This window comes from Runella sp., from assembly GCF_027484545.1.
Lineage (GTDB): Bacteria > Bacteroidota > Bacteroidia > Cytophagales > Spirosomataceae > Runella.
The window spans coordinates 1-57,671 of record NZ_JAIXST010000322.1 but is presented as its reverse complement, the minus strand read 5'-3'; the positions used below and the strand labels follow the sequence as shown (position 1 = coordinate 57,671).

At 42.5% G+C, this 57,671-nt stretch carries 54 protein-coding genes and 1 pseudogene (1 of these 55 running past the window's edge); 25 read left to right on the top strand and 30 right to left on the bottom strand.

The annotated features are described in order from the left end of the window. The 8 genes from Q0081_RS28875 to Q0081_RS28840 all read right to left on the bottom strand — a co-directional run. On the bottom strand, positions 1 to 91 hold the start of the coding sequence (locus Q0081_RS28875) for a lipopolysaccharide assembly protein LapB (protein ID WP_298361646.1). It extends 1,691 nt beyond the left edge of the window; only the first 91 of its 1,782 coding nucleotides appear in the window; it begins with the start codon at positions 89 to 91; its stop codon lies beyond the left edge, outside the window. 97 nt (positions 92 to 188) lie between these two features. Continuing rightward, on the bottom strand, positions 189 to 1,121 hold the full coding sequence (locus Q0081_RS28870) for a PstS family phosphate ABC transporter substrate-binding protein (protein WP_298361644.1): 933 nt from the start codon (positions 1,119 to 1,121) through the stop codon (positions 189 to 191). Then, a complete protein-coding gene (locus Q0081_RS28865) occupies positions 1,114 to 1,332 on the bottom strand; it encodes a hypothetical protein (protein WP_298361641.1) in 219 nt (72 codons plus the stop codon). The genes Q0081_RS28870 and Q0081_RS28865 overlap by 8 nt, the downstream gene beginning before the upstream one ends. 7 nt (positions 1,333 to 1,339) lie before the next feature. Beyond that, positions 1,340 to 2,167: an energy transducer TonB gene (locus Q0081_RS28860; RefSeq protein WP_298361639.1), complete on the bottom strand. Its 828-nt coding sequence runs from the start codon at positions 2,165 to 2,167 to the stop codon at positions 1,340 to 1,342. Between the two features lie 23 nt (positions 2,168 to 2,190). Then, complete coding sequence (locus Q0081_RS28855; protein WP_298361637.1) at positions 2,191 to 2,754, bottom strand: biopolymer transporter ExbD; 564 nt, start codon at positions 2,752 to 2,754, stop codon at positions 2,191 to 2,193. A gap of 37 nt (positions 2,755 to 2,791) precedes the next feature. Beyond that, on the bottom strand, positions 2,792 to 3,421 hold the full coding sequence (locus Q0081_RS28850; protein ID WP_298361635.1) for a biopolymer transporter ExbD: 630 nt from the start codon (positions 3,419 to 3,421) through the stop codon (positions 2,792 to 2,794). Positions 3,422 to 3,526: 105 nt separating this feature from the next. Beyond that, entirely contained in the window at positions 3,527 to 4,360 is an 834-nt protein-coding gene (locus tag Q0081_RS28845; RefSeq protein ID WP_298361634.1) for a MotA/TolQ/ExbB proton channel family protein, read from the bottom strand. Between the two features lie 461 nt (positions 4,361 to 4,821). Further along, positions 4,822 to 5,649: an NAD(P)-dependent oxidoreductase gene (locus tag Q0081_RS28840; protein WP_298361632.1), complete on the bottom strand. Its 828-nt coding sequence runs from the start codon at positions 5,647 to 5,649 to the stop codon at positions 4,822 to 4,824. 100 nt (positions 5,650 to 5,749) lie between these two features. Here Q0081_RS28840 and Q0081_RS28835 point away from each other — a divergent pair, with 100 nt between their 5' ends. The 6 genes from Q0081_RS28835 to Q0081_RS28810 all read left to right on the top strand — a co-directional run bounded on the left by Q0081_RS28835 (position 5,750) and on the right by Q0081_RS28810 (position 17,188). Further along, entirely contained in the window at positions 5,750 to 8,026 is a 2,277-nt protein-coding gene (locus tag Q0081_RS28835) for a gliding motility-associated C-terminal domain-containing protein (RefSeq protein WP_298361630.1), read from the top strand. A gap of 122 nt (positions 8,027 to 8,148) precedes the next feature. Beyond that, complete coding sequence (locus Q0081_RS28830; protein ID WP_298361628.1) at positions 8,149 to 10,614, top strand: OmpA family protein; 2,466 nt, start codon at positions 8,149 to 8,151, stop codon at positions 10,612 to 10,614. Positions 10,615 to 10,745: 131 nt separating this feature from the next. Then, entirely contained in the window at positions 10,746 to 12,236 is a 1,491-nt protein-coding gene (locus tag Q0081_RS28825; RefSeq protein WP_298361626.1) for a GH3 auxin-responsive promoter family protein, read from the top strand. Between the two features lie 49 nt (positions 12,237 to 12,285). Continuing rightward, entirely contained in the window at positions 12,286 to 12,789 is a 504-nt protein-coding gene (locus Q0081_RS28820; RefSeq protein WP_298361624.1) for an RDD family protein, read from the top strand. A gap of 52 nt (positions 12,790 to 12,841) precedes the next feature. Beyond that, entirely contained in the window at positions 12,842 to 15,874 is a 3,033-nt protein-coding gene (locus Q0081_RS28815) for a VPS10 domain-containing protein (protein ID WP_298361622.1), read from the top strand. A 288-nt stretch (positions 15,875 to 16,162) separates the two neighbouring features. Then, positions 16,163 to 17,188, top strand: coding sequence for a lytic transglycosylase domain-containing protein (locus Q0081_RS28810; protein WP_298361620.1), 1,026 nt, complete (start codon positions 16,163 to 16,165; stop codon positions 17,186 to 17,188). Between the two features lie 78 nt (positions 17,189 to 17,266). On the opposite strand, the gene Q0081_RS28805 is transcribed toward Q0081_RS28810, so the two are convergent. From Q0081_RS28805 to Q0081_RS28790, 4 genes are all read right to left on the bottom strand, one after another. Then, positions 17,267 to 17,809, bottom strand: a complete 543-nt coding sequence (locus Q0081_RS28805) for a YceI family protein (RefSeq protein WP_298361619.1) — start codon at positions 17,807 to 17,809, stop codon at positions 17,267 to 17,269. Between the two features lie 168 nt (positions 17,810 to 17,977). Continuing rightward, on the bottom strand, positions 17,978 to 18,757 hold the full coding sequence (locus Q0081_RS28800) for a polyprenol monophosphomannose synthase (RefSeq protein WP_298361617.1): 780 nt from the start codon (positions 18,755 to 18,757) through the stop codon (positions 17,978 to 17,980). A gap of 92 nt (positions 18,758 to 18,849) precedes the next feature. Next, on the bottom strand, positions 18,850 to 19,905 hold the full coding sequence (hemE, locus tag Q0081_RS28795) for a uroporphyrinogen decarboxylase (protein WP_298361615.1): 1,056 nt from the start codon (positions 19,903 to 19,905) through the stop codon (positions 18,850 to 18,852). 44 nt (positions 19,906 to 19,949) lie between these two features. Further along, positions 19,950 to 20,603, bottom strand: coding sequence for a metal-dependent transcriptional regulator (locus tag Q0081_RS28790; protein WP_298361613.1), 654 nt, complete (start codon positions 20,601 to 20,603; stop codon positions 19,950 to 19,952). Positions 20,604 to 20,779: 176 nt separating this feature from the next. Here Q0081_RS28790 and Q0081_RS28785 point away from each other — a divergent pair, with 176 nt between their 5' ends. Beyond that, positions 20,780 to 22,108: an Nramp family divalent metal transporter gene (locus Q0081_RS28785; protein WP_298361611.1), complete on the top strand. Its 1,329-nt coding sequence runs from the start codon at positions 20,780 to 20,782 to the stop codon at positions 22,106 to 22,108. Between the two features lie 2 nt (positions 22,109 to 22,110). On the opposite strand, the gene Q0081_RS28780 is transcribed toward Q0081_RS28785, so the two are convergent. The 3 genes from Q0081_RS28780 to Q0081_RS28770 form a co-directional block, all read right to left on the bottom strand. Further along, entirely contained in the window at positions 22,111 to 23,529 is a 1,419-nt protein-coding gene (locus Q0081_RS28780; protein ID WP_298361609.1) for an FGGY-family carbohydrate kinase, read from the bottom strand. A 1-nt stretch (position 23,530) separates the two neighbouring features. Then, complete coding sequence (locus Q0081_RS28775; RefSeq protein ID WP_298361607.1) at positions 23,531 to 24,805, bottom strand: TIM barrel protein; 1,275 nt, start codon at positions 24,803 to 24,805, stop codon at positions 23,531 to 23,533. A gap of 117 nt (positions 24,806 to 24,922) precedes the next feature. Further along, a complete protein-coding gene (locus tag Q0081_RS28770) occupies positions 24,923 to 27,055 on the bottom strand; it encodes a bifunctional aldolase/short-chain dehydrogenase (protein WP_298361605.1) in 2,133 nt (710 codons plus the stop codon). Positions 27,056 to 27,186: 131 nt separating this feature from the next. Here Q0081_RS28770 and Q0081_RS28765 point away from each other — a divergent pair, with 131 nt between their 5' ends. Next, complete coding sequence (locus tag Q0081_RS28765) at positions 27,187 to 28,158, top strand: NAD(P)H-quinone oxidoreductase (RefSeq protein WP_298361603.1); 972 nt, start codon at positions 27,187 to 27,189, stop codon at positions 28,156 to 28,158. Positions 28,159 to 28,223: 65 nt separating this feature from the next. On the opposite strand, the gene Q0081_RS28760 is transcribed toward Q0081_RS28765, so the two are convergent. From Q0081_RS28760 to Q0081_RS28750, 3 genes are all read right to left on the bottom strand, one after another. Beyond that, a complete protein-coding gene (locus Q0081_RS28760) occupies positions 28,224 to 29,537 on the bottom strand; it encodes a serine hydrolase (protein WP_298361601.1) in 1,314 nt (437 codons plus the stop codon). Between the two features lie 38 nt (positions 29,538 to 29,575). Beyond that, positions 29,576 to 30,850, bottom strand: a complete 1,275-nt coding sequence (locus tag Q0081_RS28755) for a hypothetical protein (RefSeq protein ID WP_298361600.1) — start codon at positions 30,848 to 30,850, stop codon at positions 29,576 to 29,578. Between the two features lie 127 nt (positions 30,851 to 30,977). After that, the gene (locus tag Q0081_RS28750; RefSeq protein ID WP_298361599.1) at positions 30,978 to 32,411 is read right to left on the bottom strand and encodes a mandelate racemase/muconate lactonizing enzyme family protein; all 1,434 of its coding nucleotides are present in this window, start codon (positions 32,409 to 32,411) and stop codon (positions 30,978 to 30,980) included. A 269-nt stretch (positions 32,412 to 32,680) separates the two neighbouring features. Here Q0081_RS28750 and Q0081_RS28745 point away from each other — a divergent pair, with 269 nt between their 5' ends. After that, the gene (locus Q0081_RS28745; protein WP_298361598.1) at positions 32,681 to 33,601 is read left to right on the top strand and encodes an RraA family protein; all 921 of its coding nucleotides are present in this window, start codon (positions 32,681 to 32,683) and stop codon (positions 33,599 to 33,601) included. Positions 33,602 to 33,670: 69 nt separating this feature from the next. On the opposite strand, the gene Q0081_RS28740 is transcribed toward Q0081_RS28745, so the two are convergent. Continuing rightward, positions 33,671 to 34,933, bottom strand: coding sequence for a DUF5690 family protein (locus Q0081_RS28740; RefSeq protein WP_298361597.1), 1,263 nt, complete (start codon positions 34,931 to 34,933; stop codon positions 33,671 to 33,673). A gap of 150 nt (positions 34,934 to 35,083) precedes the next feature. Further along, positions 35,084 to 36,667 carry an L-aspartate oxidase gene (gene nadB / locus Q0081_RS28735; RefSeq protein ID WP_298361596.1) on the bottom strand — a complete coding sequence of 528 codons (1,584 nt, stop codon included), beginning with the start codon at positions 36,665 to 36,667 and terminating at the stop codon, positions 35,084 to 35,086. Between the two features lie 248 nt (positions 36,668 to 36,915). Between nadB and rplM the strand changes: the two genes are divergently transcribed. The 10 genes from rplM (at position 36,916) to Q0081_RS28685 (ending at position 43,572) form a co-directional block, all read left to right on the top strand. Continuing rightward, positions 36,916 to 37,359 carry a 50S ribosomal protein L13 gene (gene rplM / locus Q0081_RS28730; RefSeq protein WP_298361595.1) on the top strand — a complete coding sequence of 148 codons (444 nt, stop codon included), beginning with the start codon at positions 36,916 to 36,918 and terminating at the stop codon, positions 37,357 to 37,359. Positions 37,360 to 37,361: 2 nt separating this feature from the next. Continuing rightward, positions 37,362 to 37,748, top strand: a complete 387-nt coding sequence (rpsI, locus tag Q0081_RS28725; RefSeq protein ID WP_298361594.1) for a 30S ribosomal protein S9 — start codon at positions 37,362 to 37,364, stop codon at positions 37,746 to 37,748. Between the two features lie 176 nt (positions 37,749 to 37,924). Further along, a complete protein-coding gene (gene rpsB, locus Q0081_RS28720) occupies positions 37,925 to 38,731 on the top strand; it encodes a 30S ribosomal protein S2 (RefSeq protein ID WP_298361593.1) in 807 nt (268 codons plus the stop codon). 152 nt (positions 38,732 to 38,883) lie between these two features. Then, positions 38,884 to 39,720 (top strand): translation elongation factor Ts, encoded by an 837-nt coding sequence (tsf, locus tag Q0081_RS28715; RefSeq protein ID WP_298361592.1) that lies wholly within the window; start codon positions 38,884 to 38,886, stop codon positions 39,718 to 39,720. Positions 39,721 to 39,936: 216 nt separating this feature from the next. Next, on the top strand, positions 39,937 to 40,557 hold the full coding sequence (locus Q0081_RS28710; protein ID WP_298361590.1) for an RNA polymerase sigma factor: 621 nt from the start codon (positions 39,937 to 39,939) through the stop codon (positions 40,555 to 40,557). Positions 40,558 to 40,579: 22 nt separating this feature from the next. Then, positions 40,580 to 40,789 (top strand): hypothetical protein, encoded by a 210-nt coding sequence (locus Q0081_RS28705; RefSeq protein WP_298361588.1) that lies wholly within the window; start codon positions 40,580 to 40,582, stop codon positions 40,787 to 40,789. Further along, positions 40,786 to 41,616, top strand: a complete 831-nt coding sequence (locus Q0081_RS28700; protein WP_298361586.1) for a mechanosensitive ion channel family protein — start codon at positions 40,786 to 40,788, stop codon at positions 41,614 to 41,616. Before Q0081_RS28705 ends, Q0081_RS28700 begins: the two co-directional genes overlap by 4 nt. 173 nt (positions 41,617 to 41,789) lie before the next feature. Continuing rightward, positions 41,790 to 42,386: a DUF3078 domain-containing protein gene (locus Q0081_RS28695; protein ID WP_409034109.1), complete on the top strand. Its 597-nt coding sequence runs from the start codon at positions 41,790 to 41,792 to the stop codon at positions 42,384 to 42,386. Between the two features lie 197 nt (positions 42,387 to 42,583). Beyond that, on the top strand, positions 42,584 to 42,922 hold the full coding sequence (gene mscL, locus Q0081_RS28690; RefSeq protein ID WP_298361584.1) for a large conductance mechanosensitive channel protein MscL: 339 nt from the start codon (positions 42,584 to 42,586) through the stop codon (positions 42,920 to 42,922). A gap of 254 nt (positions 42,923 to 43,176) precedes the next feature. Next, entirely contained in the window at positions 43,177 to 43,572 is a 396-nt protein-coding gene (locus Q0081_RS28685) for a LytTR family DNA-binding domain-containing protein (protein WP_298361582.1), read from the top strand. 77 nt (positions 43,573 to 43,649) lie between these two features. On the opposite strand, the gene Q0081_RS28680 is transcribed toward Q0081_RS28685, so the two are convergent. Continuing rightward, positions 43,650 to 44,306 (bottom strand): porin family protein, encoded by a 657-nt coding sequence (locus Q0081_RS28680; protein ID WP_298361580.1) that lies wholly within the window; start codon positions 44,304 to 44,306, stop codon positions 43,650 to 43,652. 379 nt (positions 44,307 to 44,685) lie between these two features. Here Q0081_RS28680 and Q0081_RS28675 point away from each other — a divergent pair, with 379 nt between their 5' ends. The 4 genes from Q0081_RS28675 (at position 44,686) to Q0081_RS28660 (ending at position 48,066) form a co-directional block, all read left to right on the top strand. Next, entirely contained in the window at positions 44,686 to 45,114 is a 429-nt protein-coding gene (locus tag Q0081_RS28675; protein ID WP_298361578.1) for a hypothetical protein, read from the top strand. 47 nt (positions 45,115 to 45,161) lie between these two features. Beyond that, positions 45,162 to 46,313, top strand: a complete 1,152-nt coding sequence (locus tag Q0081_RS28670) for a hypothetical protein (RefSeq protein ID WP_298361576.1) — start codon at positions 45,162 to 45,164, stop codon at positions 46,311 to 46,313. 35 nt (positions 46,314 to 46,348) lie between these two features. Next, positions 46,349 to 47,479: a hypothetical protein gene (locus tag Q0081_RS28665; protein WP_298361574.1), complete on the top strand. Its 1,131-nt coding sequence runs from the start codon at positions 46,349 to 46,351 to the stop codon at positions 47,477 to 47,479. Between the two features lie 80 nt (positions 47,480 to 47,559). Next, positions 47,560 to 48,066 carry a hypothetical protein gene (locus Q0081_RS28660; protein WP_298361572.1) on the top strand — a complete coding sequence of 169 codons (507 nt, stop codon included), beginning with the start codon at positions 47,560 to 47,562 and terminating at the stop codon, positions 48,064 to 48,066. 3 nt (positions 48,067 to 48,069) lie between these two features. On the opposite strand, the gene Q0081_RS28655 is transcribed toward Q0081_RS28660, so the two are convergent. The 4 genes from Q0081_RS28655 to Q0081_RS28640 form a co-directional block, all read right to left on the bottom strand. After that, on the bottom strand, positions 48,070 to 48,843 hold the full coding sequence (locus tag Q0081_RS28655; RefSeq protein ID WP_298361570.1) for a hypothetical protein: 774 nt from the start codon (positions 48,841 to 48,843) through the stop codon (positions 48,070 to 48,072). 236 nt (positions 48,844 to 49,079) lie between these two features. Further along, positions 49,080 to 50,471, bottom strand: a complete 1,392-nt coding sequence (lpdA, locus tag Q0081_RS28650; protein ID WP_298361568.1) for a dihydrolipoyl dehydrogenase — start codon at positions 50,469 to 50,471, stop codon at positions 49,080 to 49,082. 155 nt (positions 50,472 to 50,626) lie between these two features. Beyond that, on the bottom strand, positions 50,627 to 52,756 hold the full coding sequence (locus tag Q0081_RS28645) for a xanthine dehydrogenase family protein molybdopterin-binding subunit (RefSeq protein ID WP_298361566.1): 2,130 nt from the start codon (positions 52,754 to 52,756) through the stop codon (positions 50,627 to 50,629). A 124-nt stretch (positions 52,757 to 52,880) separates the two neighbouring features. Next, complete coding sequence (locus tag Q0081_RS28640; protein WP_298361564.1) at positions 52,881 to 53,345, bottom strand: (2Fe-2S)-binding protein; 465 nt, start codon at positions 53,343 to 53,345, stop codon at positions 52,881 to 52,883. A 238-nt stretch (positions 53,346 to 53,583) separates the two neighbouring features. On the opposite strand from Q0081_RS28640, the gene Q0081_RS28635 reads away from it, so the two are divergent. Then, positions 53,584 to 54,483 carry an Rpn family recombination-promoting nuclease/putative transposase gene (locus tag Q0081_RS28635; protein WP_310586541.1) on the top strand — a complete coding sequence of 300 codons (900 nt, stop codon included), beginning with the start codon at positions 53,584 to 53,586 and terminating at the stop codon, positions 54,481 to 54,483. Positions 54,484 to 54,578: 95 nt separating this feature from the next. On the opposite strand, the gene Q0081_RS28630 is transcribed toward Q0081_RS28635, so the two are convergent. The 3 genes from Q0081_RS28630 to Q0081_RS28620 all read right to left on the bottom strand — a co-directional run bounded on the left by Q0081_RS28630 (position 54,579) and on the right by Q0081_RS28620 (position 55,483). Next, a complete protein-coding gene (locus Q0081_RS28630) occupies positions 54,579 to 54,890 on the bottom strand; it encodes a hypothetical protein (protein WP_298361560.1) in 312 nt (103 codons plus the stop codon). A 42-nt stretch (positions 54,891 to 54,932) separates the two neighbouring features. Further along, entirely contained in the window at positions 54,933 to 55,208 is a 276-nt protein-coding gene (locus Q0081_RS28625) for a hypothetical protein (protein ID WP_298361558.1), read from the bottom strand. Between the two features lie 140 nt (positions 55,209 to 55,348). Continuing rightward, complete coding sequence (locus Q0081_RS28620) at positions 55,349 to 55,483, bottom strand: hypothetical protein (RefSeq protein ID WP_298361556.1); 135 nt, start codon at positions 55,481 to 55,483, stop codon at positions 55,349 to 55,351. Between the two features lie 361 nt (positions 55,484 to 55,844). Here Q0081_RS28620 and Q0081_RS28615 point away from each other — a divergent pair, with 361 nt between their 5' ends. Then, the gene (locus Q0081_RS28615) at positions 55,845 to 56,138 is read left to right on the top strand and encodes a hypothetical protein (RefSeq protein WP_298361554.1); all 294 of its coding nucleotides are present in this window, start codon (positions 55,845 to 55,847) and stop codon (positions 56,136 to 56,138) included. Here the strand turns inward: Q0081_RS28615 and Q0081_RS28610 are convergent. Both Q0081_RS28610 and Q0081_RS28605 read right to left on the bottom strand, forming a co-directional pair. Continuing rightward, complete coding sequence (locus Q0081_RS28610; protein WP_298361552.1) at positions 56,055 to 57,032, bottom strand: hypothetical protein; 978 nt, start codon at positions 57,030 to 57,032, stop codon at positions 56,055 to 56,057. The genes Q0081_RS28615 and Q0081_RS28610 overlap by 84 nt on opposite strands. Before the next feature lie 22 nt (positions 57,033 to 57,054). Next, positions 57,055 to 57,671, bottom strand: a pseudogene (locus tag Q0081_RS28605) (hypothetical protein); the annotation flags it as partial.

Sequence of the window (57,671 nt, the reverse complement as noted above, 5' to 3'; positions counted from 1 at the left end):
AACCTGTGGCAATGTCCTGGGCAAAAGCCTGACTGTAAACGAACGCACTTGCGGCAAACGCTACCAACCACGATTTGAATCTGATGTTCATCTTTCAGTAGGTTGAAAATGTGGGGTGATATTAGAAAAAATTTAGTGACTCAAAAACGGGAAACAAAACTATGAAATTGTCTCTTAACCGAAAAAAATTATATGTCTTTCTTTATAATTACTTCCCGATTAAATGGTTTTGTGGGCCAAAGACCACATTTTTCGATAATTAAACTTCCCACATCCCGCATGATATAATTGACCATTCCACTCCCCAACCCTGCGTGCATCTCTCGGTTAATGACATAAACTTTGCGATGGAGTGGATATGTCTTATATTTTAAATCTCGCTGGAAGGGCTGATAATAATCTTCTTTAGTCGGGTTCGCTTTTTCAGAAACCCCCATTACACGCAAACCTTTTGATAATTCTGCAGTAAGTGGCACGTCTCCATCGCTAATCCAGTTTACCCCAATAAACCCTAAGGCATTGGGATTCTCACGTACATACTCTATTACTTTTTTGTTTGAACCTGCTGAAAAAATATTCAATCCTTTGACGTCAGTCAGGCCAAATTTTTTCATTATAAAATTTAGATTACTTGAGTTCGCATTGTCAAATACTAATACAATGTCATTATTTTTATTCCCGTTTTTTAATTGATTCCAGTTTCTGGTTTTCCCTTTAAAAACGCTCGACAATTCTTCTAATGTTATTAGACTATCTATATTGGTCCGATTAGTAAGCAATGCCACTCCATCGGTGGCAATGTATTGCGGATTATATCTAATCCCTTTTGAAGTAAGCATTCTCTGTTCGTCAGAGGTGAGTTCTCGGGTAATAAAAGCCAAACGCGAACTGTCTTTGAGTACAGCCGCGGTAGCTTGTTGTTCGGGACGGTAAAGTACCTTGAAACTTGTTTCAGGGTGGATAGCTTCATAGGCTTGGCATAACTGTTCCACCATCGGTTGCAGTGATTCGTCGGCCGTAATGGTTATCTTTCCATGTGACGTTGAATCTTCAGGTCTTTTGCACGAGGATAAACTGCCTAAAACAATTACAAGTAAGTAAAAAAAGATGGATTTACTCATTTTCACTTTTGTAATGATTATACCCACGATAAAGTCTATATCCGCCATATACAATCAGCATCCCTCCAAACAGGTATCTGATTAACCCGGAAGGTAACATCCCAAAAGTAGCGGAGGAGGCCACTAAAAAGAGGCCTCCTCCTAAATATGCCAGCCCAATGGCCATCGAAAGCGTAGCCGATATTTGCTGGTGAAGTGGTTTACGCTTCATACATTAACTACTCCAACACGAAGCTAACTGGTAAATTATATTTTACACGAACGTTACGTCCTGATTGTTTACCCGGCTTCCATTTTGGCATACCTTTCACAACCCGGAGAGCTTCTTCGTCACAGCCAAAGCCAAGACCTTTAAGCACAGATACGTCTTGAATACTTCCGTCCGTATTAACAACAAATGTTAAGAACACTTTACCAGATACGTTGGCACGCGAAGCAGCAGCAGGGTATTTGATATTTTTACCTAAATACTGTCCTAATGCTCCTAAACCACCCGGGAATTCGGGGTTTTGCTCCACCACTTGGAAAATTTGTTCTTCCACAGGGGCTGCTTCCACAACTTTCACCTCTTCCTTTACAGGAGCGGTTTCTTCCGGAGCGATGATTGCTTCCTGAGCATTTTCATCACCTTCCTGAGTTTTGTCAGCCACAACTGCTTTCTCCAATTCTTCCACAACCGGTGGAGGAGTTTCTTCAGGTACTTCTTCATCTTTCTTCACTTCGGGAGGAAGGAATTTGATGGTGGCCACTTTAGGCAGCTCCACTGGTGGTGGCGGCGGCGGCGGTGGTTCGTTAGGGTCAATCGGCGGTGGCGGTAGTTTCATCAAGTCCACTTCGGACATGTTCAATTCCTGCTCTTGCGAAGGAATCAGACTGATGAGGGCCGGAGAAAGCATCGCTAATAGAAACAGCGCACCACCAATCAGCATGGATTTGGTAAGCGTTGGGCGATAGGATTTTCTCAGGTCATACGCACCATACGCTTTATTGCGATTCTCGAATACTATGTCATCGAGCGTCATCGCGGATGCTTTAGTTTCAGCCATTGCGTTTGGTTAATTTGATTACGTTAATTCGCTTTATCACCTAAAAGTTCTTTCTCGCTGGTTGTGAGCGCATCTACCAGCGCGTATCGTTTACTTTTGGTTACCGTCATTTCATCAAGTACATCTACAACATTTTTGTAGGTACTGGTATTTAAAGGTTTAATGACGCACACAAACTGACTTAAACCTTTCTCGTCTTTTCCATGTTCGCGATCGACCTGTGCCTGCGATTGAAAAATAAGAGTGCGCAAATCAGGACCGTAAGCAACTTTCTTTAGGTCTGTTTTAGCTTTGTCGTCATCTGCTGCGAGCCGGTCAAGCGCCCATACTGTATTGTCTTTACCTAAAAACAAAGTCAGTACTTTGGATGCTTTTAAAGGCTCTGTTTCTTGCTTTTCTGTTTGCTTATCAGGTACGGCCAATGACATGGACGAGGGCTTGCTAAGCGTTGTGGCCAAGATGAAGAACGTAATGAGCAGGAAGCCCAAGTCCACCATCGGGGTCATATCTACACGCGTTGAGGCTTTCTTACTGCGGACTTTCTTATCACCGTGTCCGCCACCACCGCCTTGTGCTATTTCTGACATTTCTTTAAAATGTTAATAGTGAAACAATGTACGATGACTACTTATCAGAACTCCAACCCGCAGGCGGAGCCTCTGTCCCGGTAATCAAGTTAAATTTATTGATGTTCTGAGCTTGCAAAGACGCCATTACATCTTTGAAAACCGGGAACTTAGCTACGTTGTCACCTTTGATAGCGATACGAAGCAAATTATTAGCGCGGCGGGCTTGATAAATCCACTTGGCTAACTCGTTTTGCGCGGTTGAATCGGTTGGGATACCAGGTTGGACTATTTCCTTCATTTTGTCAGGATTGACAATTCCTGCCTGTAGCCATTGAGACAAACCACGGATAGGAACACCAAAGTTGGCTTGCAGAGAGAACATTTTCTTCTGCTTATCAGTAAACTGAACACCTTCGGTTTGGGTGATGTTCTCAAGCATCGCAAGGCGCGTTTGCTGATTGTCAACCCCAAAATAAACTTTGCCGTCCTTACCGATGCTGATAATCATAATATCCTTGTCCGGAACTTTAATCGCAGAGATAGACGAAGGCGTTTCGATGGTTGCAGCATCCTGTGCTTTGAACTGAGCCGTCAAGATAAAGAAGGTCAGAAGCAGGAAAGCCACGTCGCACATCGCCGTCATGTCCATCATCGGATAATTCCGTTTGGGTTTTATAGCAGGCATAATACGTTATGGTTTAATTGACTATACAAATGTAGAACACAAACAAATACAAAGCAAATATTTATATATAATTTTTTTATATATCATATTTACTTTGTTAGCTCACTAGTTATGAGCCGAGAAATTTTGCTGAATGCTCAACCCGATTTCGTCAATTTTGTAAGTTAACGTATCAATACGGCTGGTAAAATAGCTATACATGATGGTCGCGATAGCTGCAGTACCAATACCGAGAGCTGTGTTTACAAGGGCTTCTGAGATACCCGTTGCAAGAGCACCTGTATCAGGAGCACCTGTGTTACCCATAGCGGCAAAGGCACGAATCATACCCAATACCGTACCTAAAAGTGCAGTCAATGTAGAAACTGACGCCAAGGTAGCGATGATGGTTAAGTTTTTCTCAAGCATGGGAAGCTCAAGGCTGGTAGCTTCTTCTACTTCTTTCTGAAGAGCTGCCAATTTTTGATCTTTTGTTAATTCAGTTTCACTACGAAGCTCGATGAACTTGTGGAGAGCTGTTTTCACAACGTTTCCTACTGAACCTTTTTGTTTGTCACATTCTTTAACAGCAGCTTCAACGTCGTTTTTGTCAAGAAGGCTTTTAATTTTACGAACAAACTCATCAATCGAACCCGAACCATTTGCACGTCCAAGAATGAAAAAACGCTCAATTGAGAAAACTAATACTGTTAAAAAACAGGTAAACAACAACGGTACGATAGGTCCCCCTTCATAAACGATACCGAAATAATCACCGGACTTTGGTCCTTTTTCATGATCTCCATCTACGAAGTGACTGGCGTCACCGCAAATGAAATTGTACGCCAAAAGACCGATTACTAATAAAACAGGAATTACCAGAATGGGGTTAAGACCACCAGCTGATTTTTTTGGAGCGGCCGCCTTGGCCGGTGCGGGAGATGTAGCCTTCTTTTCCATCAGACTTACTTTTAGGGTTTAATTGAAAAAATAGTTTAAGTGTTTGCGCTGTAAAGAAAACGAAAATTTTAAATGGTTAATGCTTTCACCAAGAAAATTTTTGTTGGCTATTCTCTAAAATAGTTAGAGAAAATGTGGTACAAAGCTATAAGATTTCATAAAAAAAACGTTCAAGCTGGGTATTAGTTTTTTTTTATTTTTTTTGAAATCTGTCATTTGAAAACGCATTTTTTTTAAAATACCGACTCATAAATTTGCTTTGGCAAAGCATTGCCGAGGTTTAACTCCTCGATTATCAACCCCCAACAGTCCTCATCACAAGTATTAGCAATAAGTTATAATTTTAGAATATTGAGGTTTAATCCAAAGTAAGCAGCCATTGGATTTTACTCTATTTGTTCTTTAGCAGTTAAAAAAATAACTGATTGGATGTATGTCTATTATTTCAAATAAAATACCTGTCATAGAAAAAAATCGGGAAGCAATTCGTTGTCTTCTACGTTGGCGTATTTGTATTGGTTGAAGTCTGTAATGCCATTCTCACGTAATATGTCCTCATCCACAAAAAAATTGCCTGTACATTCCCGGCTGTTTTTGGTGAAAATCATGTAGGCTGCATCGGCCATAATTTCCGGTTTGCGACATCTTTTAATGGATTCTTCTCCTCCCAGCAAATTGTTAACAGCAGCTGTAGCAATCGCCGTTTTGGGCCATAAAGCATTAAAAGCTACCCCTTGTTTTCGAAATTCAGCTGACATCCCCAATACACACATACTCATTCCAAACTTTGCCATGGTATAGGCTACATGGGGGGCAAACCAACGGGCTTCCATGTTTAGCGGCGGTGATAGATTGAGTACATGAGGATTGTTGGCTTTCAGCAGATAAGGCAAACACGCCTTACTGGTCAGAAAGGTACCTCTCGTATTAATGCTATGCATCAAATCATAGCGCTTCATGTCGGTGGCAAGGGTAGGAGTAAGGTTGATCGCACTGGCATTGTTAATCAGAATGTCTATCCCGCCAAATACTCGGACGGTTTCTTCAACGGCAGCATAAACTTGTTCTTCTTCCCGCACATCCACCGCCAGTGGAAGGGCTTTTCCTCCCGCCGCTTCAATTTCAGCAGCAGCGGTATAGATGGTGCCCGGTAGTTTGGGATGAGGCGTCACTGTCTTGGCGGCAATGACAATATTGGCCCCTTCCTGGGCTAATCGCAGACCAATAGCCAATCCAATTCCCCTGCTTGCTCCGGTAATGAAAACGGTTTTGTCCTGAAAGTGACTCATAATTAATGGTATATTTTGGGTGAATGGGATTAAACAAAAGCATAAATAGAGCTTGGCACGATTTGTGATAAAATACTACACTGTAAGCAAAAGGCAAACTATGAAATCAATATTACTAACTGTATTATTCTCGGCATTTACCCAATTTCCTAATCTTTTGTGGGCAAATAAAACAGCTGATTGTGATAGTATCTCTGCTCCTGTAATCAGCAGCGAAAAACAGGTAAGTTGTGTTGGTCAGCCTATTATTCTTAAATCGGGCGGTTGTGATGGAACAGTAATATGGTCAAATAAAAAAACGGGTAGTACGCTTACCGTATACCCTACTAAGACAACTACGTATAAGGCCTACTGTAAAAAAGAAGATTGTAAAAGCGCCGAGTCCAATGCACTTACAATCACAATCAATATACCGAGCACTCCGCTCGTAAAGGCGAATAAAACAAAAATCTGTTTTGGTGAATCCGTTGTTTTGAATGCCACGGGATGCACAGGTGATATTATTTGGTCCAATGGAATGACGGGGAAGGAAATAACCGTTCAGCCAACTGGTACTACAAAATATACGGCTACCTGCCGCTCTGAAGGTTGTGTCAGTTGTTTTGCAGATGAGGTTATTGTGGCGGTCATGGGGGGCGAACCTTTGTTGATAAGCGCCTCAAAATCGGTGATTTGTAAAGGCGAAACCAATATTCTGGAAGCGAAAGTGAATTGTGCAGGACAGGTAAAATGGTCGAGCAACGAGATAGGCAAAACAATTACGGTTAAGCCTGAAAATACAACGGAATACTGGGCCATGTGCGAGACGGAAGGTTGTGAGCCAATTAAAAGTTTGTTTAGCGTACAGGTAACACCTCCTTTACCGCCGGTACTTAAAGTCAGTAAAACGACGGTTTGTCTTGGCGAAAAAGTAACGATTACGGCGGAGGGGTGTACTGGAGGTGTTGTGCAATGGAACAATACAATGCAGGGACGAACCTTAACTATAGAGCCTAAAGAAACTGCCCAATATACTGCGATTTGTCAGCGGGGGGATTGTCAAAGCATCGCGTCTCTTCCACTTACAGTTTCAGTCAACAGTGAAGTTCCTGCTTTACCGCAGGTAGTTGCAGAACTAAAAAATGTGTGCCCTTTTGTTACGGTAGATTTGTCATCGGCAGTAAATCAAAAACAAACGGTGGGTGTGTATTATGAGGCCAGAATGGGAACTTCTCCTGAATCTTCTCCGGTGACGGACGTAGGAGCCGTTTCTGAAAATCGTACCTATTACGTATTTGCCCGCAATGCGAATGGTTGTTATAGTGCGCCTGCGGCAATAGCAGTTACTATTACCTCTTGTGATAAACCGTTACTAGTATGTACCAATAACCCCGCAACTGCTTTTATTACTAAAACAGAGCGGACTACTGCTGGGAATTATTATCTGGAAGGCAAAGTGGGTGGGGCAGCCAATACAGGACACTGGAGTACGAACGGAACCGGTTATTTTAATACAACGAATGGGTTGTCAGTGATTTATACACCTTCTCCCGAAGACCGTCAGGCGGGAAAAGTAACTGTTCGATTTCTTAATGATGACCCTGACGGGGAAGGCCCTTGTAAAGCAGGGTCTGATTTGACTGAGCTGAAAATTAATTCGGATACCGGTAAACCCAAAGAAATGATTGGGATCAACAAATTGGTGAAAGGCTGGACACGCCTTAATGCCAACTTGTTTGAAATAGAATACGCGATTCAGGTGGTGAATATGGGTACAAATGATTTGGTGGAAATACGAATCGTGGATAGTTTGGACAAAGTATTTAAAAATGGCTCAGTTATTGTAGGCAAGCCTGATATAAAAGCAATTGACCCGAGTACCGGTACTGAAGTAGTGTGGGGTATTGACACAAGCTATACGGGTAAAGGAGGGCTGTCTGAGTTATTAATACCCGCAAAAAGTTCATTGTTGGCAGGGCAGTCTCGCTCAGTGATTGTAAAAACAAAAGTTGATTTTACCAATGCTCAGGATAGTGTCTATTTTAATACAGCCTTGGTAACGGCCTTAGACATTAACGGAAATATTTGTGCCGACAAATCAGCCAACGGAAATTGGCCCGATGTTAATCAAAATGAGGATCCAACGGATGACACAGAAGCAACCCCTTTAGTACTTAGCAGCTTAAGAGGAAGTGATAATGACATTTTTATCCCTGAAGGGTTTTCGCCCAATTCAGATGGTATCAATGACTTTTTTGTCATAAAAAAGCCAGTCAACCTCCGAGCCGCTTTAGAAATTTATAATCGTTGGGGTGGACTGGTTTATAAAACAGAGGATTATAAAAATGATTGGAATGGTGGCGTTATCGCCCAAACCAATGTTCCTGCTGGCACCTAATTTTTATGTGATTAAATTCAATGACGGGCGGGAGTTTTCGAGATTTATGACCATAAGCCGTTAATTAATAGTGGTTCGTTAAAAATGATAATAGCCCAATTCGGGCAAAAATGCACTTACCCATGATTAAATTAAAGCATTTTTGTTTGGCAACACTCTTTTCAGTTGCTGCAATGGCACAGACACCCATTCGAGAAACGTTGTTACAGCAAGCTAATCGTCAGTTTGATACGCAATCTTACGCCAAAGCGGTTGCATTGTATCAGGAAGTACTTGACGAAGGCATGTTGCCTCTTGAGCAGCGTAAACTGGCTCAACTTAACATGGCGTATTCGTATTTTAAGTTGGGAGATAATGTCAAAGCAGAGCAATTTTATCAGGAGGGTCTTCCTGAAGAACCGCTTTCCGGGTCGTTGGCAAATCACTATTTGCATTATGCGAAAGTGTTGGCGAATAATGGAAAAATGCAGGAATCTCAGCGGTTTTTTGAACGGTATCAAAGTTCAAAATTGACAGAGAGTCGGCAGGCCCAGAATGCGGAAACTTTTACCAAAAAGAAAATTACGTATCGGATAGATTATTTGGCCATAAACACGCCTAACGCAGAATTTAGTCCTATGTATTTTCGGGATGGACTGGTTTATGTTTCGGGAAAAGCGCCCGCTGCCGTTTCTTCTGAATCTCCCGAAAAAGGCTACTTGGATTTGTTTTATGTAACCAAACCCGATGAAATAAAATCGTTAGGGTCACTTAATGCCGATGGTTCAGAAGCGGAAGCCAAAGAAACTACTCATGCAGACCGTCCTAAAAATACAAAATTGGGTAGCGATTCGTATACACGTATTACTTCTAATGATTCAAGGACCATTGGCGTTTATAATAGTTATGGCCTGAACGAACAAGTGAATAATACAACCGGAGCAGTGGCAAAACCTGGAAAGCCCGCGCCTTTCAGTAAAGAATTGAATACTCGCTTTCACGAAGGACCCGCAACTTTCAGCGCCGATGGCTCTCGAATTATTTTTACAAGAAATAATTTCAATGAAGGTCAAAAAGGGATAAGTGATGACAATAACATCAAACTCAAATTGTATACAGCACAATGGGGCAACGGAGATTGGGCAAATGTGCAGGAATTGCCTTTCAACAGCGACGAATATTCTACGGCTCACCCCTCTTTGAGTAAAGATGGTACGCTCCTTTATTTTGTGTCAGATATGCCCAAGGGTATCGGAGGAAAGGATATTTACGTATCACATTTTGAAAACGGGCAGTGGTCTAAACCCATTAATTTGGGAAAAGAACTCAACACGCGCCAAGACGAAGTTTTTCCTACGGTAGATGAGCGCGGTAATTTATATTTTTCTACTTCGGGACGAAAAGGTGGATTGGGTGGACTGGATTTGTTTTATGCAATTCTTAGCAAAGACGGCACAAAAGTGATTGAAGTAATTCATTTGGATGCTCCGATCAACTCTAAAGCAGATGATTTTGGACTCGTTACTGATGCTTCCCGTACAACAGGGTATTTCAGCAGTAACCGCCGTGAAGGAGATGATGATATTTATCGCTTTACTCGTGAAAGTTCACTTTACGAATGCCGTGAGTTGTTGTTGCGGGTATTTGATACTCAAAACATGCAGCATTTAGACAGTGCTACCATTACCATTCGCTCAAAAATAGGAGGAGAAGGGACTGATAAGATTCTCCAAACGGATGCCAACGGTTGGGCACACTTGTGCTTAGCTTCTGACAATGACTTTGTTTTTACCGTTTCTAAGGATGGTTTTATGGGGAATACAATCGGTTTTTCAACTCGTTATTTAACGGATGATAAACCTACCCGTCTGGAAGTGAGTTTGTCCAAGCCTACCATTGTTACTGAAACGGTTGCTAAAGCGTTAATTCCGGAAAAAAAAAAGACTAATCAAACCGATGCTGCCCAAAATTTGAAGCACTCTCGGGTTCGCGGAATTGTCCGCACCGAAACAGACCGTCAGCCGATTGAAGGTGTATTGGTAAAACTTCGGAATGAATGTGATAAAAAGATTTATGAGGCGATTACGGGTCCTGATGGCCGATATGATTTTGAGATTGCCGAAGGCTGTGATTATACCTTAATTTATTCAAAAGACACCTACGGAACCAATACCCTCAAAATTGGCAAAGTACCTAAAAAGGCACAGCCGAAAGTCCTGTCCAAAGACGTAGGGTTGTTGAAAAAAGGAGATATTGTTCAGTTGGATAACATCTACCATGATCAGGGAAAACAGGCAATTCGGCCGGATGCTGCCCGGGAGTTGGATAAATTAGTAGCTACCATGAAAAGATACCCTTCGCTGCAAGCCGAAATTTTATCTCATACCGATAGCCGTGGCGATGCGGGATATAATAAATCTCTTTCTCAAAAACGGGCTCAGGCAGTGGTTGATTATATGGCGGCAAAAGGGATAGCCCGCACTCGTATGCAAGCAACTGGCATGGGAGAAAGTATGCTGGTAAATGGCTGTGTAGATGGAGTAATTTGCACCGAAGGAGAGTATCAACGTAATCGAAGAACTGAATTTAAGGTTTTGGAAATCAGATAATTAACAGTAAAGCTATGTGGACTCTGTGTCTATGTGGTTACTTTTTTATTGAGCGTAAAGCATAAAACGTCTATTTTTGGTGCTTGTGTCCGTTTTTTGACGATTGACCACTAACCAATAACGACTCTACAATGGGCTTCCGCTCTTCGCTCAGTAAACCTCTGGCTCAATACATAGTCAGTCAGCAACAAAGTTGGATGTACAACGCACCGGCCGCTCAAGACCAATGGCGCCAACAGCTGGTAAATCAAGCTAAAAATACTTCTTTCGGACGAGACCATTTTTTTAAAGACATTCGTATGTACGAAGATTTTAAACAAGCCGTTCCCGTTCGGGATTACGAAGATTTAAAAGGGTACATTCATCAAATCATTGATGGTCAAGATGACGTCCTTTGGCCGGGAAAGCCTCTTTATTTTGCCAAAACTTCGGGCACCACTTCGGGCGTCAAATACATTCCTATCAGTAAAGATTCCATTTCAAATCATATCAATTCTGCCCGAGACGCGCTCTTGAATTATATCAATGAGACAGGTCGAGCGGAATTTTTGGATAATAAACTTATTTTCCTGTCGGGAAGCCCGGTTTTGGATACCAAAGGCAGCGTTCCTACAGGGCGACTGTCGGGGATTTCCAATCACCACGTTCCTGCTTACCTGCGCACCAATCAACTTCCAAGCTACGAAACCAATTGTATTGAAGAATGGGAAGAAAAACTCGAACGAATTATAGACGAGACCATTGCTCAACCGATGTCGTTGATTTCGGGGATTCCGCCTTGGGTTCAGATGTACTTTGACCGTATCATTGCTCGCACGGGCAAGCCTGTCAAAGATGTTTTTCCAGAATTTCAGTTGTTTGTATATGGCGGAGTCAATTTTGAACCGTACCGAGCTAAATTGTACGAGTCGATTGGTAAAAAAATTGACTCTATCGAAATGTATCCTGCTTCCGAAGGCTTTATTGCCTATCAGGATTCTCAACACGCAGAAGGGTTATTGCTTTTAGCTGATACGGGAATATTTTTTGAATTTATTCCTACGGAAGAATTTTTCAATGAAAACCCTACGCGTCTGAGTTTAGAGCAGGTAGAAGTGGGAAAGAATTACGCCCTTATCATCAACAATAATGCGGGACTTTGGGGGTATTCGATTGGCGATACAGTCAAATTTGTTTCTAAAGACCCGTATCGTTTGTTGGTAACGGGCCGAATAAAACACTTTATTTCGGCTTTTGGCGAGCACGTAATTGGCGAAGAAGTAGAAAAAGCACTTCAATACGCTATGCATCATCATCCTGAAACAGAGGTCGTAGAATTTACCGTAGCCCCCATGGTTACCCCAGCGGAAGGACTTCCTTATCATGAGTGGCTTGTTGAGTTTTCTACACCGCCTAACGATCTGACACGGTTTTCGTTTGATGTTGATAAGCGTTTGTCTGAACTCAATGTGTATTACGATGATTTAATTTCAGGCAGTATTTTGCGCCCTTTACGAATTACATCGCTTCCAAAAAATGCTTTCATTGATTATATGCGCTCTCAGGGAAAATTAGGGGGGCAAAACAAAGTGCCCCGTTTGGCCAATGACCGTAAAATTGCCAATGAATTAGTTGTTGATTGATTTTTTGAAAAAGGATGCCCTATCATTTTGACCTAATCGTTTCAAACTAATGGAAGAGGATTTGCCTTTGTTAGATGAAAATGAACTCTATCGTAATTCCCTTCGTCCTACTACGTTGGCAAAGCTATTGGTTAACTTTATTGTTGATTACATTATCTTTCTTGGCTTTTTCATGTTTTTGGTCGTTGCTATCGGTATCATTGCCGGATTAGTGACGGGCGACGAAGAATTTACTTTTTTCTCTGATTTGGAGCGGATGAATCCTATACTGGATCGCATCTTTACGGGAGTAATGTACTGTCTTTATTGTTTGTTTTTTGAATACGTTGCCAACGGCAAATCCATCGGAAAAATGCTGACCAAAACCAGAGTGGTAAGCATCGACGGTACTAGGCCTACTTTGAATCAGTTGATAACGCGCAATTTTTCCAGAATCGTCCCTTTCGATGGATTTAGTTTTTTAACCGAAACTCCTCAGGGCTGGCATGACCGTTGGTCTGATACTTACGTGGTAGATGACAGTTCTTTGCCCGATAAAGGCTATTTGCAATAAGTAAGTCAAGTTTTTTACGTAATAACCATAACCTTTTTACTTAACTTCATCAATGAAAAACCGCTACATTATCCCTATTCTCCTTCTTTTGGGTACTGCCTCCTTTTCCCAAAAGAAAAAATCGACAACTCAAACGCCCAAACAAGCCATCCCTCAAGCGATTTCTTCGACAACTGCCGCTGAGCGCATGGCAGGGTACGAACAACGTAAAAAGATAGATGCTTCGTCGTTGGTCAACAATGTTAAATTTCGGAGTATTGGTCCAACTAATATGAGCGGTCGGGTAGTGGATTTGGATGTAAATAATGCCAATCCTACGCATTTCTTTGTGGCGTATGCTTCGGGTGGTCTTTGGAAAACCGAAAACAATGGCATGAGTTTTACGCCTTTGTTTGATAATGAGGCTTCAATGACGATTGGAGACATTACCGTGGATTGGAAGACCAACGGTCAAACGATTTGGGTTGGGACAGGTGAAAACAACGCCAGCCGGTCTACGTATTCGGGTACAGGAATCTACAAGAGCACCAATGGCGGTAAAACGTGGCAGCATTTAGGATTGGAGGATACTCACCATATTGGACAGGTAATCCTGCACCCTACTGATCCCAATACCGTTTGGGTAGCAGCAGTAGGGCATCTTTATTCTTCCAACACAGAGCGAGGCATCTATAAAACCACCGATGGAGGGAAGACGTGGAAGAAAACGCTCTACATTGATGACAAAACGGGCGCAATTGACCTTGACCTTGACCCTTCAAATCCGGCGGTTTTATACGCATCCATGTGGCACAAAGAGCGTCGGGCGTGGAATTTTGTGGAAGGAGGAAAAACTTCAGGCATTTATAAATCAACAGACAGTGGTGAAACCTGGAAATTGCTGACGGTCGAAAACAGCGGTTTTCCAACGGGAGATGGCAACGGGCGCATTGGGTTGAGTATTTACCCGAAAAACCCCAACTTGATGTATGCATTTATCGACAATCAGGTACGTCGTAAGGAAACTCCTCCCCGAACTGCCCCTACAGGGATTACTACCCGTGCACTCAGAACTATGAATAAAGAAGATTTTCTGAAATTTTCGGATGCGGAAATCAATGAGTTTTTGGATGCGGCTAATTTTCCCGAAAAATACAACGGCAAAAAAATCCGTGAGCAAATTACAGCCGACAAACTGACGGTTAAAAATTTATACGATTACGTCACTGGCGCGAACGATGAAGTGGTTAATTCGCCTGTATCGGGAGCTGAGGTATATAAAAGCGAAGATGGAGGTCAAACTTGGAAGAAAACCCATACCGAACCTATTGACGCCGTTTCTTCTTTTGGCTATTATTTTGGGCAAATCTTTGTCAGTACTGAAAACCCTGATAGAATCATTATTTATGGTGTCCCCATACTTCAATCCATGGATGCTGGAAAAACCTGGAAAAGTTTGGATGCCTCCAATGTCCATTCTGATCACCATGCTCTTTGGTTTAACCCTAAAAACGCTGACCATATTCTGATTGGTAATGACGGCGGGCTTAACTTAACGTACGATGGAGGCAAAAACTGGTCTCATCTCAACCCGATTCCGGTAGGGCAGTTGTATGCAATTGCGGTAGATATGGAAAAACCATATAATGTATATGGCGGTATGCAGGACAATGGCGTATGGTGGGGAACTTCACAGCCGGGTGAGGAAGTAAGACCTTGGAAGTCAGTGATGGGCGGTGACGGAATGCAAATTCAGGTGGACTGGCGCGACAATTCGACGGTGTACACTGGATTTCAATTTGGAAATTATTTCAAAGTCAACAAAAACACATACCCTGCGGGGATGAAACGCCTACAAATGCCACTCGTTGATATTGGAGAAGCAAAACTTCGTTTTAACTGGCAATCACCGATTGTGGTGAGTCGTCATAATCAAGACATAGTTTATTTTGGTTCCAATAAATTTCATCGCAGTTTGGATAAGGGGGAAACCTTTCAAACACTTTCAGGCGATTTGACCAAAGGACCTAAAGAAGGGGATGTGCCTTTTGGAACGTTGACTACACTCGATGAATCTCCTAAAAAATTCGGGCTTCTCTACGCGGGCAGCGACGACGGCCTGATTCACGTATCCAAAGACGGAGGATACACTTGGACCAAAATCTCGGACGCTTTGCCGCAAAATCTGTGGATAAGTCGTGTAGTCGCGTCAACTCATAACGAGGCAGTAGTGTATGCGTCTCTCAACGGCTATCGTGATGATATTTTTAAACCTTATTTGTACGTATCGACTGATTATGGCCAGAACTGGCAACCTATTGGTACTGATTTGCCTGCGGAACCTATTAATGTTGTTCGGGAAGATCCCAAAAATGCCGCTATTTTGTACGTGGGGACCGACAATGGTGTGTATGTTTCGCTTAATCAGGGAAAGACCTTCATGCGAATGAGTAGGGGGCTCCCTGCCGTAGCTGTACATGACCTTATTGTGCATTCACGCGATAATGAATTAGTAGTGGGCACTCATGGACGCTCTATTTATATAGGGGATGTGAGTTTGATACAGCAACTGGCGGATACGCTTACAAATAAAGAAATCCACTTTTTTGCGCTCAAGCCTCTTAATTATTCGCCGAATTGGGGGAGAATGTTTGACAAATACAGTGAGCCAAGAGTTCAAAAATACGAAATTCCATTTTATACTAAAGCTTCTGGAAAAAGCAGTATTAGGATTCAAACCGATAAAGGTCTTACGTTGCGTACCCTGACTGATGACAGCGAAGCGGGATTGAATTTTGTTGATTTCGACTTGGCCATTGATACTACTGCAAAAGCAGAGTATGAAAAGTTTTTGAACGCTGCTAAGAAAAAGGACGAAAAAGAAATAAAGTTGGAAAAAGCAGACGACGGTAAACTGTACATACGTGCTGGTAAATACAAAGTGGTAGTAGAAACGACTACGGGAACAAAAGCGGAGCAAGTGCTTGAAATTAAAGCTCCGGAACGTCGCTCTTCCCGTCGAATGAATGCTGTTCCGGCCAATATTTCTACTCCGGGCGAGTTTGAAGAATGGATGGAGGAAATGGATTTGGAAGGAAAAAAATAGGCCTGAAAAAATACAATTATCGAGAGGTTGTCGTTATGGACAGCCTCTTTTTTTGTAGTTATTTGAAGGAGTATTTTGCTCTGAAATTAGGTCGTTTTGGCATAGTTTTTGTGATAAAACACAGACGCTTAAATTGCAACTATCTGATAATCTTTCAGTAATTTGTTTGCAAATTGTACAATATTTGAATATCTTTACGTTAACAAAGCATAATCAGCTATGGAAAAGCGGCAAAAAGTGACCTTTTGGGAATCCTTCGTCGCAATGTTTAACTAACCAAAAACAGTTTTGAAAAGAAGACAATGTATCATTCTATCAACGCTTTTGTTGTCAAGTTTAGGAGCTAAAGCCGAGGGCTTTAACGAATCCTCCTGTATCCGTTTTTGTAACGAACCGTTACCTGTTTACGAAAACCAAGTACTGACTTATTTTCAGTCTGCTTTGCGTCACACGGCAAGTCTGCCGCTTCATCAAATTAAACCTCGCGCACAGAAATTTTTTCAGGTCATTGACCCAATTCTGAAGCAGTACCAAATTCCATTGGATTTTAAATACCTGTGCGTTGTTGAAAGTGCACTTGAGTCAAAGGCAATGTCACACAAAGGCGCTTATGGATATTGGCAGTTTATGCCCCATACGGCTCGCTCCATGGGCCTTGTAGTGGAAGGTAAGGTAGATGAACGTGAAAGTTTAGTAAAATCTACTCACGCCGCCTGTCTGTACTTTTTGGATTTGTACAAGCAGCTCGGTTCTTGGTCGCTCGTTGCTGCTGCTTACAATGCAGGTCCTACGAAGGTAAAGAGATATTTGAATAACCATGGCAAAACAAGCTATTACAATTTACGAATCAGTGCCGAAAATCGGAAGTATCTGTATCGCGTGTTAGCTGCCAAAGAGTTGTTTACCCGGCCTGAAATGTATGCAGCCGTGGTAGCGGAAGAAATCACGCTTACCAAATTTATTCGACTTTACGGTCTTACAATGGGGTTGATTGCTCCGCCTAAAATTAAAATAAAGCCAAGTGCAAAAAGCGAATTGCAGATTTCTGACGTAGAAGCTACATTGGATAATGCGCTTATGACCGGTTTTGACGAATTGATTCCTTTGTCTTTCAAACGCGAAGGGGCTTTCAGAAGCATTTTTATAAAAAATGAATCAGAGTCGGAATTAGCTCAAAATACGGAGAAAAACAGGCGCCTTGTTTGGTGGCGTGCTCCTCGGGTGAATCAGCGACGTCGCAATGACCTTCAAACGTTGTTGGCGGAGTCTCGAACGAAACCCAATAGTCCACGGACCAAGTCAAAATTGGTGTAAATAAACTTCTCTTTGCAAAAAACAAGGGGCATTCTCGATGAGAATGCCCCTTGTTTTTTGCAGTTCTAATTGTTGCAATTAGCCTTGTTTTGCTATTTGAATGTTGAAGTGAAGTTTCACTTCATCACTTACTACCACACCGCCTGCTTCAGTTACGGCGCTCCAGTTTAGTCCAAAATCTTTACGATTCACTTTTCCTGAAATTTCAAAACCTGCTTTGGTATTGCCATAAAAATCAACCATTTGACCGCCGTAGGTTGCTGAAAGAGTTACTGACTTGCTTACACCTCTCATTGTCAGATCACCTACCAAAGTGTACTCATCTTCGTCTTTTTGAGTAAAAGAAGTCGATACAAAAGTTAATTTTGGATGATTTTCAGCATCAAAGAAATCGGCACTTTTCAAGTGGGCATCACGTTGTGACATGTTGGTATCAATGCTGTTCACATCCGCACTGAACTGAATGAAAGCTCCTTCAAAACTGTCTCCATCTGTTTCGAGGGTGCCCTCAAAACTTTTAAAGCTACCGGTTACGGTTGAAATCACTAAGTGCTTTACTTTGAATTGTACTTCCGAGTGGGTGGGGTCAATGGCCCAAGTGGTTTTTGCTAAAGTTTCCATGTTTTTATTTGAGTGTTTATGTGGAATCGAAATTGATGATGCAAATATATGTGTATATACATATAATGTCAAGACATTTTATTTATTTTTTTAAAAACGGTAAAAAATAAGGTGCCGCTAACAAAAAATAATTGATAGCGGCACCTTATCACCTATTGTGTTAATATATTATCCCATTTCAGCTACTGTTAGCAATGCTACAGACTTAGGTTCATTTTGTCGAATATATGTTTTGAAAAAACTTCTGATTTTTAGATACAAAACACCCAATACAGCTTCTTTAAATATCTTCGTCGACATTTTTGAAACACCTCGGGTACGATCCGTGAAAATAATGGGCACCTCATTGATTTCGTACCCATACTTCCAGGTATTAAATTTCATTTCAATTTGGAAGGCATATCCTACAAACTGAATTTCATCCAAACCAATTCCCTGTAAAACTTCACGCTTATAGCAGATAAATCCGGCAGTAGGGTCCATAATTTGCATTCCTGTTACAAAACGAACATAAACTCCCGCAAAGTAAGACATCAGTACGCGACCGATGGGCCAATTGACCACATTTACTCCCTTAATATAGCGAGAGCCAATGGCAACATCATAGCCACCTTCTGTACAGGCTTCATAAAGCCGTACCAAATCAACAGGATTATGAGAAAAATCGGCATCCATTTCAAACAAATACCGATAGCCTTTACTAATAGCCCATTTGAAACCGTGTATATAAGCCGTACCCAACCCTTGCTTGCCTTTGCGTTCCAATAGATGCAAACGCTCAGGAAACTCCAATTGCATGTCTTTCACTTTGAAGGCCGTTCCATCGGGCGAGCCATCATCAACAATCAATACATCAAACGGATGGTTGAGACTGAATACCTTACGGATAATAGCCTCAATGTTCTCAATTTCATTAAATGTCGGAATCACGACCACACACTCTTTCATAGCTTTGACCAGGTTTGGGATGTTAATAGTACTAATACAAAAACGATTCCAAACTAATGTAAGTATGTGAAAAAATCGTTAAAAAAAGTTAATTATCCTATAGAGGAGGTTTGAGCCGGTGATTCGGAATATTCTTTGACTGATTCAATGAAACAACGGACTTTATCAGGGTTCGTATCGGGATATACTCCATGACCCAAATTTGCGATGTAATGTTGTGTTCCGAAAGTTTCAATCATTTTGCGCACTTCCACTTTAATTTGACTGAAAGACGCATATAATACGCAGGGGTCAAGGTTTCCCTGTAATGTTTTGTCAGGAATTAATAAACGAGATTCGGCAGGGTCCATGTTCCAGTCTAAACCTACAACTGAACAATTAAGCTGTCCAATTTCCTGACGGGCAAAAAATGCCCCTTTGGCAAATACCGTTAAAGGCACTTCGAAAATGGCATCACAAATTTGTTTGATATAGGGGAGTGAGTATTCCCGATACTGAGCAGGGGAAAGAATTCCTGCCCACGAATCAAATAATTGCACCAAATTGGCACCTGCTGCAATCTGAGCTTTTAGGTAGGCAATCGTGCTGTCGGTTATTTTTTGTAATAATGTATGAGAAAACTCGGCATCAGCATAAAGGGCTTTTTTAGCGATGGAGAACGTCTTGGAACCGCGTCCTTCCACCATATAACAAAAAATAGTGAACGGAGCACCGGCAAAGCCAATCAAAGGCACCCGACCGTTCAATTCTCGTTTCACTATTTTGATAGCATCCAAAACGTATTTTAAATCCCTTTCCGGTTCCGCTATTCGAAGCCTATCAATGTCGGCTATCGTTCTGACTACATTTGGAAACACCGGCCCACGCTTTTCTTCCATTTCATAAGGAAGTCCCATGGCTTCCGGTACCACCAGAATATCAGAAAATATGATGGCTGCATCTACTCCCAATAAATCTACCGGTTGAATGGTAACTTCAGCGGCAAGTTCGGGGTTGGTGGCCAATTGGATAAAACTTCCTGCTTTTTCGCGCACGGCGCGGTATTCGGCCAATATTCGGCCCGCTTGACGCATCATCCAGACGGGAACGCGTTCTGTTTTTTCTCCGCGTGCGGCGCGCAGAAGAAGGTCATTTTGTAATAATTCCATAATGCAAATGTACGAAGAAGCGGGGAGTTGGGATTGGGTAGTTTTTATTTTACCAAAAGATTTTTGGCTACTTCATGGCTTATAAATACCGTTTGTTGATTGTCAATCAGTACATGGATGGACTTATCAAATCGGTTGATTTCCTGTACTTTCACCTGACAACCGAGCATAATACCCGATTTATCCAAGTGTTGCAGAAAAGCAGAAGAATGCTCAGATACACCCGTCACAATTACAGTATTGCCCTCGTTGATTTCAGAAAGTTTCCGATAGCGAAAGGCAGGCATTTGTCCATCAGCGTCGGGTATAGGGTCGCCGTGCGGGTCAAATTGAGGATGGCCTAAAAAAGCGTCCAGTTTTTCAACCAGCCGTTCTGAACGAATGTGCTCCAATTCTTCGGCAATAACGTGAACTTCATCCCAACCAAACTGCAATTTTTCGGCTAAGAACACTTCCCAAAGACGATGTTTTCTGATTACAAGTAAGGCAAGCCGCTCACCTTCCTCCGTAAGCCGGACGCCGCGGTACTTTTGGTAGTTGATTAACCCCTTCTCTGCCAAACGTTTCAGCATGTCCGAAACCGAAGCTGCGCGCGTATTGGTACTTTCGGCCAAGGCATTGGTCGAGACCCATACTTCGATATCTATTGACAGAAAGAAGATGGTTTTTAAATAATTTTCTTCGGTAAAGGTTTGCATTTTTAGGGTGTCAAGACAGGAATTAAAAATGAATCCTGTTTGCTCACTTTTGTTTTTGCAAAAATAATTTTTTTGAAGCTCAAATAAAAAATTTAGACTAACCTAAAAATAATATTTGGAATTGCCTATATTTGTAACGTTTACTAATTAACAAGCCATGAAAACGATAAAAAACGATGATTCCTACTTATTCACCTCACGATATGACGCCTTCTGAACATACGTCACTTTCTGAAGTCAATGCATCTATTCAAGTTCCTCTTACCAAGGGTTTTTGGAAAAATATGCGCGCTTACGTTGGCCCCGGCCTAATGGTAGCGGTAGGTTATATGGACCCGGGCAACTGGGCTACTGATATTGCAGGCGGAGCGCGATTTGGTTATACACTGCTTTCAGTGATTTTGATTTCCAATTTATTTGCGATGCTGTTGCAACATTTATCGCTCAAACTTGGCATTGCCACGGGTATGGATTTGGCACAGGCGTGTAAGGCTTATTTTCCTAAACCTGTTGCGATGGCGTTGTGGGTATTGGCCGAAATTGCCATTGCTGCCTGTGACTTGGCAGAGGTAATTGGGTCGGCAATCGCACTTAATTTGCTGTTCGGTATTCCATTAGCAGTGGGTGTTGTCATTACCACCTTAGACGTTCTGCTGATTTTATATTTTCAAAACAAAGGCTTCCGTATTATTGAAAGCATTGTGGGAGGGTTGATAGCCGTTGTTTTGATGTGTTTTGTGTATGAAGTTATCGTTTCCAATCCTGAGTGGATGGCAGTAGCCGGAGGGTTTATCCCCCAAAAAGAAGTGGTTGCCAATCCCCGTATGCTGTATGTAGCCATCGGGATTTTGGGAGCAACCGTGATGCCGCATAACTTATATCTTCATTCCAGCATCGTTCAAACCCGGGCTTACGCTCGCACAGAGGAAGGTCGTCGTTCTGCCATTCATTATGCGACTATCGACTCCACAGCTTCGTTAGGGATTGCATTTTTTATCAACGCTGCTATTTTGATTTTGGCAGCGGCTACTTTTCACAATTCAGGAAACCAAAATGTAGCGGACATTACCGATGCTCACCAACTTTTAGACCCGTTGTTGGGAAGTAGATGGGCAAGTGTACTGTTTGCCGTAGCTCTTTTGGCGGCGGGACAAAATGCGACCATTACCGGTACGCTGGCAGGACAGATTGTGATGGAAGGATTTTTGAATATTCAACTAAAACAATGGGTGCGTCAGCTTATCACACGTCTGATTGCCATTATCCCTGCTTTGTTTGTAGCCATTCAATACGGCGAACACGGCTCAAGTGAATTATTGGTTTTCAGTCAGGTAATACTTTCTGCCCAACTGAGTTTTGCCGTGATTCCCTTGATTATCTTCACCAGCAAAAGTGATTGGATGGGGCGTTTTGTAAACTCACGCTTACTCATACTCGTCAGTTGGGCTATCGCAGTGGTTATTGTAGGACTGAATATCTATTTGTTGGTAGATACGTTTAAGTAATCTCAACTGTTTTTTACAAACCCCAATCCATCGGGTGTAAGGTGACTGTTGTAGAACCGTAAGTCAATCAAATCGGGAGGTAACGTTTTGTTGTTCCAATGCCGGTGAATACTCAACGCTGCTCCTAATGAAGTTGCCTGAGCTACCGAGGCCGCGAAGATTTCCATTTCAGGAAAAGCAGCCGCGAGCAAATTCATATAGATAGGGTTTTTGCCAAAGCCGCCATCCACAAAAATACGTTTAACGCTTGAACCCGTTAGCACGAGTCCTGTCGAAACAATCTGCTGACTTACGATATCTAAAATCAATTGATGATACGCCTGTTCGTACGAATCAAACCCCGCTAAGTCACGGTAGCCAAAGAGTGTCTTGGGCATAGGTGGTTTTGAAAGTTGTTCAAAATCTATACCGTCGGTTTTCTTGTCTGATTTTAGTTGATTAATTATGGTATTGTCAAACGCTACTGTTTTGTAATAATTGGCTTCTTTTTCAAAGTGTGCAGACAGTCGTTTGGTTTGTTGTTCATGTTCGTACCCTGCAAATAAACGTGATGCCTTCACAGGCTTACGATTGTATTGCATAAAGCAGAGACAATCATACTGAAGCTCTTCGTTGGTAAGAGGCGTGTGATTAAAAGGATTAAGGCTGATGCACCATGTTCCCGTCGAAATCAATACAAAAGGTTCCTGAAAGCTAACCAAGTAGGGAATCAATGCGGCCGAGCTATCGTGTAAACCAACTCCTACCAAACGCTTCTGACCATTCATGGATTGAGTAGTGACCAAATCGCCGGGGTGGGTAGGAGCCAATTTGTCCATAATTTGTTCTTGAGTAACCCACGCATGATACTCATTTATGTCAAAATCCCAGAGGTTGGTATGGCAGCCAATGCTTGTAATGTCGGAAGCAAATTGTCCCGAAACCAAAGAAGCAACGTATTGAGGAAGATGGAGAGAATACTTAATTTGGGCAAACAATTCAGGGTTTTCGTACTTTAGTCGATAGATAATCATCCCTGAATTTAAACTTCCCAAGATAGGAGAGGCCGTTTTGCGAGAAAATTCCTGTTCTCCGCCGTACGTATCATAGAACTGCTTTTTAAGCGTTTCGGGATAGGGCTTAAGATAATTGTAAAGGGGAGCAACAGGGGTACCATCTTCACCAACGTGAACAAAACTCGCTCCGTAGGTGGAGAAATTAATCGCTTTGACATCGTACTCTTCCAAAGCCAAAATATTTTGCAACGACTGAATAACCCACTCAGTCAACAGCGAAACGTCTTCGCAAGGGTCGCCGTCTTCATCGGTAGTTTCGGGAAATTGTCCCGAGTTTTCTAAGACAATTCGGTAGTTTTCGTCAAAAAGAAAGAGTTTTTTATTGGTTTTTCCAATATCCAATACGGCACAGACGGGGGTTTTCATACTACAGGCCAGTCGCTATGGTTTTAAGTCCTCTTTCAGCAATCAGATTTTCGCGCACTTTTAGACTGCGGAACAATCCTAAAGGATTTAAAGCCCCTCCTGCGCGTAAACGTGCTTCGGCAGCTAATGCCCGCACATCGGTACGGAAAGCATTTTGAAGAATTTCCTGACAACGTACTACGTCATTAATGGCTTGGGCTTCTTCTAACGCTTTTCTGTCTACCGACAATGCCTGTGCATACGACATCATAATACCTTCTACTGATTGTAGTAAGTCTTCGAGTGGGTCTTTTACGTTGTGCGACGCATCAATCATCCAGCCCAAATCAGTTGCGTGATTCATCCCACGAGCGTCCATGCCTTCTACCAATTCATTGAATATCAAAAACAATTGATAAGGCTTCATCGCACCGGCGGTAAGGTCGTCGTCACCGTATTTAGAGTCATTGAAGTGGAAACCACCCAATTTTCCTTCCATGAGCAACAAAGCCACAATTTGTTCGATGTTGGCATTGGGTAAATGGTGGCCTAAGTCAACGAGCGTAAAGGCTTTTTCCCCTAATTTTTGAACGTACGAATAGGATTGACCCCAATCACCAACGGTCGTTGAATAAAAATTAGGCTCGTAGGCTTTGTACTCCAGAAACATTTTCCAGTTTTCGGGCATCGCTGCGTAGATTTCCTGTAAACTTTCGAGGGTATTTTGATACGCTTTACGAAAATTCAATTGCCCCGGAAAGCAAGAGCCGTCCGATAGCCAAACCGTTAGTGATTCAGACCCCAATTCGACACCGTGTTTGATTACTTCAATATTGTGTTCAATAGCTTGTTTGCGTATGGCCTTGTCCACATTTTGCAATGAACCGAATTTATAGGTTAACGCCTGATCGGGTTGGTCTTGAAAGGTATTAGAATTGACCGCGTCAAATTTCAGACCGTATTGCGCGGCAAGCGCTTTAATGGCTTTGGCATCTTTTGGAATATCCCACGGAATATGCAAAGAAATAGCTCCTGACGATTGATTCAATGAATGCAGCAAGCCTACATCTTCAATTTTTTCTTCCAAACTGCGAGGCTCACCACCACCGGGGAAACGTCCGAAACGGGTTCCCCCCGTACCCAAAGCCCAAGAAGGAATGGCAATCTGGAAATCAACGAGTTTTTGGATAATGGCTTCTGCATTTTCAATTTCTGAAACGGCAAAGCTCAAACGACGCTCATGACCTTTCAATTGATCGTCGTTGTATTGTTGTATCTTGTACTTTTCGAGTTGCATGGTAATTGGTTGGGTTGGAAGAGAAAAGGATGGCTTAATTTTGAAAAATCTACCGCCTGAATTCAGGCGGTAGATTCGAGTATTAAACTAACCTATGATGAAAAAACAATCTTTAATTTAGCGAACAAAAGCCATGGCTACACCGCCGTCTACGTTCAAAACGTTGCCGGTAGATTTGCTGAGCAAGCCACCGACAAATGCAAAGCAGGCGTTGGCGATATCGTCCGGCAAAATGGTTTCGTTCAACAGGGTACGCTTGGCGTAATAAGCCGGAAGCTCTTCAATCTTAATACCGTACGCTTTGGCACGGCCTTCGGCCCAACCGCCGGCCCAAATATTGGAATCGGCAATGACGGCATCAGGATTGACGGTATTTACCCGAATCTTATCTCCTCCCAATTCGGCGGCGTTCAAACGGCTCAAGTGCAATTGAGCGGCTTTCGCCGAACCGTATCCTGCATTGTTCGGTCCTGAAACCAAGGCATTTTTGCTCACTATATTTACTATGTCTCCGCCAAAACCCTGTTTGCGCATTACTTCTACACCTGCCTGAGTAACAAGGAATTGACCTTTCACTAATATATCATATAATCTATCCCAGTCTTCAATGGTATGGTCTTGGATAGGTTTCGAAATGCTGATACCCGCGTTGTTTACGATGATATCCACTCCTCCAAATGCCAGTGCGGCAGCGTCCATTGCCGAAACAATGCTGCTGGCATCGGTTACGTTCAAAAGGGTAGTTGATACGGCGTCTTTCCCGAATTTTTTCACAAATTCTTCTTTTGCACCTGCCAAACGCTCCTCGTTAATATCGTTCAAAACCACAACGGCGCCTTCTTCGGCAAATCGTTTGGCAATTGCTTTTCCTATTCCTCCCGCACTCCCGGTTACTAATGCTACGCGTCCGGAAAGGGCTTTGGGTTTGGGCATCCGTTGAAGTTTGGCTTCTTCCAATAACCAATATTCGATGTTAAACGCTTCCTGACGGGGCAATGAAGTGTATTCAGAAACTGCTTCAGCCCCTTTCATTACGTTGACGGCATTGATGTAATATTCGGATGCCAAACGAGCCGTCGTTTTATCTTTTGAGAAAGTAAACATTCCAACTCCCGGATACAGAATTACGACCGGATTAGGGTCACGCATCGCGGGTGAGTTAGGGTGTTTGCACGTTTCGTAATAGTCGGCATAAAGCTCACGATACGCCACAAAACCAGGAGTAAGTTTCTCTTTTAATGTCGCCACATCTGACAAATCTTCGTCTGGGGCCAGATTTAATACCAACGGACTGATTTTGGTACGCAAAAAGTGATCGGGACAAGAGGTGCCGAGTGGTGCGAGTTTATCTAAATCATTGGAATTGATAAATTCCAAGACCCGTTGGTCATCTGTAAAATGACCAACCATGGTGCGGTAAGACGAACAGAAACCACGGAGTACAGGAGCTAATTTTGACGCTTGTTTTTTACGGCTTTCTTCGGGCAGGCTTTCGATTTTCGGTCCCCCAAATACAGGTCGTGTTTTTCCGTAGTTCGCCTCTAAATACTCAGCACATTTTTCAATGACTTCAAGGGTGTTGATATAACTTTCGTAGGAAGTATCTCCCCACGTAAACAAGCCATGTGAGCCCAACATAATTCCACGCAACTTAACACCGCGCGCTGCTGCTTCTTCTAAACAGGCGCGGAGTTCAAGCCCTAATTCAAAACCCGGGCGACGCCACTCAACCCAGCCAACTTCTCCGCCAAAGAGCTCGTCAGTGATTTTTTTGCCGTCTTTGGCCGCTGCAATCGCAATAGCAGCGTCCGGGTGCAAGTGATCAATGTGCGCAAACGGCAGGAAGCCGTGCAAAGGTGTATCAATAGAAGGAGCTTTGGAGGCCAAATCAAAAATGCAGTGATTGAATAACTCAACCATTTCATCTTCAAATTCAACGCCGCGATACACGTTTTCTAAATTTCTTAAGCGCTCCACGTACAAGGCTGCACAACCTGATTTTTTGAGTGTTCCAATATCGCCACCTGAACCTTTTATCCACATCACTTCCACTTTTTTGCCCGTAAGCGGGTCTTTATCAGTGATTTTCACAGATGTATTTCCGCCGCCATAGTTGGTTAAGCGCAGGTCAGCTCCGAGGAGATTAGAACGATAAATAAAGAGGGCTACTTCGTCACCCGCCAATTCGGCAGCTTTAGCTTCGTCCCAGAGGTAGCTCACATGATTGAATTGCGTGGTAGTCGCTGACATAATATTTTTTGCGATTATGATAAATGTTGTCTGTTCTTGGTATTATAACACAAAAGTATATGACATTTTTGTGGGGAGTGTCATGTACCTTCATGGAGTCATTTTATTTTTAAATTTACTAAATTTACGGCATGAAAGCCATTCTTGTTTCTCAAACTGGCGGTCCCGAAGTTTTACATCTACAAGACCGTCCCCTGCCTGTTTCTACTGATTTGGAAGTACTGATCAGAGTACATGCATCGGGCATTAATCGTGCCGATTTACTCATGCGACAGGGACGCTATGGGATTAATTCTCAACCTCCTGCTGAACCTTTAGGCCTGGAAATCGCAGGGGTTGTCGAACAGGTAGGCGCAGAGGTAACACGTTGGAAAATAGGTGACCGAGTCTGCGCGCTTATTCGTAACGGTGGTTATGCAGAATACGCTTTGGCTGATGCCCGCCACTGTTTGCCTATTCCAACGGGGCTTTCATTTGAAGAAGCGGCGTGTTTGCCCGAAACCATCATGACGGTGTGGAGTAATGTGTTTCAACGAATGCACCTTAAAGTCGGTGAAAATTTTCTGGTGCACGGCGGTACAAGCGGCATTGGAGTAACGGCTATTCAACTGGCAAAGGCGTTTGGCGCACAGGCATTTGCTACGGCGGGCAGTGATGAAAAATGTCAATTTTGCGAAACACTGGGCGCTGTAAAATGCGTCAATTACAAAACACAGGACTTTGTCGAAGAGCTTAAATCCTTTGGTATAGATGTGATTTTAGATTACGTTGGCGGGGACTACACACCTAAAAATATTCGCCTTCTGCGTCCCGATGGACGATTGTGTTTCATTGCAAGTTTAGGTGGAGCTCAAACGCAGTTCAATATTTTGGAGGTAATGAGTAAAAGGCTCACCATCACGGGCAGTATGCTTGCTCCCCGTGATGGTGATTTCAAAGCTGCGTTGGCTGCTGAAGTGGAAAAACACGTTTGGCCGTTGATTGAAACGGGACAATACAAACCGATACTTTATAAAACGTTTCCGTTGGAAGAAGCCGCTGCTGCCCATCGCTTGATGGAAAGCAGCGAACATATCGGGAAAATCGTCCTTGTAACCACATAGATGCATAGGTCACATAGATTGAATTTTGTTTCTATATGTTCTATTTTTCTATGTGGTTGCCATTACTACTCCAACGCCTGATAAATCATCAGGTCAAACTTACGGTCGAGTTCGCCGCCATAGCTCGTTGGCCACATTTGTTTCATCAAAACGGCACAGATTTTTTCCTTAGGATCAGCGAAATAGTGCGTACTGAAGGCCCCGCCCCAACCGAAAGCACCTACACTGCTGTAAAGGTCGTTGGAGCGTCCTGCTTCGTTGATGACGCTAAAACCCAAACTAAAATAGCTACGGGGGTCGGGGAAGAGTGTACCACTTTGGTTGCTATTGGTAAAAAGTTCGACGCCTTTGGGACTCAATAATCGCTTGCCATTGTAAATACCTCCATTCAATAACATTTGCAAAAATACAGCATAATCATAGGCGGTACTTGACAATCCACCACCGCCGGAATAGTAAGTCTTGGCTCCTTTAATGGGATAATCAGGGTTGGCTGTCATTGAATTGGTGACATTCTTTACCAGTCCCTCTTCTTTATCTTCTGCGTACAAAGGCACTAAACGGTCTTTTTTTGCGTCCGGCAAATAAAAGTAAGTGTCTTTCATGCCCAAAGGTTCGAAAATGCGCTTTTGGAAAAATTGATCCAACGTCATTCCCGAAACTACTTCTACCAGATATCCTAACACATCAGTGCTTAATCCGTACGTCCATTTTTCTCCGGGTTGGTGGTTAAGAGGGAGCTTTGCCAATTTTTTGACATTATCCCCAATTTTTACATTCTCCAGCGTGAAAGCATCAATAATTCCTGCTTTGGTATAAATAGCCCTCATTCTTTCGTCGTTTGCAATCGAATTATAGTTGATGCCCGACATGTGGGTCAGCAAATGGCGAACCGAAATTTCTCTTTTTGCAGGAATTGTAGTGTAGCTACTGTCTTTAGGATTGAATTGGTCAAGAACTATGGGCTTGGCAAATTCAGGAATATATTTGCTGATAGGGTCATCCAGCATGATTTTTCCTTCTTCGTGTAACATCATTATCGACAGCGAAGTGATGGCCTTGGTCATAGAGGCGATGCGATAAATGGCATCTTTGGATAAAGGTTTATTAGTTTCTAGATCCGCTTTCCCAAAGGCTTTGTAGTAGACGATTTTACCGTTTCGCACCACAATCGCTACTACACCCGGAAACGCTCCTTTGTCGATATAAGACTGAATAATGCCATCTAGGCGATTGAGACGCTCAGAATCCATTCTGGCTGCTTCAGGAGCAGCTGCCGACAACAGGGGAGGAGCCGGTTTTGTACTTGTTTGAGAATAAAGCGAAAGGGTCGAGAAAACCACTAACGCGAGAGTACGAAAAAGGGAACGATTATACATGAAGATGAGGGTTTGAGGATAAGCAAAATTAGGGGAAATTAAATCGCAGCCAAATCCTTTGCAAATTCTTCAAACGACTTAATCTGATACTGAGCCTGCACTTTTTGATTTAGTTCGCAGTAAATAGGATTGGCTAAATCTTTAAAAATTTGCGCCAATTGCTCTTCCGATTTTACCGCATTTTGTGGTGCCAAATCAATCAAATGGCGGTCGTTTTGATATTGGTGAATAAAACTATACAGACTCAAACCGTCTTTGGAAGTATAACCATAATCCATCATAAAAGAAGGAGTATCGGTAAAACAGGCTTCCAAACCCATCGTTGTCCCTAAATGAAAAAAGGCTTCTGCATTGGAAATTTTCTCGAATTTTTCCAGAATGTGCCCGTCCTTTACCGATAAATCCAAGGTCCTGAAACCATCGTCCATCACTACATTGGGTAAGGAGCGAAGCGTACTGTACAACTCCCAATTGCCCTGTACCGGATAAGGACGAACCACTAATTTTAAATCAGGGCGTGCTTTTGCCAATACGTTAGCGATAGACATCACTACATTGACTTCCTCTTTGACCAATTCTACCACCCCAATAGCGCAACCTACGTAGACGTATTTGAACGGATACGTCCGCGAAAGTTCTGATTGAGCGCGTCGAAACTCTTCAATGTACGCAAACTGACTTGCTCCAACTTCCTTAACTTGGGTTGACGGAATGTGCTGAAGTTCAATCACATCTTCTCTGATTCGTTCATTCCAACACACATAGTGGGCTCGTTCCGAAAAGCAGATATGTTTGCAGGCATGATCCCAACTATACACATAGACTTTTACGGGATACTTTTCGTGCAGGAGACGGGCCATCAAAAAATCGTCGGCAATGGCCGTAAAACACACAAATTGGTCAATTCCTGATAAATCGGTAGCACCTTGATATTGAAGTTGTTTTAAATAAAAATCGTAAGAAATCACTTTGGGCAGACGTCGTACCCATTTTATGATTTCGTGATTTTTTTTCAGGATTTTAGGGTCAGAAGTAAGCGAAGCCTTAAACAACTCCATCAAAAAAAAGTTGTGGCGACTTTTTGGAATCCGTTTAAAAAGAATGTAAATCTTTATCCAAAGCGTATTCCAAAGGCTCTGTTTTCTCTCATTAATGAGCCGAAATTCCAGCCCTTCGGGTAAGTGTCGTAAAATCTCGTCGCGGTTTTCGGGGCGTCCAAAAATAACTACTTCGTGCTGTTTGGCAACTTGGGCAATGACACGCCGCACGTCGTTGCGGAAATCAAAAAAAGAGACAACAAAACCAATTTTCATCTGCAATATTTTGTGGTACAGCGGTAAAGTTGCAAAAAACGGATTGTTTGCCAAAAAAAAGCGTCAGACGGTTCAAAACCGTCCGACGCTTAGATTACTGATATTTATTGATAGGTTAAAAATAATACTAACTCCAATCCCGATCCCAAGAATCTTTTGTATTCCATTCGTCGGTTGGGGCAAACCATTTTTGGTCTTTCATAAGGAAACGTTTGGCTACTTCTTCATTCAATTCTACACCAAGGCCCGGTTTGTTAGGCACGGGCGCAAATCCATTTACTACCAAAGGTTTTCCTCCGGTGACTATGTCTTCCCAACCGGCAACATCAACACCGTGGTGTTCAAGAGCCACAAAGTTTTCGGTGGCGGCGGCACAATGCACGTTGGCCATAAATGAAATCGGACTTCCAGCAAAGTGCATTGCCATCGGAATACCATGCTCTTCGGCGTAGTCACCAATTTTTTTAGTTTCCAAAATTCCACCCGAAGACGCTAAATCAGGGTGAATCATATCCACCGCTTTCGCATTGATGAGTTTAATAAATTCTTCTTTGAGGAAAATGTCTTCGCCTGTCAAAGTAGGGGTATCAATAGCATCTGAAATTTGTTTCCATTGATCGGTATAAAACCACGGCACCAAATCTTCGAGCCAAGCTAATTGATATTTTTCAACGGCTTTACCAAGGCGAATCGCCGTATTGACGTCAAAATGCCCAAAGTGGTCAGCCGCGACGGGGATGTTATAGCCTACTCCTTCGCGAATTTTACTCACGTATTCGGAAATGTAATCCAGACCTTTATCGGTTATTTGAATACGGGTAAAAGGGTGTTTGGTTGCACCGTAATTACCCACAGTTTTTGTTTTGTTGTCTTTTTGGCTGAGTTTCCAGACATTGGCTCCAATCAACATTCCCGGCTTATCGGCCAATAGCCCAATACCGAAGTCCATTTTCAGGAATGTATAGCCTTTATCCAAACGTGTTTCTTTCAATTTTTTGGCAAAATTGCTTGGGTCGTCTATTTCGGGAGTATCGGCATACATTCTGACTTCATCGCGGTATTTTCCACCCAACATTTGATACACTGGTACGTTATACGCTTTGCCGGCCAAATCCCACAGCGCCATCTCCACACCGCAAACACCGCCCGCTGCGCGACCATGTCCACCAAATTGTTTGATTTCCTTAAAAATCTTTTCAACGTTACAGGGGTTTTGTCCCAACAAACGACTTTTCAGCATCAAGGCATAATTTGGGCTGGCTCCATCGCGCACTTCTCCCCAGCCTACTAACCCCTGATTGGTATCAATCCGAATAATGGGGCTTTTAAAAGGTACTCCCTGTAAGTGAGCAATGCGTATGTCAGTAATTTTTAACTCCGCAGGTTTGGAATCGCGTTTTACTTTTTGGGTGATATACTCCATTTCCTGCTCATGCTTACCATCCAGCATTAACCCCAATGACAGGCCGCCTAATACGCCTTTTTTAAGAAAATCACGGCGTTTAGTTTCGGATTGGGCGTGGGCATCAGGGAGCTTGAATCGGTCAAATAATTTTTTCATTTGGGCTTAGAATTAAGTGCGGAGGCACGGTTATAAATGATTCTTAATTTTCAATTGTCGAGGGTCGATTGCCAATTTTCAATTTATAATTGGTAATCAATACTACCTTGGCACAAGATTAGGACAATTTTTTCTGAAAATATTTCAAAATTCACCGTTGGAAAAAGATAGAAGTATACAAAAGGTATTTGTTGGACTTTTGTAAGCCCCCTAAGCCCCGAAGGGGATTATCACTAAAAAAACTCCCCATCGGGGCGGGGCCTTTGATTATGAAAAAGCTATTTCTTTTCTCCTTGCTCCTTTCTTCCTTGTTGCTTTCTCCTGCATTTGCGCAAATTCAAGCCCCTAAAGAGCTCATCCAATTTTACACGCAGGAATGGAAAGGCGAACGCTTCCCGGACGGTCGTCCCAAAGTACCCGACGAGATTGTAAAACGTTTAGCGAACGTCTCTATCGAAGAAGCATGGGGCATTATGCGAGGCGATGGATATAACAATCAGTTTGAAGGAAACTTTCAAATCATTCACCCCGAAAAACCGCTCGTCGGACGTGTATTGACGGCTCAATACATGCCTGCTCGCCCTGACATGGAAAAGCCAATTAAGGAAAAAGGCAAAGCCGATGGTCGGAAAGGGAATACTAATTCTTGGCCTATTGACGCCCTTCAAATCAATGATGTGTACGTGGCGGATGGTTACGGAAAAATTGTGGACGGAACGCTCATTGGTGATAACCTCGGCAACTCTATCTACGCCAAATCCAAAACAGGTATCGTGTTTGATGGAAGCGTGCGAGACTTGGAAGGATTAAGCGCCATTGATGGTTTCGTCGGTTATACGCGTGGCTACGACCCCTCTGCCATTAAAGACATGACCATGACATGTATCAACTGCCCCATCCGTATTGGACGGGCGTCGGTATTGCCGGGAGATTTAGTTTTGGGAAAACCCGAAGGGGTGATTTTTATTCCGGCGCATTTGGCTGAAAAAGTAGTGAATCAGGCAGAATTCATTGCTCTGCAAGATGAATTTGGCCACAAAATGCTTCGGGAAGGGAAATATACTCCTGGTGAAATCGATATGAAATGGAACGATGCAATCAAAAATTCCTTCCGCGAACACATAAAAACCCGCTCAGGAAAAGTATACCTGACTGCGGAGCAGATTGAGAAATTCCTGGCAAGAGAGTAGGGTAATCAAAGTATTGGATAGTGCGCTCACCGGACATTAGAAACTTTTCTGATGTCCAGTGATTTGTTTTTAAATGACCGCTTCTTGCAATTCTCTCGCGTGATATTTTCTCTTAAAAAATCCAAAGGAAACGATTACCAAAACCACATATACCACCGCCAAAACGTAAGCACCGTAGATAAAAAAGTCCAGAAAACTGATGTTGGGTTGGCCGAAATTTTTGTAGATCAATACCATGACCGTTCCCAAATAGCCCCACCAATCGGCCAAAGTCACTACAAAACTCACTGTGCTGACGTACTTGAACGAAGCTACAAACCGCTCAAAATAAAGACCGTTGCAAGGCACATACGCTAAATATAGTCCTACGCCCGTCAGGGTAAACCACACTCCCGGCGATAATAATCCCTGCTGAAACATCCAAGTGCTGACGCCTACCGTAATTCCTCCAGCAATCAGCAAAAGATTAATGAGATAAAATGCCTTCCAATTGTCTTTTACCCAACGCAGCGTAGCCATCAGCAACAAAATAAAGACCGACACAAAAGTTTCGGTTTGGGTAAAAATCAAGGGATTATCTACACCAGCAAGTTTTAATATTTCGGGCGCAAAATTGTCTCTGAAATCACGGAACGCGGTCAGGAAAACGTAGGAAACAATCAGGGTAACCAAGCCAACTGAAAAGGTGTTGATAAAGCGGCTGCGGTCGGCGGCATTCATCGGCGCTCGCTCGGTGCGCTCAGCGCGATCTTCGGCCGTCGGGGCGGGGAGTTTGGCTAAAGCCCAAATCGCCAACAGCAACGGCAACGTAAACAGCAAACCCGTAGTAAACGGCATCCAAAACTCCGAAACCCCGTTGTTGAGTAGCGTTTTGCCAATGGTTTTGACAAATCCAGACGCAAAAATGAAAGAAGCGGTCAACCCTGCCACCAACGCATCCGTTTGGCGGCGCCCCTCCAAAAAGCCTAATACTGTCCCGTACACCATGCCCAAAGGAAGCCCGTTCAGAAACAAAAAAGGAATGTTATACGGGGCTGGTACCAAGGCAAAACCCAGTAAAGCCAGTTCGGCAAAACCTACAAAAGATAACAAATAGATGGCGCGTTGGGCAGGTTTCATTTCTGAAACTACCTTAATTCCAATCAGTTTTGAAAAAGCGTAGCCCAATACTTGCAGCGTAATTAACCAAATTTTATAATTGACTCCCCAAAAAACCATTCCGTCAAACGTGGCGGCCGTTATTCCCCGCCGAAAAGCATACATACAGGCATAAGCACAAAAAGCAGCAGTCGACCCCCATACCATGAGGCGAAATTCAGAAGGTTTTTTCATAAAATGGTTTAGGAATAATAAAAAAGCGTGTTTGTTGACAAACACGCAAAAATATCAAATTCTACGTTTCGGCAATGTTATTCTTTGTGTATGCTGGGCAAGATTTGTAATCTTGCCCTAAAGTGATTGCGAATTTGTAATTCGCTCTATTTATTTCTTCACGTGGTCCAAATTAAAGTGCAGCCCCACATTTTCCCGACGCGCCATCGCCATTTTCAGTACCAGATAAGAGACGTTAATCATGTTGCGAAGCTCCATAATAGGTACGGAAACTTTTGACTGCCAATACAATTCTTCGTGTTCTTTGAAGATAAGTTCTACGCGGTCATGGGCACGCTGCAAACGGCGATTGGTACGAACAATGCCCACGTAGTTAGACATAATAGCCTCCAATTCCTTGGTCATTTCCGTTACCAGAATCGCTTCTTCGGGGTGCGTAGTTCCTTCGTCATTCCACTCAGGAATATTTTCGGGAATATGAGCATCCGGTAGGTTCTCAACGGTTTTTACAAAGGCCCGATGCGCAAAAACCACTGCCTCAAGCAACGAATTGGAAGCCAAACGATTAGCTCCGTGCAATCCTGTACAGGCACATTCGCCGGTCGCATACAAATAGAAAATATTGGTTTGTCCAAATTCATTGACTTTGATTCCGCCGCACATGTAATGTTGCGCAGGAACCACAGGAATATAATCCTTACGAACATCAATTCCCAAATTGTCGCGGCAATAGGCAGTAATGTTTGGAAAGTGCTCAATAAATTTCTCGTAATCGCAATGAGTTACATCAATATAAACGTGTTCGTCTCCGTATTTTTTCATTTCTGAGTCAATGGAACGAGCTACAATATCCCGAGGAGCAAGTGAAAGGCGAGCGTCATAATGCTCCATAAAAGTCTCTCCTTTTTTATTCCGTAAAATCCCGCCAAATCCGCGTACCGCTTCTGAAATCAGGAAGTTAGGTTTTTTGCCCGGTTGGTACAATGCCGTAGGGTGAAATTGAATAAATTCCATGTTATCACATACCCCTTTGGCCCGATATGCCATCGCAATGCCGTCACCAGTGGCAATACGCGGATTGGTCGTATTTTGGTAAATATTTCCGATTCCACCCGTCGCCAACATGGTGGTCTTGGCCAAAAATTTCTCTACTTCGCCCGTTTTAGTGTTTAAAACATACGCCCCAAAGCATTTAATATCATCGCGGTGACGATAGACAGTTTCTCCTAAATGGTGTTGGGTAATGAGGTCTACCGCAAAATAATGCGTAAAGATTTGAATGGAAGGATGCGCCTTTACTTCACTCAAAAGTGCCCGTTCAATTTCGGCCCCGGTAGCGTCTTTGAAGTGTAAAATTCGATGGTCGGAATGCCCGCCTTCCTTCGCTAAATCATATTCACCATCGGCTTCTTTGTCAAAGCGGGTTCCGTACGAAATCAGCTCCATAATGCGCTCAGGAGCTTCTGTTACCACAATTTCAACAATGTTGCGCTTGCTGATACCACCACCTGCCACCATCGTATCTTCGATGTGTTTTTCAAAAGAATCCTCTTCGGCCCACACGGCCGCGATCCCTCCCTGAGCATATTTGGTATTGGTTTCATCGGCTTGTACTTTAGTGATCACTGCAATGGAGATTTTTTCCTGTTGCGCATCAAAATGCCGCGCCAATTTGGCGGCGTAACTCAGGCCCGCAATCCCGGAGCCAATCACTAAAAAATCGAATTGAGGCATAAAAATCAATTTATGGAATAGAAGCGGTACGTCGCGCGGTTTGAATTTACAATAGAAAAGCAACTTTGTACGTAAAATACGCTGCTTTCTTTCACTGCAAGAATAAACAATAAATCAGTAAAAATTTAATTTTTAGAATCATTTTGCGATTCAAAAACCAAACCGCTATATTTGCAGTCCGATTTTTGCCTTAGAATGCCCGTTTATATAGTTAATTAATTGATTTTCAACGAAAAACACTTAGCAAAGTGGATACACTCAGTTACAGAACCGTTTCGGCAAACTCCGCTACTGTCCAAAAAGAATGGATAGTGGTAGATGCCAAAGGTGAAATCTTGGGACGTTTGGCCAGCCAGATTGCCAAAATTTTGCGCGGCAAGCACAAGCCGTATTTTACTCCGCACGTGGACTGTGGAGACAATGTGATTGTCATCAATGCCGACAAAATTCGCTTGACCGGCAAGAAGATGACTGACAAAGAATACGTTCGTCACACGGGTTATCCGGGTGGACAGCGTTTCGCTACTCCGCGTGAAATTTTGGCCAAACAACCTCACAAAGTAGTCGAAATGGCGGTGAAAGGTATGTTGCCTAAAAATCGTCTTGGTCGTAGCATTTTTACCAATTTGCACGTGTACGCTGGTGCTGAACACCCACATGCTGCTCAACAACCGAAAGAAATTAAATTCTAATCATGGAAGTTACGAACACAATAGGTAGAAGAAAAACTTCAGTAGCTCGCGTCTATGTATCTGCTGGGCAAGGCAATATCAAAATCAACGGGCGTGAATTTGTTGATTACTTTCCAATCGAAACGCTGCAAATCATTTTGAAGCAACCACTGACATTACTTAATTTGGCTGCTAACTACGACATTAAAGTAAATGTTCGTGGTGGTGGCGTTCGTGGTCAGGCAGAAGCTACTCGTATGGCAATTGCCCGCGCTTTGTGCGAAATCAACCTTGATTTTCGTCCTGCACTCAAGAAAGAAGGCTTCTTGACACGCGATGCACGTATGGTTGAGCGTAAGAAATACGGTCGCGCCAAGGCACGTCGTCGTTTCCAATTCTCGAAACGTTAATATTTTCATTAAGCAATTACCATTAAACATTTAAATAGCAAGCTAAGGATTTGTTCCTATTTGTTTAATGATAAATGTTAATTGTTTAATAAAAAAGTCCAGACTGCGCTTATGGTGTCCGTCGCGTGGTGCTGCGTATCAGTTTATTTTATTCATCTTTTCATTTTAACAAGAAAATGGCACAATTAGAGTACAAAGACCTCTTAGATGCAGGTGTACACTTTGGTCACTTAACCCGTAAGTGGGATCCCCGGATGGCTCCGTATATCTTCATGGAGAAAAACGGAATCCATATTATTGACCTCAATAAAACAATTGCTTCCCTTGACGAAGCCTGTCACTATGTAAAAAGCGTAGTACGTTCAGGTCGCAAGGTGATGTTTGTAGCTACCAAAAAACAAGCTCAGGAAATCGTATCGGAAGAAGCGCGTCGTTTGAAGATGCCATTCGTAACTGAGCGTTGGTTGGGTGGTATGCTGACCAACTTTGCCACAATTCGTAAGTCATTGAAAAAAATGCAGACATTGGACAAGATGTTGGGAGATGAAGCGACTGCAAGCAATATCGCCAAACGCGAACGTCTCATTAAAGGCCGCGAAAAAGATAAGTTGGAGCGTTTGTTGGGCGGTGTAGCTGACCTGACTCGTTTGCCCGCAGCTTTGTTTATTGTTGATGTGAAGCGTGAGCATATTGCGGTAGCAGAAGCAAAGCGTTTGGGTATTCCGGTAATTGCTATGTGCGATACAAACTCAAACCCTAATGAGGTTGATTTTGTAATTCCGGCAAATGATGATGCCTACAAATCTATTTCTTTGATTACGCTTGCCATTGGTAAAGCCATTGAAGAAGGGTTGATTGAACGCAAGCAGGAGCGTGACGATGCACGCATGGCTGAAGAAGAAGATGCAAAACGTTCAGAAGATTCGGATGTTGTAGCAGCGCCACAAGCACAAGCCGCTATTGAGGCAGCTGACGGGGAATAAAAATACGATAAATCATACTTCCCGATCTGAATAGCCCGTAGCTGCTTCTGTGCTATGGGCTATTCCGTTTAACGATTTCATAAAATAAGTGTTGAATTGTAAATCAATACATTTTACTCACTACTAATCATTAAAAATAAAATTTCAATAAAATGGCTATTACAGCAGCAGATGTGAACAAACTTCGCCAAATGACAGGCGCCGGTATGATGGATTGCAAAAAAGCCCTTACCGAAGCTGATGGTGATTTTGAACAGGCAGTTGATATTCTTCGTAAACAAGGCCAAAAAGTGGCGGCTAAACGTGCTGATAACGTTGTATCGGAAGGTATCGTATTGGTACACGTAAGCCACGATGGTACAAATGGTAAAATCGTTGGTTTGGCTTGCGAAACCGAACCCGTTTCTAAAGTTGAAAGTTTTCAAAACTTGGCTATGAACATTATGAGCCAAGCCGTAGCTACTAACGCTGCTGACAAAGAAACTTTGTTAGCTACTACCCAAGCGGATGGTCAGACGCTTCACGCTCTAATCACCGAATTGATTGGAAAGATTGGTGAAAAAATTGAGCTTTTGGCTTATGAAAACATAACCGCAGATGTGGTTAGCTCGTATGTGCACTCAAACAACAAACGTGGTGTGCTTGTTGCCTTTACCGGCGCTAACGGAGCTGATTTGTCGGAAGTAGGACGTGATGTAGCAATGCAGGTTGCTGCTATGAAGCCAATCGCAGTGGATAAAGGTGATGTAGACGCTGCAACTATTGAGCGTGAAATCGAAGTAGGTAAAGAATTGGCCCGCAACGAAGGTAAGGCTGAAGCGATGCTCGAAAAAATCGCTTTAGGCCGTCTTAACAAATTCTACAAAGAAAGCACTTTGCTGAACCAAGAATTTATCAAAGACGGTTCTTTATCCATTGCCCAACTGCTTGAAAAAACGCAGAAAGGTTTGACAGTAAAAACGTTTAAGCACGTAGCAATCGGAGCTTAATCTGTTCTATATTCAGCATATAAAACCCGGACCTTGCTTCCGGGTTTTTTTGTATTCTTTTTCGTTAACAAATTGCAATCAAGCTTTCATTTGAGGTCTTAAAAGCTCATTTAATAAATTAAAACGTCTATTTATAACTTTTTTAGCAAGATATTTCTACTTTTTATTTTATTTTACTCCTTCATTTCGTTACCCTAAACCTTTTTCTCCGTCCTAATGAGCGTACATTCAGTTGGAATGAATAGTTATACCGATGAACAGTTGGTGCGTTTGTACGTTGACACGCAACGCAACACTTTTTTTGAGGAGCTTTACGAACGATATGCCGACAAAGTATATCGTAAATGTTTGTCATTTGTGAAAGATCAGGCAAAAGCCGAAGATTTTACCCACGATATCTTTATAAAGCTTATTGTACGCATCGGCACCTTTAAGGAAACTTCAAAATTTTCAACATGGCTTTTTTCAATTACATACAACTATTGTATGGATCAGTTACGGTTGAATAAGAAAATGGCCGAAGATGAGTTGATAGAAACGATAGATGTTGCTGAAGAATCAGAGGATACAGATGAAATTGAAATGGACTCAAAACGTCTTCGACAAGTGTTGGAAGGTATTTCACCCGAGGAGCGTACTATTTTATTGATGAAGTATCAGGATGATTTCAGCATTAAAGAAATTGCGGATGCATTTGGCCTTACTGAGAATGCGGTGAAAATGAGGCTCAAACGCACGAAAGAAAAACTTCGGAAACGGTATCTGGAAAGCGTACTCTTTTGGGTGCTTCTAATCAGCAAATTTGCAATTATATTAAAATGGTGGTTGAAACACTAAAACTTAAAAGGCCTTTCTTACAATGAATAATGCCTTTTTTGATATTGACCCCGAGGACAAAGTCCCCGAGTCGCTGGAAAAAGCTATCGTATCAGAAATTGATACCATTCGAAACACAATGGAGCTTATTACACTATATGTAGGTAATTTTTTTAATGCAGCAGGAGTAATGGCGACTCCTGAACTACCAACCCCTAAACCTAATCAGGAAACCAATAACGACCTATTATGAAAGAATTGCCTAATCTCACCGAAGTTTTGATTAGTACACTTACCAAACTGATTAATCAGTTTGTTGATTTTGTCCCACGATTCATTTTTGCCACCTTTATTTTACTTATTGGTTACTTAGTAGCAAAAGGATTGGCTGTTGTAACCAATAAAGTGCTGGAGCGAATAGGCTTTGACAAAATTGGAGATAAACTGAACGAAGTAAGTATTGTAAAACAACTTCAGACAGAGGTAAAACTCAGTCAGATTGTCTCTAAAGTGCTTTATTATTTTATTATGCTGGGTTTTATAACGGATGCTACCCGGACATTGGGTGTTGGAGCGATTACCGGTTTGGTAGAGAAATTAGTTAATTTTGTACCTCAGCTCATCGTAGCCGCCATTATGCTTCAAATTGGCGTATTGGTGTCGGAAGCTATCAAGAATGCAGTGGTTTCTATTTGTAAATCATTCAATGTACCTTCTGCTAAGCTCATCGGGACAATCGTTTTTTCGTTTTTTTTGGTTATTACAATTATCAGCGCTTTAGGACAAGCCGGTATTAATACTGAGTTATTGGAATCCAGTTTTAATCTTTTAATTGGCGGTATCATTTTAGCTTTTGCAGTAGGCTATGGATTTGCTTCTAAAGATATTTTAGCCAATATCCTGTCTTCATTCTACAATAAAAATCGCTATGAGGAAGGGCAGATCATTCAAATAGATGAAGTGAAAGGTCAAATAGTAAGCCTTGATTCTACATCTATTACTCTTCAAACAGGTGACACTAAAACTGTATTTCCTTTACAAACTCTGCAATCCAAAAAAGTAGAAATTTTTAAAAATTAAAATATGAAAAGAATAGTTACTGCCTTTTTTCTTATCAGCTGTTTTTCTCAGGTTACTTTTGCTCAGGAAGCAGTAAAAGATACCAGTTATTGGAGAAAAAATCACAATTTGGACTCAATTTGAGCCAAGGAACTTTTAGTGGCAGTTGGCAGGGAGGAGGTGTCAACAACATTGTGCTTGGTGTTTATCTCAACTCAAAAGGCGAATATACCAAAGCCCGTGACAGTTGGGTCAATGACTTTCAATTTCAATTGGGTGCAATTCAAAACAAAGGAGATGCTTTTCGTAAAAGTATCGACCGTATATTTTTTGATTCTAAGTACGGACGGAAATTGGGAGAAAATTCGCAGTGGTACTTTTTTACAACCCTGAACTTTCTTTCACAAATTGCCAATGGTCGAGATTTTGGTGATGCGCGCCGCCCTTTTATTTCAAGTTTTTTTACTCCTCTGTATCTAACGGAAGCTATTGGTATCGAGTGGAAGCCCAATAAATTTTTTAGTATGCAGTTTGCTCCGGGAGCCGTTCGCCAAACAATTTTAGGGAATAAGAACTTATATAAGGAAATTGACCGTCTCAGTCCTGAATATAAATTCTCCAACTATGGAGTGGAACGTGGTAAAAGTATTCGAAATGAAATCGCTATTTTACAGTTAGTAATGAGCTATAATAAAGATCTTGTAAAGATCTCAACTTCAAGTGGAGATATCAGGCATTTGCCAGTACAAAGGATCTTGCTGCCATTGACAATCGCATTGATGCCCAACTAACTGCTAAATTTGCTAAGTACTTCAACGTTAATTTAGGATTAATAGCGATTTATGACCAAGACCAAATTGCTAAGATGCAGCTGGCTCAATCCATCAATTTTGGGTTTTTATACAACTGGTAGTTTGGTTTTTGAAAAATAAACTTTTTACTTTGATTTTGTTTATTACTTCCTTTTAAACCTTAAATCCTTATTCAAATGCTTAAAGAATTCAAAACATTTATTGCCCAAGGTAACGTCCTTGATTTGTCGGTTGGTTTCTTGATAGGTGCTGCTTTTGGAAAAGTCGTTACAGCTTTTATGGACGATATTATTAATCCAATAGTAGGCTTGGCTATCGGAGGCGTTGATTTTTCTGCGCTCAAGATAGTATTGAAAGCTGCCGATTCAGCTACGGGCACGGCTGAAGTGGCTATTCGATATGGAAATTTCGTGAACATTGGTATTCAGTTTGTGATTACGATGTGGGTGATTTTTATGATTGTGAAGGCTGCTAATAAAGCCAAACTGTCAAACTCATTGGCTCCCAAAGAGTAATCATAACACTTTTACATATAAAAAGCCTCGTTTGCAGCTGGTAAACGAGGCTTTTTTGTATGCGTATTTCTACGTGTTTTATCAAGTGGTAGTACTGATTTAAGTAGAGTAGATGTTTTTTAATTATTTGATTTTCAATTAATTAAGTCGTTATAGGTATTTCTACGTGTTTTATTGACGATTTTTTTTATATTAAGTTTGCCTTGTCAATGTGATACAAATTCATCCCTTTCCAATTCTAAATGACAAGCATCATGAACACTCAACCTATACTTAACAGCTTTCATGCTCCTTCTGCGATTGCTGCACAACCTCTGCACAGTATTATTATTCCTAATGGAAACCGACAGGTAATTATACAGACGGATCAACTGATGTGTATAGAAGGTTCAGGAAACTATGCTTTTCTTTATACCAGTGATGGAAAACGATATTTAGTATCTAAAACTTTGAAAAGTTACGCTGCCATATTGGATCAGCTTACTTTTGTGCGAGTTCACAAATCATGGATTATAAATCTTAACTATTTACAGGAATTTTGTGAGTACGACCGTTCGCTCAAATTACGAGGAGGGAGAGAGATTGCGATTTCTCGCCGCAGGATACGTGAAGTATGCGGAATATTGAATCCTCTTGTAAAATGTGCCTGAATGGATTAAAAAATGCTATTTTAGTGGGTTAATTGGAAATACAGCCGCTCCTTTTTTGAGGAGCGGCTTGTTTATTTTTAGAACAAAACAAAGCCTAAGCTCAATTGCCATAAACTCACTTTGCTGTTAAATTGAGCGTTGTTTTGGAGATTCAACTGTGATATGTTTGACAAACCGCTTTCGTAGCGAAGGTCAATATTGAACGAGCGAATGTCCAAACCTACTCCTGCCTGATAGCCGAAAGTTGCCTGCTGAATGGTTTTATTAATATTTTGAGTCGTATATTCTTTGAGTGCGTCGCCTAATTTGCCTCCCTGTGTTACATTGAGTGATGCCATTGGGCCCGCATTGACTCGCAATGGCCCCAGTTTGAAACCAATTAATACTGGGATATCAATTTGACTGAACTTAACATCTACATTGACCGGGGTGGTACTGCCATTTTTGAAAATCTCAAATGTCCCTCCTTTTGAAGACAATAACACTTCAGGCTGAATAAAAAGCTTCCGACCAATTCGGGCAAATGCACCTACCATATACCCTGTACGATTGGCAGAATTGTTTTTGAAAAAATCCTGAACGGAAGCTCCTGGTTTTGAAATCGTTAATCCTTCGGTCTGGAGTTTGGAAAAATTTGCTCCTCCTTTTATCCCTACAAATATTAACTTACGGTTAAATTGGGCGCTTGCCTGTAAAGCAGATAGAAAAATCAACGCAAAAAGTGCCTTTTTCATGGTTTGTTTCGAGAGTTATTGTATAAAAATTGTAACGACGATGACGAATTAACGCCCATAAAGGTCGGTAGATTGTCTGAGGAAATTTCAAATTTTAAAAAACCTACTAATCTTAATCAAAAAATACACCTCTTAACGTCCCGCAACCACTCATAAAAATGTTTGAAAGCATCATCTGACGACCATATACTTTTGAACTGTCAAAACACAAAAATATGCCTCATCCAAAGCGCAGTAAGGTGATTATCAAAAATATATAGTATAAATTGCCGAATAATAATTGCTCGCTTTTGCGTAATGTACTTCAAGTATTTAAGTCTAAATTTGCGTTTTACAACCTAACAAATCAATCAACCATCATTAACAATCATTAACCAACATGGAACCTCAACAAGAACGCGGCTTCTGGTCACAACTGACTACCTTTTCAAAAGTTTTAATTTTCTTAGTTGTACTTGGTATTTTAGGTGGCTCAGCATGGTATATTTACAATAGTGACAAAGAAAAAACGGTAACAGCCACTCCATCGACGGACACTATTGCAGTATCGGAAGGTGCTAATACTTCTGTCAATACCGATGCGCAAGCCTCAGATGTAAAAGAACCGGCCAAAGAAGAAAAACCAAAAGTAGAAGATGTAGCGGTGGATGAAGCTCCTGCTAAGGTAGTTGAACCAGAGAAAAAAGCCACTGCCAATAAAAAAATGAAGCCAATAGTGAAGAAAATAACGGCAAAGAAAAACGAGACCGCCCCGGCAAAACCAAAGAAGAAAACAAAGAATAACGAAGACGTAGAGGTGGATATTTAAACGGGTAAGTACCTTGTTTTCATGAATCTGGTAATCGTTAAAAATCTATGAAAAATCATTTTAATAAAGGGCTATTACTTCTAATTGCTTTTCTACTTGCAGCGGTAGGCACATTTGCTCAAGCCCCCAAATACGTGGGTTATCGGGGCGGGTTTGACATTGGTTCACAGGGGGTAAAGATGTCTATAATTGGATTTTATTTTCAAAATAATAAACTGCGTTACAAACTGGTCTATGACCGTCAGGAAACGGTAGGTTTGGTGAAGGGAATGGAAACCAATGGGGGGAAACTTCGTCCGGCTGATATCCAGGAAGCCATTGCGTTTGTGCAGGAAATGATGGAAGACGCCAAAACGGTCTATAAGTTAACCAACAAGGATTTTGTAATTTATGCTTCCTCAGGCGTTAATATCGCTCCTAATATTGCTGATTTGGATGCCCTTGCTTTTAAAAACATTGCAATGCACGTAAACACGAATATGCCCGCTAAAACTGAGGCGACTTATGGTGCACGAGCAGGCTTGGCACGGGAAGATTTTGACTCCGCTATTTTGGTAGATGTGGGTGGCGGTAATACCAAGGGTGGAATTCTGCAAAAGTACATTGGAGCCGATGGACGCGAACGTTACACCTTCAAATCCTATAACATTGAATACGGAGCGAGACGTTTATCGGAAAGAGTGCTGAAACGGACAAGCAATTTTGAAGCTTATGCTAAAGACCTTAAAGGGATGGTAGAGGATTCCATTGCCCCCTTGATTCGGTCGTCGCTCAATGATAACCCGGAAATTCGCTCGGCAACTCGAAACATAATTTATACTACTGGAGGTGCGTCCTATCAGTTTATTACGTGGTTGGTCCCCGAAAAAGTGCAGGAAGAAATCATTGAGTTCAAATACGACGATTTGCTCAGCTTTTACAACATGCTTCAGTCGGCTGATGGATGGGCGGAGTTTGAAACTCGTAAATTTGATAACATCAAAGATGCCAAATTGAAAGAATTGATGATAAGAGACCACGATAAAGCGACCAAAAAAGTGTATAATCGGGATGCGTGTTTGGCAGGAATTTCGCTGGTGTTACAAGCCGTCAAAGAAATTGGCAACCCTGAACGCAAAACGTTTTATTTCACTCGTGATGCTTATTGGATAAATACGACTGTATATGATTTGTACAAAGGGGATTTTCAACTCAAATAAGTATTTTTGAAAAAATATAACCAATCACTTTTCTCATGGAAAATAACCAAGCATTAACTAAACTTAGTGATTTGCCGATTCTGAAACATTTAGATGGCGGTGAAAATAAATTAAAAGTATTACCCGAAAACATGGCCAATTGGAAAAAAGGAGAGAAATCCATTGCCTGGTTTGTGGGACTCATTCTCATCTTGGGGATTGTCTATGGCTTCTTTATGTTTGTGTTGCCCATTATTGTAGCGGCATTCACCAAAGCGTTAGCGGCATTAGTCGTAGTTGGAACGGTCATTTTCGGCGTGATGTTAGCGCCGTTCATTTTCAAGTTGTTTCGTCGCATTATTCGCGGATTACACAAGTTTTTGATAAAAGTGGATCCGTTTGCCGAATTGGATGACCAATTGGGTAAAATGAAAGACTCTCGTCAGGAATTTGAAACAGTGAAAGCCGAAATCAACGCCTGTAAAATTCAGATGAAACAAGAGGCGATTAAAGCTGAGAAATTAGCAAAAGATGCCGGTCAAAAGGTAGTTTACTGCCAGGAAGAAGCGAAAGTTCTGAAAGTAAAATTGGATAAAATGTTGGAAAAAGGCGGTGATGCTGCCCGTGAAACGGACGATTTTGTGGAACTAGAAGGCAAACTCAACGCGGCTATTGGTGATGGTAATCGTTCGGTTTCGGAGGCTGAAACGTACAGAAGATTGGTGGATACTTTTGGTTCACGGGCTAATGTGTTTGCAAAATTAGACCGTAAGTTGGTCGGCTATGGTCACGCTTTCGACGAAAAACTGAAAGACTTTGCAACCAGTATCAACTTACTCAAAACGGAATCACGCGCCATGGCTGCCGCCAATAACGCTACAACTCGTGCTCGTAAAGTGTTGGGTCAGAGCCAAGACTGGCAGTTAGACTACGCATTGGAAGTAATTTCCGGGCAAATTGCCAGCGATATTGCCAGTACACAGGCCAATATTCGTGATTTGGACAATATTGTTAAAGATTTTAATCCTAACGATGAACGCGCTTATGCCCGTCTTGAAAGCTTTGCCAACCAAATCAAGGGTGGTGAGTTTGAAGTAAGTGACCCCAATCGTGTTTCAAATCCTAATTACAAACTTACCCAAGAACAGAAAAACGCGGGTGGGGGAATTACGGATATTTTTAATTAGTAGTGAGGAGCCGGAAGTGAGGAGTGAGTTTTAAATACTCACCTTCTCACTTCCGGCTCCTCTATTCTGACTCCTAAACAATGACCTTACAACAATTCTTCGATCGAGTAGGTGAACACCCGGATTGGGTGCTTTTTTATTTTGCCGTCATACCGCTCATGGCTTTATTGGCCGGCTGGTTAGGTAAGAACGACGGCCACCTGCCTCCCTGGAATTATTTCTATGCTTTTTTGATTTATTTAGCCTGTATACCGGGCATTTTTGCAGTGGCATTAAACGCCTATTTGTTTCTGTTTGAACGCAGAAGTATCTTCGACTTTAACATCTATACCCAGATTCTTCCCTTCTTTTCAATGCTGCTTACGCTGTGGCTCATTCGGCGCAACGTCATTTCGTTTGATTATATCCCGGGTTTCCAGAAACTGAGCGGATTGGTGCTGATGATTTTTGCAACTATAGCAATAATGTGGATAGTGGACAGAACCCACATTGTAGTATTCTCGTACCTCAAATTTGAGTACGTCTTAGTGATTTTTGCCGTTTTGTTGGTAGTAATGTTGTGGGGCTGGCGGAAATTATTTAACTAATTCCTACAATTCATCTACCGTACCTGCTCCTAATTCCTGCAACAGCGTACTCCAATATTGAGTCACTGTAGGATTATTTTCTTTAGTGCTGCTTGTAGGGTCAAAAGGTAAGGCAATTTTTATTTCTGCCGCGTTGAGCGCGTATTGTTTCATTAATTTGGCATCCGTTTTGGCCCAATTGTCGGCTTGCGCATTGTCTTGCGGCGGATTCGTATGAAAATCACGACGATTGGCACCTCTCATGCTTTCAATCATATCGCTCAGATAATATACTTTTACTTCTGCACCCGTTTCGGCGGCTTTGTTAATCACCGGCAAACTTGCCCAAATGTCTGTATAGCGTTGTGAAGTCCCTACGTTCTGGACTCCCAATTTTGCCATGAGTTGCCGCAAAAATATCATTCGTTCACGCTGGAGGGTAAGGTCGGCAGTCGTTTGAGCTGCTTCGCGGTCGGTAGCGTTCATGTGGCTGATGTCATCCACTTGGGTACGGCACGTGAGCGACAATGCACGCGCTTTTTGGGTATTTTCGTGAATGAAATACACTTCTAATTTATCGCCTTTTTGCCGAATATTTTGTTCTACGAGGTCACTTAAAATTTGTTGGTATTTCTGTGCCACAAATGCCTTGTTTACATTGACACTCTGGGTTTTGTCCATAAACACCAAGGTGTAAATAGGGCCTTCTGTAACGGCTGCCTTTTTTTCTTCCGAAAAACAGGAAAATAAAAGGCAGCAAATAATAAGGAGTATTGAATGATTGAAAATGCGAATCATGGCATTGATAGAGATTTGACGCGAAGATGGCAGATGGAAAATAAATACGCAATCCAAAACGGACAAATGGTTTGACTATTGTGACGAAAAGTAATAAAATGGGGTGAATCAATAAAATTTATCCCATTTTAACCAATAAAAACCTGTGCTGGCAAGCTGGAATCTAATAGTATATTTAAAAAATAAACCCGTAACGGCAATGAACCGATACGGGTTTAAAATCAGTATTAAAAAAATTACAGGTGAATAACCTCACCGTAAGCAGCCGCAGCGGCTTCCATAATCGCTTCCGACATGGTAGGGTGGGGATGAACCGACTTGATGATTTCGTGACCTGTAGTTTCTAAATTACGGGCAACTACTATTTCAGCAATCATTTCGGTTACGTTAGCGCCAATCATGTGAGCACCGAGACATTCACCGTATTTTGCGTCAAAAATCAATTTAACAAAACCCTCCGGTACACCGGCGGCTTTGGCTTTACCTGAGGCTGAGAAGGGGAATTTACCTACTTTAATTTCGTAGCCGGCTTCTTTAGCCGCTTTTTCGGTATATCCTACGGAAGCAATCTCAGGGGTGCAATACGTACAGCCTGGAATATTGTTGTAGTTAAGCGCATGTACTTTCAGCCCTGCGATTTTTTCAACGCAAATAATTCCTTCGGCTGAAGCTACGTGTGCCAATGCCTGTCCTTTGGTCACGTCTCCGATGGCATAATAGCCCGGAACGTTGGTTTGGTAATAATCGTCAGTAACGATTTTGCCTTTTTCGACTTTAATACCTGTTTCTTCAAGACCTACATTTTCGATGTTGGCTACTACACCGGCTGCCGAAAGCACGATGTCGGTTTCGATTTTAATTTCGCCCGTTGGAGTTTTAACCGTCGAAACACAACCTGCTCCACCGGTATCTACTTTCTCTACACTTGAATTAAGGTAGATTTCGATACCCATTTTTTTGTATTGCTTTGCCAATTCTTTCGAGACTTCTTCGTCTTCAACAGGAACCACGTTTGACATAAACTCTACAATCGTCACTTTCGTGCCCATGCTGGCATATACGTACGCAAACTCAACGCCAATCGCACCGGAGCCAATCACAAGCAATGATTTGGGCTGTTTTTCCAACGACATAGCCTTTCGGTATTCAATAACTTTCTGGCCGTCAATGGGTACGTTAGGCAATTGACGAGCGCGGCCTCCGGTAGCAATAATGATACTGGTGGCGGTATATTCTGTTTTTTTACCGTCTTTTTCGACTTCTACTTTTTTGCCCGGTTTAACACGGCCGGAGCCTTCAATAATGTCGATTTTATTTTTCTTCATCAAGAAATTCACGCCTTTGCTCATTCCGTTAGCCACATCGCGGCTGCGCTTGATGACTGCTCCAAAATCAGCTTCTGCGCTGCCAACTGTAATGCCGTAGTCTTTGGCGTGATTGATATACTGAAATACCTGTGCGCTTTTCAACAACGCTTTCGTGGGAATACAACCCCAGTTCAAGCAAATTCCGCCGAGGCTTTCTCTTTCTACAATAGCGGTTTTTAATCCTAATTGTGAAGCACGGATGGCGGCTACGTAACCGCCCGGCCCGCTGCCAATAATTATCAAATCGTACTGTGAAGCCATTTCTAATTAAGTATTGAGTGTTGAGTAGTGAGTAGTGGATTTTGGGTAAAAAGTCACTGTTTTAACTTAATACTCTATACCCACTACTCAATACAGATTTCACTGCAAAAATAGATGGAAAAGTTGGTTTGACAACAATCATCTATTGCCCTCATTTAGCCTAAGGTAGCACCTTGCTCAGAAAATGGCTGATTGTAGAGTCGCTTGCCGGTAGATTTAAAAATTGCGTTCGCAATTGCACCACCTGTTGGGGGTAAAGCAGGCTCCCCAAGACCGGTAGGATCTACACCGTTGTTTACAAAATGGGCTTCTATTTCAGGAACTTCGTTGTAGCGAATCAAACGGTATTTGTTAAAATTGTCCTGTTGAGGAGCGCCTTCTTTAAAGGTAATATTGCCGTACATGGCGTGACCTAATCCATCCACAACAGCGCCGAAAACTTGGTTACGGGCGCTGCTTTCGTTGATAACAATTCCACAATCAACGGCAGCATATACTTTCTTCAAAACCGGTTTTCCTTTGACAACTGCCATTTCGGCAATTTGTGCTACGTAAGAGGCGTGAGAAAAATAGACACTGAAGCCTTGGAATACGCCTTTTTTCTTTTTGTTCCAACCCGCTTTTTCGGCTACGAGTTTAGTAACCTCACGGAAACGATTGGGCTCGTAAGTGATTTTTCCGACGGGTCTTTGCTGGGCTTTATCCAACAGTTCCAAACGGAATTGGATAGGGTCCTTGCCTCCGGCCATTGCCACTTCGTCCAGAAAAGCCTGCTCGGCATACGCCAAAAAGTTAGTAATCGGCGCTCGCCAAGGACCGGTGGTAATCGGTGATTTATAGTCGTTGGATTGAATCAATAAATTCTCAACGGCTCCGGCAGGAAAATTATCCTGACGTGTGGAGTTGCCGGCATTGATACTTGCTCCGTGCAGCATATAACCCGTCATATTGCCTGCTTTGTCGATGGAAGCTTTAAAACGATACCGAACGGCAGGGCGATAGATTCCACCCGTCATATCATCCTCACGCGACCAAGTTACTTTTACAGGAGCTTTGATGATGCTTGATAATTCAGCAGCTTCGACGGCATAATCGGTGTTGAGGCGACGACCAAACCCTCCGCCCATACGGGTTAGTTCTATTGTGACTTTTTCGGGGGCCAAATTGAACATTTTCGCAATTTGGCCTTGAGCGGCTTGGGGCGTTTGGCTTGGACCTGCCATTTCGATACTGTCACCTTTGAAATGCGCAAAGAAATTCATTGGCTCCATCGGGCTGTGCGGCAGAAATGGGCATTGGTATTCTGCCTCAATTACTTTGTAAGCATTTTTGAAAGCCGCTTCCACATCTCCGTCCTTACGTTGTACGGTTGGCGTGGTGCTGTTAAGCATTTCTTTGAAAATACGGTCGTGGTCGGTAGAGCTTTCGAGGTCTTTGTCTTTCTCCCACTGTATTTTCACTGCTTTCCGTGCCTGCATTACTTCCCACGTAGTTTTGCCTACAATGGCTACTTTATTGCCAAACGATACAACATCCGTAATGCCGGGCATTTTCTTCGCTTCGGTTGCGTCAAAAGATTTGAGTTTGAGGCCAAATGCAGGAGGACGCTGAATGGTAGCCTGAAGCATTCCTTCCACTTTGTAATCAATGCCAAACAAACGTTTTCCTCTAAGAATGTCTTTGTTATCAATCCCTTTAACTGAGGTTCCAATCAATGTAAAATCTTTCGTGGCTTTCAGTTTTACATCTTTGGGAGGAGTGATTTGAGCGGCAGCTGTAGCCAACTCTCCATAACTCAGCTTTTTACCCGAGCTGTGCATTACAAATCCTTTGCTTGTAGTGCATTCGCTTACGGGTACACTCCATTTTTTTGCAGCAGCTTCTACGAGCATGGCGCGGGCAGTGGCACCGGCTTTGCGTAAGCGCTCCCACGAGTGACGAATGGCTCCGCTTCCTCCCGTGAGTTGGCGTTCAAATTTTTTGGTATCCAATGGTGATTGTTCTACCTTCACTTTCTCCCAATCGGCATCCAATTCCTCGGCTACTACAATCGGAAAGGCTGTTTTGATACCTTGTCCAATTTCGGGATTTGGTGAGAAAATGGTTACAATTCCTGACGGAGAAATGGCCAGATAAGCGTTAAAATCTATGACATCCGCTGCGGTATTAGCCAGTACTTTGGGTTTAAATGCTTCGGTAGTAAACCAACTGAAACCCAATACCAAACCACCACCCGCAGTAGCAGTGGACTTTAAAAAGTCTCTTCTTGATTGAATATTGCTCATAATGTATATAGCCCCCCAGCCCCAATGGGGGAGGTTTTATTCAGATTTGTTTATCGCTTTGAGTGCGATATAAATCATGGGAATCATGTTTGAAGGTCAAAAGATTATAGATTTCTAAAACCGCCTATTTTTTCATTTTGACGGCTGCCAACTTAACCGCATCGTGAATACGATGGTACGTGCCGCAACGGCAAATGTTACCCACCATTGCGTCTTCAATGTCTTTGTCAGAAGGATTCGCGTTTTTAGATAATAACGCCGCCGCTGTCATCATTTGACCTGCCTGGCAATAGCCGCATTGCGGAACATCCACTTCATCCCAAGCTTGTTGCACAGGGTGTTCGGCTGTTTCAGAAAGACCCTCGACCGTGGCGATTGTGGCATTTGCAACGGTTGAGACAGGCAGTACGCAGGAGCGTGTGGCTTCTCCATTGATATGTACTGTACAAGCTCCGCACATGGCTATTCCACAGCCATATTTGGTGCCTACTAAGTCAAGGTGGTCGCGCAGTACCCACAACAGGGGCGTATTGCCGTCCACGTCTGCTTTGTACGTTTTTCCGTTAATTTTCAGGTTAAATAATGCCATGTTTAAAAAAGGTTTAATTTGGTATGTAACATAAAGTTGAAGATAAAAGTTAGAATTCGCAAGCATCTCCCCGTCTCCTTAGCGACGAACAGCCTTTCGTTGACGACGAAATCGGAATTGAATTGTTTATTGAGTAAATATACATAGGTTTGGAGGATGGTTGCTTACTAATAATTTTAAAAGTGACGTTTACTTACAAAATTGTAAATTTGTTTCAAAACTGCATAACCACGTGAGTATGAAAGAAAAGTATGTAAATCCCTTTACCGATTTCGGCTTCAAAAAGCTGTTTGGTACAGAGTTGAATAAAGATTTATTAATTGATTTTTTAAATCAGGTAGTGCTACCTAACCGCCATAAGATTGCCGATTTATCCTATGCTAAAAATGAGCATATCGGCAATTCAAAGGTTGACAGAAAAGCTGTATTTGATTTATATTGCATAGGTACAAATGGCGAGCGCTTCATTGTGGAAATGCAAAAGGCTAAACAGAACTACTTTAAAGACCGTAGTATTTTTTATGCCTCTTTTCCCATACAGGAACAAGCTAAACAAGGAGATTGGGACTTTAAATTATCAGAGATATACACTGTTGGTATCCTTGATTTTGTATTTAAGGAAGATAGCGATGAAAAAGAAGTACGGCATGAAGTTAAGCTAAAGGACCAAAACTGTCGGGTATTTTACGATAAATTGACTTTTATCTATTTAGAAATGCCTCATTTTACAAAAACTGAAGACGAATTGGAAACCACCTATGACAAATGGCTATACGTTTTAAAACATCTTCCTTATTTAGACAATCGCCCTAAAGCACTGCAAGAGAAGATTTTTGCCCGATTGTTTGAAGCCGCCGAAATTGCAAAATTCACCGCTGCCGAACGCGATAGTTATGAGGCGAGTGTTAAATATTATAGAGATTTGAAAAACGTCATCGATACGGCTATTGCCGAAGGGAAAACAGAAGGCCGAATGATAGGGCTTATCGAAGGGAAAACAGAAGGCTTAATTGAAGGTAAAATTGAGGGAAAAATAGAGATAGCTCGCAATGCCATTGCCGAAAATATTCCCATTGATATCATAATTCGTTTAACAGGGCTGACAGAGGAAGAATTGGAAAAATTGAAAAACGAATAAAAGGGTCTGTTTTTATTCGTTCCCAAATTCAAACAAAGTGTTCGTTATTGCTGTACGACATAAAGTTTTAAAGTAGGCCTGCGCCATCAAGTTTGTCATTTCGTGCTTTGAAAGACGGTTAAATTTTGAATACACGGGGTCGTGAGCATGGAGGCATCCAGTTGTTTGATAACTTGATGGCCCGCCAGTACTTCCCAGTTACTACCCTCCCCAGTCAGCCGAAGTTGAACCCAGTGCTGTTTGTAGGCTAAACCCACACTATAAACCCGACCGTAGTGGCTGATTTGACCACTCGCCGAGACCTTGCGGGTGTAAAGTTTGGGACTCAAAAAGCTATACACCCGCTCAATACAGAAATCACTGGCTGCATAGACTCGGCGACTAATTTCTAACTGCGGAAAAGCCATCAGACGGGTTTTACCCCCTAACCGAACCACTGGATACGTTTGTCATTGCAAAGCTAAGGCCCCATCTAATCGAGTTTGTAAATTGCTCAGGCTGCTGGCCTGCTGAATTTCGGCCCAACGGGCAGTCGTGTCCTGCATTTTTTCAACCCGTCCATTCTGTTGGGGGCAAGCGGGTTTGTTCCAAATCATGTCTATATCCACGGCAATCAGCCACAGAGCCAAAACAGGCGTCAGCTGGCGGGTCGGTGATCCCAGAGGCAAGCCATTATCGACCCGCATGGCTCCTGGTTTACCCCAACGGGCAAACGTGTCAATCAATCGCTGGCGGAGTTGGTCCAGGGGTACCTGGCTAATCCTTCTGTGGGGGGAAAACCAGCGCGGCTAAACCCGCCCCGCTGCGTTCATCGGTGATGGTCAGATAGCATCCTGGGCTACCGTCGCGCAAGACCAAGTTCTCTTTAGCGTCCACTTGCCACCGGGCCGCCGGAGCGGATGTTATGCACTGCTTTGGCTTGTCCAATAGGGGGCTGTTGGAGTTGTTGGCGGGGTTTAGTCAGGTGTTGATCGACAAACCATCGTTGTAGGGTTCGCACCGATGGGGTTCGTTTGGCACCATAGCGTTTGAACAGTTTGAGTCGGATCAGGGGGGTACCCCATCGGGGGTGATGGCGTTTGAGCCACAGACTGGCCCGTTGAAGGAGTGGTTCGCTCAGGGCTTGTTGGGGTCCACAGTTGGCATACGTGACTTTTAATCAGACCGCCGAAGCGGTGGCATTGTTGCTTAAAGCGAGCTGATAACTGGCGTATAGTCGAAAGCGATAAATTCAATTGTTGAGCAATGGCCTCCAGCGATTGGCCTTGTTGTTTGAGCGTAATAAGTTGCTCCCCCTGCCCCATTTCGATAGCTCGTCCCATAATTAACCCTCATGTCAAAGAGTAAAAGTAGTCAACTTAATGTCCCTGACGAATCTATACCTTTATGGCGCACTGCATCGCCCTGAATTGGTAGTCGAACGGTTAGGGATTTTGAATAAATTATTTGATGCTATTCAGAAGAAACTGAGGGATTTAGAGGCCAGAATAATTACCATTGACCAAGCACGCCACGCTATCAAACGCAGGTTTGAAGAATTGTTATTCCTCCAAAAGCCTGAAAATCAGTACTCACGCTTTGGCTATTTTATGTTTTCTAAATTTGAGCAATTCTTCGCTAATCGTTTTCCTGCCAAACAGGGAGAAGCCGAGTGAAGAATAGTGGGAATGAATTTCCCACATACCGAGCAGTTTTTCCCACCGGTAAATGGTTTCCTTTGGAATGTCTCTTATTATGAACGTTTTGAATGGGTTAGGGTACAGGCGCCCAATTTTGGTGTCAATGCAAAGCTGACAAAGAGCTTCAAGAAAGGATGCTTCAAATTCATTGTCGCGTTGGTACAAACCAATCCAATAGCGGTCTTCATAGCGGTAGATTCCTTCGTGATGCGGGTAAGGTTTGGGGGTGAGTTTGAGTTCTTTTTGGATAAGTCGGGTACGTCCCGCAAACTTTGCCGTCACGGCTTCGTACAATTCATCAAAAGTTGGAGTTGAGTTCGTAACATCCTTAAAGAATGTCATTTGATCAAACCAATAGGCTTCAATGTGTTTGACCCAAAGCGCAATTTGCTCTCCATCAAGCAGTTTGGGCCATACGTGCGTGCTGCCTAAATCAGGAAGGTTGACTGCCAAATACCAGGAGGAAGGCGTAGAAGAAGCAATAAAATTCAGTTCGCCGGTCAGTGGTCGGATAAGTTCCTGAGTGGGGTCAATGAGATTGACTTTAAAACGAGGTTGGAAATCAAACGCATCCAGAATATCCAAGTAATCGCCGGAACGCAACCACGATAACTGGGGAAAAATATTTTGCGCCACCACCGACGGTACAATATTAGGATGCAAAGGTGTTGCGTCTTCTACCTGAAATCCCTGTTTTTCGAGTTGTTGTCGGAGTGCCCGAATTTGGGCCTCCGTGCAAGGCAACAGCAGGTCCTGACGGAAGCCCACTTCCATTTTACCCAATGCCCATTGCCGCGACAAAACCGCTAATTGTTGGAGTTCGTCGGGCGTAACTACGCCGCCGGGAGTGCAGATGCGGAGGAAAGGCATGAGTTTTTAAATTGATTTACTTTCAGGATACTGCTTTTGCTTCAATTTCTTTTAAATAGGCTTTTACGGCCTTTGCAGCTTCGGTTTTTTGCTCAATAGTTGAATCAAAAAGATGCATTCGCAAATCTTCATAGAGTTCAATTGCTTTCCACAATGCCGTAATTAAAGCAATTGCATTCAATTGGGCTGCTGTTTTTGTAAGTGCTTCAACGTCTTCGGTTGCCAATTTCGTTTCTACTTTCCGTACTCCGAGGGGTTGGTTGCCATTTTTGATGTGAAGCAAAGGTCCCAGTACCATCATTCTTAGGAATCCAAGAAAATCAAAGGCTTCAAACAATTCACCTCTACCAATTTTCAGCGCAGCGTAATGTATCCACACCCAAAATCGGTCTTCAATCCATTGATAATCAGGATAAGGCCAAGTAGAGATTGTGTTCTCAATAATAGTTGTCAGTTGTTTGTTACGTTCCCATACTACTACGGGGTTTTCCACTCGGTGGTGAAATTCGTCCGGAGTTAGAAATTTTGGCGGTGTATCAAATGTAATGCTGCCTCTCCAAGTTGAATTGCCAAAAGCACCAACCAATCGCCAAGTTGTGCCACTTGTCCAATTTGGAAAAGGATAGCGACTTTCTGACC

Coding starts and splice junctions, on each gene's coding strand:
- Q0081_RS28630 (WP_298361560.1), bottom strand. CDS start 54,890: ATGGCTTTTCCGCAGTTAGAAATTAGTCGCCGAGTCTATGCAGCCAGT.
- Q0081_RS28645 (WP_298361566.1), bottom strand. CDS start 52,756: ATGAGCAATATTCAATCAAGAAGAGACTTTTTAAAGTCCACTGCTACT.
- Q0081_RS28770 (WP_298361605.1), bottom strand. CDS start 27,055: ATGTCAGCGACTACCACGCAATTCAATCATGTGAGCTACCTCTGGGAC.
- Q0081_RS28615 (WP_298361554.1), top strand. CDS start 55,845: ATGTCCCTGACGAATCTATACCTTTATGGCGCACTGCATCGCCCTGAA.
- Q0081_RS28775 (WP_298361607.1), bottom strand. CDS start 24,805: ATGCAACTCGAAAAGTACAAGATACAACAATACAACGACGATCAATTG.
- Q0081_RS28640 (WP_298361564.1), bottom strand. CDS start 53,345: ATGGCATTATTTAACCTGAAAATTAACGGAAAAACGTACAAAGCAGAC.
- hemE (WP_298361615.1), bottom strand. CDS start 19,905: ATGGAATTATTACAAAATGACCTTCTTCTGCGCGCCGCACGCGGAGAA.
- Q0081_RS28790 (WP_298361613.1), bottom strand. CDS start 20,603: ATGCAAACCTTTACCGAAGAAAATTATTTAAAAACCATCTTCTTTCTG.
- Q0081_RS28870 (WP_298361644.1), bottom strand. CDS start 1,121: ATGAGTAAATCCATCTTTTTTTACTTACTTGTAATTGTTTTAGGCAGT.
- Q0081_RS28780 (WP_298361609.1), bottom strand. CDS start 23,529: ATGAAAACCCCCGTCTGTGCCGTATTGGATATTGGAAAAACCAATAAA.
- Q0081_RS28635 (WP_310586541.1), top strand. CDS start 53,584: ATGAAAGAAAAGTATGTAAATCCCTTTACCGATTTCGGCTTCAAAAAG.
- Q0081_RS28765 (WP_298361603.1), top strand. CDS start 27,187: ATGAAAGCCATTCTTGTTTCTCAAACTGGCGGTCCCGAAGTTTTACAT.
- Q0081_RS28655 (WP_298361570.1), bottom strand. CDS start 48,843: ATGATTCGCATTTTCAATCATTCAATACTCCTTATTATTTGCTGCCTT.
- Q0081_RS28785 (WP_298361611.1), top strand. CDS start 20,780: ATGATTCCTACTTATTCACCTCACGATATGACGCCTTCTGAACATACG.
- Q0081_RS28685 (WP_298361582.1), top strand. CDS start 43,177: ATGAACACTCAACCTATACTTAACAGCTTTCATGCTCCTTCTGCGATT.
- Q0081_RS28745 (WP_298361598.1), top strand. CDS start 32,681: ATGAAAAAGCTATTTCTTTTCTCCTTGCTCCTTTCTTCCTTGTTGCTT.
- Q0081_RS28755 (WP_298361600.1), bottom strand. CDS start 30,850: ATGAAAATTGGTTTTGTTGTCTCTTTTTTTGATTTCCGCAACGACGTG.
- Q0081_RS28830 (WP_298361628.1), top strand. CDS start 8,149: ATGATTAAATTAAAGCATTTTTGTTTGGCAACACTCTTTTCAGTTGCT.
- mscL (WP_298361584.1), top strand. CDS start 42,584: ATGCTTAAAGAATTCAAAACATTTATTGCCCAAGGTAACGTCCTTGAT.
- Q0081_RS28710 (WP_298361590.1), top strand. CDS start 39,937: ATGAGCGTACATTCAGTTGGAATGAATAGTTATACCGATGAACAGTTG.
- Q0081_RS28815 (WP_298361622.1), top strand. CDS start 12,842: ATGAAAAACCGCTACATTATCCCTATTCTCCTTCTTTTGGGTACTGCC.
- rpsB (WP_298361593.1), top strand. CDS start 37,925: ATGGCACAATTAGAGTACAAAGACCTCTTAGATGCAGGTGTACACTTT.
- Q0081_RS28760 (WP_298361601.1), bottom strand. CDS start 29,537: ATGTATAATCGTTCCCTTTTTCGTACTCTCGCGTTAGTGGTTTTCTCG.
- Q0081_RS28800 (WP_298361617.1), bottom strand. CDS start 18,757: ATGAAAGAGTGTGTGGTCGTGATTCCGACATTTAATGAAATTGAGAAC.
- Q0081_RS28740 (WP_298361597.1), bottom strand. CDS start 34,933: ATGAAAAAACCTTCTGAATTTCGCCTCATGGTATGGGGGTCGACTGCT.
- Q0081_RS28840 (WP_298361632.1), bottom strand. CDS start 5,649: ATGAGTCACTTTCAGGACAAAACCGTTTTCATTACCGGAGCAAGCAGG.
- Q0081_RS28825 (WP_298361626.1), top strand. CDS start 10,746: ATGGGCTTCCGCTCTTCGCTCAGTAAACCTCTGGCTCAATACATAGTC.
- Q0081_RS28705 (WP_298361588.1), top strand. CDS start 40,580: ATGAATAATGCCTTTTTTGATATTGACCCCGAGGACAAAGTCCCCGAG.
- Q0081_RS28860 (WP_298361639.1), bottom strand. CDS start 2,167: ATGGCTGAAACTAAAGCATCCGCGATGACGCTCGATGACATAGTATTC.
- Q0081_RS28820 (WP_298361624.1), top strand. CDS start 12,286: ATGGAAGAGGATTTGCCTTTGTTAGATGAAAATGAACTCTATCGTAAT.
- rpsI (WP_298361594.1), top strand. CDS start 37,362: ATGGAAGTTACGAACACAATAGGTAGAAGAAAAACTTCAGTAGCTCGC.
- Q0081_RS28855 (WP_298361637.1), bottom strand. CDS start 2,754: ATGTCAGAAATAGCACAAGGCGGTGGTGGCGGACACGGTGATAAGAAA.
- Q0081_RS28850 (WP_298361635.1), bottom strand. CDS start 3,421: ATGCCTGCTATAAAACCCAAACGGAATTATCCGATGATGGACATGACG.
- nadB (WP_298361596.1), bottom strand. CDS start 36,667: ATGCCTCAATTCGATTTTTTAGTGATTGGCTCCGGGATTGCGGGCCTG.
- Q0081_RS28665 (WP_298361574.1), top strand. CDS start 46,349: ATGGAAAATAACCAAGCATTAACTAAACTTAGTGATTTGCCGATTCTG.
- Q0081_RS28675 (WP_298361578.1), top strand. CDS start 44,686: ATGGAACCTCAACAAGAACGCGGCTTCTGGTCACAACTGACTACCTTT.
- Q0081_RS28835 (WP_298361630.1), top strand. CDS start 5,750: ATGAAATCAATATTACTAACTGTATTATTCTCGGCATTTACCCAATTT.
- lpdA (WP_298361568.1), bottom strand. CDS start 50,471: ATGGCTTCACAGTACGATTTGATAATTATTGGCAGCGGGCCGGGCGGT.
- Q0081_RS28660 (WP_298361572.1), top strand. CDS start 47,560: ATGACCTTACAACAATTCTTCGATCGAGTAGGTGAACACCCGGATTGG.
- Q0081_RS28680 (WP_298361580.1), bottom strand. CDS start 44,306: ATGAAAAAGGCACTTTTTGCGTTGATTTTTCTATCTGCTTTACAGGCA.
- tsf (WP_298361592.1), top strand. CDS start 38,884: ATGGCTATTACAGCAGCAGATGTGAACAAACTTCGCCAAATGACAGGC.
- Q0081_RS28805 (WP_298361619.1), bottom strand. CDS start 17,809: ATGGAAACTTTAGCAAAAACCACTTGGGCCATTGACCCCACCCACTCG.
- Q0081_RS28670 (WP_298361576.1), top strand. CDS start 45,162: ATGAAAAATCATTTTAATAAAGGGCTATTACTTCTAATTGCTTTTCTA.
- Q0081_RS28750 (WP_298361599.1), bottom strand. CDS start 32,411: ATGAAAAAATTATTTGACCGATTCAAGCTCCCTGATGCCCACGCCCAA.
- Q0081_RS28865 (WP_298361641.1), bottom strand. CDS start 1,332: ATGAAGCGTAAACCACTTCACCAGCAAATATCGGCTACGCTTTCGATG.
- Q0081_RS28610 (WP_298361552.1), bottom strand. CDS start 57,032: ATGCCTTTCCTCCGCATCTGCACTCCCGGCGGCGTAGTTACGCCCGAC.
- Q0081_RS28845 (WP_298361634.1), bottom strand. CDS start 4,360: ATGGAAAAGAAGGCTACATCTCCCGCACCGGCCAAGGCGGCCGCTCCA.
- Q0081_RS28700 (WP_298361586.1), top strand. CDS start 40,786: ATGAAAGAATTGCCTAATCTCACCGAAGTTTTGATTAGTACACTTACC.